Source organism: Maritimimonas sp. 2210JD6-3, assembly GCF_056591795.1.
In genome coordinates this window covers 1-57,671 of the sequence record NZ_JBWQOJ010000002.1, presented here as the reverse complement: position 1 = coordinate 57,671, position 57,671 = coordinate 1, and the positions used below count along the sequence as shown (strand labels likewise).

Here is a 57,671-nt window from a genome sequence, read left to right as displayed (position 1 = left end):
GTACACCTTCTATTATGAAGGCGTATGAAGATGGTAAATTTACGATTGATACCAAACTTGGTGATATTTTTCCCTATTTAAAAAATACCAATAAAGATACTATCTTACTAAAAAATGCTTTGGCACATAATGGTAGGTTACAAGCCTGGATACCTTACTATCTATCGACTTTAGATAGTATTACGGGTAAACCTTTACGAGATTATTACCGTGTTAAAAAGACAAAAGGCTTCACTACTCAAATTGCAAAGAATTTGTATTTAATTGATAGTTATCAGGATACTATTAATAAAAAAATTGCTGAATCTCCATTACGAGAAAAAAACGGATACAAGTATAGTGGTCTTATCTTCTATATTTTTAAAGATTATATTGAAAAACAGTACAAAACACCTTTAAATATTTTTAATAGTAAAAATTTCTACGACGAATTAGGGGCTTTAACGCTGACCTATAAACCTTTAGAAAAATTCGGAAAATATAGAATCGTACCTACAGAAGCTGATAGTTATTATAGAAAACAATTGTTACATGGTACAGTACATGATCAAGGTGCTGCTATGTTAGACGGTGTGAATGGTAATGCTGGGCTATTTAGCAACTCAAATGATGTGGCAAAGATGATGCAAATGTACTTGCAAAAAGGATATTATGGAGGTAGGCGTTATTTTAAACCCGAAACCATAGAATTGTTTACCAAGAGGCATTTTGCCGATGAAAAAAATCGAAGAGGTTTAGGTTTTGACAAACCGCAAATTAAATTTGAAGAAAAAGCAACCTGTGCTTGTGTTTCAAATCAAAGTTTTGGTCATAGTGGTTATACAGGTACCTACACTTGGGCAGACCCAGAAACTGAATTGGTATATGTGTTTTTATCAAATAGAGTGCATCCTTCTTCAAACAATAGTAAGTTAGTAAGAGAAAATATTCGAACCGAAGTGCAACGTGCAATTCAACAAGCGATTATAAAATAACAAATTCGTCTTTATATTAGAATAGAATAAAAATGATTTATAATTTTAACCTTCTAATGCAGCTAAATATCGTTCAGCATCAAGTGCAGCCATACAACCAGTTCCTGCTGCTGTAATAGCTTGTCTATATTCTTTATCTTGTACATCACCCGCAGCAAATACACCTGGTAAATTGGTTTTAGTAGATTTACCTTTAGTATGTAAATAACCCGTTTCATCCATCTCTAAAATACCTTTGAATAAGTCTGTATTTGGTTTATGCCCTATGGCAATAAATACACCTGTCACAGGTATTTCATGTTTAGTACCAGTTTTATTATTCACAACACGCACTCCTTCAACTACCATATCACCCAATACTTCATCTAATTCGGTATTATATAAAACTTCGAGGTTAGCCGTATTGTTTACACGATGTTGCATCGCTTTCGAAGCACGCATTTCATCTCTACGAACTAACATCGTAACTTTTGTACAAAGTTTAGCTAAAAATGTAGCTTCTTCAGCTGCAGTATCACCTCCACCAACAACGACTACATCTTGATTTTTATAAAAGAATCCATCACAAGTAGCGCACGCAGATACACCACCACCTTTTAAGCGTTCTTCGCTTTCTAACCCTAAATACTTAGCAGTGGCTCCCGTAGAAATAATTACAGTTTCAGCTTCTAATTCTTTAGTACCATCAACAGTAACTTTATGAATACCACCAACTTTATCGTTTAATTCAACATTCGTCACCAAACCAAATCGTATATCAGTATTAAAACGCTCTGCTTGCTTTTTAAAATCTTCGGTCATAGCTGTACCATCAATACCATCTGGATATCCTAAATAGTTATCAACCTCAGTAGTGGTAGTTAGTTGACCTCCAGGTTCTAAACCAGTGTACATAACTGGTTTTAGATCTGCTCTTGCGGCGTAAACAGCTGCACTATAGCCTGCAGGGCCCGAACCTATAATTAAACATTTTATTTTTTCTATTGTATCAGACATTTTTCAAAATTTAGTGTGACAAATTTATAGTATTTTTACTTATTATAAGGCCAGTCAAGAATTTTTTGATTATCCGCGTAAAGAGTCATAAAAGGTGTTCGTCAACCTGAACTTGTTTCAGGTTCTCATTGTAAATACTTATATTTATTGAATGATGAGATTCTGAAATAAATTCGGAATGATACTTTAAAATATATTGATGACATAAAACGGATACACAATAGAATTTTTAATAATCGTATTATAAATACAAATAATAATGAAATTTATCTTTTAAGTTTATCGAACAATTTCGTCGAAATAAATACTTTTGTTTACAATATTTTTAAAAAGGCATAATAATTGAATCAAAGTAATTTGACAATTTAAAAAACTCATAGTATGAAAAAATTAATTTTTACAGCAGCATTATTTTTAACAGGTTTGTTATGCGTTCAAAGCCAGGAGATTGCGTCTAATGCTTTAGGCATTAGAACGGGAGACAATGATGGCTTTGGTGTTGAGATATCCTATCAGAAGAGTCTTGGCGACAGTAATAGATTAGAATTAGATTTAGGTTTTAGAGATAATAAAAATTATGATGCTTGGAAACTTACGGGTATTTATCAATGGGTATGGAATATTGATGGAGGATTTAATTGGTATGCTGGCTTTGGTGCTGGTATTGGTAATGTAGATATCAAAGCAATAGATGGTGACGACGGAATATTTGTGAATGCAGATGGTAATGTAGGCATTGAGTATAATTTTGACATTCCTTTACTAATATCTTTAGATATTAGACCAGAATTTGGTCTCGTAAATGGTTTTGGCTCTAATGATTTAGATTTAGATATTGCTTTAGGGCTTAGATATCAGTTTTAAACATTCTAAATTCAAAATAAAAGATAAAAGCCTGCTCTAAAGCAGGCTTTTTGTCGGGATGACAGGATTCGAACCTGCGACCACACGACCCCCAGCCGTGTACGCTAACCGGACTGCGCCACATCCCGAAGCTTATAAGATTGAACTCAAGTTAATTTTAAGTCCCCTATGGTTTTTAACTAACTCAGAACTTACTGCGGTGCAATTTATACTGAGCGAAGTCGAAGGGCCACATCCCATAAAAATGACCGTAAAAATATAAAAGACATGGGTTATCACAATACTTTTGAACAAAATAAAACGAAAAAGTTAGAGGAATTTCTTACTTTGAATTGTTTTATAACTGTATGAGCTGTATTTTATAGTCAGTCAATAGTATTTAATGAGTTGGAATTGAATGCATTAATAATTTCTAACAAAAAATTAGATATATGAAACAAACCAAAAAATTATTCAAAAAACTAACATCATACCTTGCGATACTTTCGTTGTTAGTATTTACGTATTGTCAAAATATCGACAGTGATATTGAAGGCAAGAATGAACCCAAACTAACAATTAATGACAATGTTATTAGTTTAATGAAGCAAGTTGCTGAAAATAATGTTGGAACCGTTAGCGCCAAATCTACCAAAAGCTATAACACAACACCTTCTTGTACTGGATTTGCCTACCCAATGACTTTTTATGTATATATGGAAGACTTAGTTGGGTTACAAGAATTAATAATCAATAATGATGCTGAGTTAATTAATTTCTTTAATACATTAACGACAACTAATACGTTTACACTTAGATTTCCTGTCATCTTATTAGATATTGATGGTGTAGAGACTATGGTGTATAATATTGTAGAATTAGAAGGAATTTTACAGTTTGCTGTGGATGCATGTGATGATAGCTTCCCAACTAATGATGGTTCTGATGGTGATGCTAATGATGATAGTGGAGACGGTGATGATGGTTCTGATGGTGATGGCAACGACGACGATGATAATGATGATGATAGTGATGAAAATAACGATGATGACAACGATAATGATGATGAATATGAGTATTGTAGCAGTAATAAAAAGAAAGTATATATCTGTCACAATACCGCAGACGGAGGATCACATACTATTTGTGTAAGCGTAAATGCTATTTGGGCGCACGTAACACACCATGGTGATAAACTAGGGAGTTGTAACTAAAAAACTTTATATCTCATCCTTAACCGTTAGTTTTTACTGATAATATCTCACCAAGTGTGTAAAGTTTAAAACTATCGAGGGTTACAACCCTCGATAGTTTTTTTAATTTTAAGATTATTGTTTAATAATTTTTTTAATTTCTTTTGTGTTACCATCAAGATGAATATTCACAAAATATATGCTTTTGCTGAATTTATCTATATTTAAAATGGTGGAGTTAACATTCACTTTCTTTGAATAAATTCTTTGCCCAGTAAGATTAATAATTTTTATGAAAGACTAGAGCTATTTTTAATAAAGCTAAAAACCAGATCACAATTCATCCTAACTATGAAAAAAAGAAATTCTTGCTCTAATAAAATAATGTTATCAGAAATTAAATTCTATAGGTCCTAATACTTTTCAAGGTATTCTTAACATAAACTTTCTTTTCTTATATGCTTTTAAATACGTGAGTAAGTTATATGCTTTTAAATTATTGTTACATAAAGAGTTTTGAAGTTAAAAAAAAATCTGAAAAATATGTCGCAGATGTATTGTACTCCAGTGTAGCTGAATTGCTAAATAATATTAAAATATAATTCTGTTTTAATGAACTATATTAATTGATAATTGAAGTTCGTTGAAAATCTTTTAAGAAAACAAATTAAAAGCCTCACTTAACTTAGCGAGGCTTTTACTTATATATGAAATCGAAGACCAGCTACAATATTTCTACCCATATTTTGTATGCCATCTATTTTTAAACGCGATAGATGATTTACATAGGTTTTATCTAGTAAGTTGTTAATGGTTAGGCTCGCATTGAATTTTGTTTTACCGATTATAAAATCACCACCAAAACCAGCATTTAATAAGCTATAGCCATCGGTTGTTGTTTCGAACTGACTTACCTTGTCTTGTTTAAAAGCAGTAGTTAACGTTACTGAGGTAAATCCGTTTTCTAACCAGTTAATATCTTTAAATTCAGCACGAATGGTATTGTTAAACTGATTTGCAGGTATTAAGGGTAAATAAGCATTATTATCTTGTTTACCAATAACCATTTCAAAACTACTTTCAAAATGTAACCAATCTAAGGGGTGCGGATGAAAATGAAACCCAGCTTCACCACCATATAATTTGGCATTATCTTGTACATATTTAAATACTTGATTTTCTTCATTAAAAGTTCCAGTAGGTTGTAAGAAAATATAATCATTGATGGCATTATAAAATCCGTTTACGAAAAATTCAAAATGCTCATTTTTATATTCTAACGCTAGATCAACTTGATAGTTTTGTTCATTATTAAGATTAGCATTACCAATTTCAAAACGATTGGTTCCATGATGTACACCATTAGAGGTTAGTTCAGCTAAATTTGGAGCTCTAAAGCCCGTCGCTATGTTTAAACGAGAAGTAATAGCTTTAAATAAAGTTGTTTTATAACCCAAAGAAGCAGTAAAACTGTTAAACGATCTATCGATAGCTTCAAAAACACGTTCTTCTTCGTCTTCATGTTCTTCCCCATCTTCATGATCATGTTCCTCAATCTCCATACGTTCAGAGATAATATTTCTATTATCAAAACGAAGTCCGCCTTGCAGATAATGCTCTCCCCAATTATAAGCCATAGTTGCAAATATACCAAGGTCATTCACTTTAGCATTAGGTATTAATAGTTCTTCGCCAAAATTTCTATTCTCTTGATGTAACCCTTGTACACCTATGATGGTTTCAATAGCGCCTAGTTTTGGTAAATGATATTTGGCATCGTAAGTAAACGTTTTTAATTTCATATGTAAAGCAAGTTCAGGAGCTTCTTCACCTTCTTCATCATGTTCCTCTTCTTCCTCTTCTTCATGGTGTTCTTCAAACTCTTTTCTATTGTTGGCAATATAGCCAACATTAATATCAAGATTCGAGTTCTTAAAATAAATGTGATTGTGCATACTTAAAATATGATTGCCTATACTTTGATAGGGTGCAACTAATGAGATATGTGTATTCTGTGCACCAATTTCTTCGGGGATACCAATATTGGATAAATTGTAATTATAGCGTAATTCTGAACTAAAATTTTGCAACTCTAATCCTAAAGCTGTTTTAACATCATATTCATTAAATCTTGAGTTTGTTACACGCTCACCATCTCCTGTTTTATAATCTATATGTTTACTATAAGTACCACGACCCAGAAATTTTAATTGTTCACCAGAGGTTTTAAACACATAAGAAGTATTTGTTCCTTGGGTATTCGCAAAATATTTTGAGCCAATAGAAGAGCTTACGGTATTAGCTTTCGCAAATTTTTCAGGGTTCAAATATAAGACACCACCCAATGCATCAGAACCATACAATAACGAAGCGGGACCTTTAATTACTTCAGCACTTGCAATACCAGCTTCATTTACACCTAAACCATGTTCATCACCGAATTGTTGGTTTTCTAATCGCACACCTTGTGTATATACCAAAACACGATTTGAACTTAATCCACGAATTACTGGTTTACCAATATTCGTTCCGGTTGATATTTGTGATACACCAGGGATAATTGATAAGCCTTGTATTAAAGTTGGGGCACCAGCTTTTTGGATTTGTTCTATAGTTTTATGCTCAACTTTCATTACATTTTCACTTTGTAATTTGTTGAAAGGTGTAGAGACAATAACTTCATCCATTTTAAAAACAGATTCTTCTAAAGCGATATCTAATTGTTGTATTGATCCGTTAAAATCAATAGTTTTTACTACAGATTGATATCCTATAAAAGCAAAGACAATGGTTACTTTTCCATTAGGTAAATTTTTGAATGTATAGGTGCCATCATCTAAACTAGTTGTGCCTTTATGTAACTTTGGAGCATAAATTTCTACTCCTAAAAGCGGATTATTATCTATATCTGTTACTTTTCCTTGTAATGTGTTTTGCGCGTATGTAGTGACTGAAAATCCTATAAAAAGGATCCATAATTTAATTTTCATGAGTATATATTTTATTGTTTAAAATTCCTTAAAAGGAGTATAAAATTCCTGTGTTAACAGAAGTGACAGTTAAACAATAAAATATGGTGGTGCGCGTGAAGGAGCAAGATCGTTATAACCTAAAGAAGCATTTTGAACATTTGTAACAAAAGAATGTAAACATTCTTCAATGTTTTTTATCGTATAAGAAAAATCATTTTCAAGAGAACTAGTTTTTATAATTGTATGATAAATACTACAATCAAATTTTTGCTTATGAAAATGCTTTATATCTTTAGCTGTACAAATTTCATGTTCATGTTTTTCAAGTGCATGTGAGGCTTGTACAAAAAACGGTAACAGAACTACTACAGTTAGTAGAAAAGCACTAAGGGTATGTTTTAAGTTCTGTTTCATTAATATTTACGCTTCTTCTTTTAAAACGTTTTTACGTAAACGCATATTTAAAGCTTCTACACCTAGTGAAAAAGCAATAGTGAAATATAAGTATCCTTTTGGAATTACACCTACTTCTGAACCAAATAATTTTAAATGTGCCATATGAGCACCTTCTGAGATCAATATGAACCCGATAAGTATTAAAAATGATAACCCAAGCATTTGTACAGTTGGGTGTTTACTTACAAATTTATTTACAGGGTTGGCAAATAACATCATAATCACCATTGATAAAACGACAGCAATAATCATAACGATCAATGCTTCATCTATAGGTGTGGCTTCTTTATTAATACCTGTCGTCATACCTACAGCTGTTAAAATTGAATCGAACGAAAATACAATATTGATCATAGTTATCTGAAAAATAACACTATTTAACGAAACTTTAGCTTTAGATTTTTTGGCTTTATCTTCATCTTCACCTTCCACTTTATGATGAATTTCTTGTACACTTTTATACAATAGAAACAAACCACCGGCAAGCATGATGATACTTTGTCCTGTTATTCCAACTTTAAGCCATGAAGTATCTATTTTATAGATTATCTTATCCATTGCTGTTAAATACGAAATACCAAAAAGTAAAATTACTCTTAGTAACATGGCTAAAAAAAGGCCAATATTAGTTGCCTTTTTTTGTTGCTCTTGAGGTAATTTGTTAGAGGCAATAGAAATAAACAAAATATTGTCGATACCTAATACTATCTCTAAGAACACAAGAGTTAAAAGTGCCATCCATATACCTGGATCTGTAAACATTTCTAGCATGATGGTTAGTTTTTAAGTTTAATAGCTTTGCCTTTTTGTTTAAAATTAGAGTTTTTGTAATACGCCTTAAAGGTATATTCTTTTCCTTTAATTCTGGTAATTTTTACATAAAACGGAACACTATCGAGTCCTTTTTTAGGATTTACCTTTGTTAATACATATTCGAAATTTGATTTCCATTCAATGTTAAAAGTATCCTTTTTGCCATCGTAAGTTTCTATTTGAATAGAATCATTACGAACTGCAACAGATAGTTCATCAGACGCATCTAAATAGGTTTCGAATGTGCCTGTTCTAAGTTCGGTTGCATCCATACCTTTTTCTGTGCAGGCTGAAATTACTAAAAAGACAAGTATGAATAAAATTGAAATTCGCATTAATTAAATTCCTGTATAATTACTTGGTGTGATTACTTTTAATTCTTGTTTAATGGCGTCAGAAATCTCTAAACTTTCTATAAAATTGGCAATCGATTCTTTATTGATCTTTTTGTTGGTTCTAGTCAATCCTTTTAGTGCCTCGTACGGATTTGGATAGCTTTCTCTTCTTAAAATGGTTTGAATAGCTTCGGCCACAACTGCCCAGTTTTGCTCAAGATCTTGCTCAAATTTCTCTTTGTTGAGTAATAATTTATCTAAACCTTTTAACGTAGCCTTAAATCCGATAATGGTATGTGCAAAAGGAATGCCTACATTACGTAAAACGGTAGAATCTGTTAAATCTCTTTGTAGTCTTGAAATGGGTAATTTTGCCGATAAATGCTCAAAAATGGCATTGGCAATTCCAAGATTTCCTTCAGAATTTTCAAAATCTATAGGATTTACTTTATGTGGCATTGCCGATGACCCAACCTCACCTTCTTTGATTTTTTGTTTGAAATAATCCATTGAAATGTAGGTCCAAATATCGCGATTTAAGTCAATAATAATCGTATTGATTCGCTTTAACGTATCAAACAATGCTGCCATATGATCATAATGCTCAATCTGAGTTGTAGGAAAAGAATGTTGTAAACCTAAACTTTGTAAAAAGTTAGTTGCAAATGTTTTCCATTCAATAGCAGGATATGCTACTTTATGGGCATTAAAATTACCAGTTGCACCACCAAATTTTGCTGCACTAGGTATATCATTTAATAAATTGAATTGTTCTCTTAGACGAGTCACAAAAACATCTAATTCTTTGCCAAGTCGAGTAGGAGACGCAGGTTGACCGTGGGTGCGTGCAAGCATAGGAATCGCTTCCCATTCTTCAGCTAAGGCTTCAAGTTTATGCAAAACATTAAAATATTCAGGGATATATACATCGCCAACGGCCTCTTTAATAGACATAGGTATGGCGGTATTGTTGATGTCTTGAGAGGTTAATCCGAAATGAATAAATTCTTTATATGCTTGAAGTTGTAAAGTGTCAAACTTTTGTTTGATAAAGTATTCAACAGCTTTTACATCGTGATTGGTAACTTTTTCAATGTCTTTTATAGCCGTGGCGTCTTCAGTAGAAAAATTTACATAAATTGCTCTTAACGATTCAAAAAGGGAGTTGTCAAATTCTTTTAATTGTGGTAAAGGAATTTCGCAAAGTGCTATAAAGTATTCAATTTCTACTTTAACACGATATTTTATGAGGGCTTCTTCAGAAAAATAAGGGGCTAATTCAGATACTTTAGAACGATAGCGCCCATCAACTGGTGAAATAGCATTTAAGCTGTTAAGATTCATTAAGTTTTTGCTTTAGAGTAGCAAAAATAATGATTAAAAACTAGCTTAGAAATGAAAAGATAAAAGAATTTTGATTGTCGTAATGAATCATAATAATATGGTATTCGTCAACCTAAACTTATTTCAGATTCTCATCGTAAATACTAGATTTATTCAGTGATGAGATTCCGAAATAAATTCGGAATGACGCTTTAAAATATAATGATAACATAAAGCCAGACATACAAAAAAGAATTTTATGCTTGGTTATCTTTAGCCAAGCGCTCTAATATTTTCTTCGCTCTAGCTGAATAAGCAGGACTTTCATCTTCTATATCACGTTCGATAATCATTTTGAGTTCGTAATGAATCCAGTTCAAACGATTTCCAAGAAAAAACAAAGCTTCCATGGCGTGTGCTTTACTCGCAACTTTAGTTTCTTTATTTAATAACCACTCTAAACAAGTTTCTATAATCTGTTCTATTTGTTCTTGCGTAGCAATGACCTTTATTGATGAGTCAAATTTTGAACTTACTTCTTTAGCAATTAGGTTACAAATTTTTGCGGCAGGTCTTATGGCACTATCATTTTTTAAATAGGAAATGTTCTCGGTAAAATGAGGTAAATTATAAGCAATCCAATCTAAGCGTTTTTCACAAACAATTTCCAATATTTGCGCAGCTTTTACAGAAGTCTCGTTATCATAATCAAAAGCTATTTCTACTAGAGATTTAAATAGATTTTCATCTTGAAGTACAGTTTTACTCACTTTTTCTTTGTGAGATTTACTCATACTTTTAATCTCATTTAACTCTTTTATGAGAGCGTATTTCGTCATTTTTTTGTTTAGCGCTACCATTGTTATGGTGTTCAGTTATATTCTCTTAACTAGGATAAATAAAAACTCATTTTTTATAATTTTATTATTCGAAAGCCGATATTTTTTAAGAACATTAGCCCAATAGCTCAAAATAAACATGTTAATTTATCGTTAGTAGAAATGGTATGATTAATGATTATATTCGTTAAAATATATTTCTTAAAATGAAAAAAATAGTAGGATCTGTTTTAATAATATTTATAGTGCTTTTAAGTACTATAGAATTAAATGCTCAGAATAATATCAATAAGTTTGATAGTAACAAGAAGCGACATGGCGTTTGGAAGAAAAATTATAATAATGGTAGAGTACGTTATGTTGGTGAGTTTAAGCATGGTAAAGAAATAGGTACATTTAAGTTCTATTCGGCTGCTACATCAGATTTTCCTATAGTTATTAAAGAGTACAATCTTGCTAATACTAAAGCAAATGTTAAGTTTTATACTGATAAAGGAGTGTTAGAGAGCAGTGGTGTTATGGTAGGAAAAAATAGGATAGGAAAATGGTTATATTTTCATGCCGATGGAAAAACTGTAATGTCTGAAGAAAACTACAATAATGACGGTAAATTGCATGGTAGTTATAAGACATTCTTTAATGATGGTAAACCAACTGAAGTTGCTAGTTATAAAGATGGTAAATTAGACGGTAATTATAAAAAGTATGCAATTAAAGGCCATATTTATCAAGATTTAAATTATAAGAACGGGTTATTAAATGGTCAAGCAGCTTATTACAGTAGAAAGACAGGAGATTTAGTAACGAAAGGACAATTTATTAATGATATTCGCGTTGGTACTTGGGAGAACTATGCAGATGGAGAATTAGTAAGTACTGAGCAACCAAACAAGAAAAAACCAAGAAGAACACTAAAACCAAAACCAAAAAAGGGAAATTAAAAAATACTCATGTATTTGAGGTGCGCTAAACATTTAATACCCTAACCAAGCCATAGTGAAAGCTATGGTTTTTTTATGCGTACTTATTGCTATATTTGCACTCCAAAAATAAGGCATGAAAAGAGTAATTGTAGGGCTTTCAGGAGGTGTCGATTCAAGTGTTGCTGCGTGTTTGTTAAAAGAGCAAGGCTATGAGGTGATAGGTCTGTTTATGAAAAATTGGCATGACGAGTCTGTTACCATTTCTAATGAATGCCCGTGGTTAGAAGACAGTAATGATGCTATGTTGGTTGCCGAAAAATTAGGTATTCCTTTTCAAGTGGTTGATCTTAGTGAACAATACAAAGAGCGAATTGTCGATTATATGTTTCGAGAATATGAAATGGGCAGAACACCAAACCCTGATGTATTATGTAACCGTGAAATAAAATTCGATGTGTTCTTAAAGATAGCGCTAGATCTAGGTGCTGATTTTGTGGCGACTGGGCATTATTGTAGAAAAGACCAGTTTACGAAAGATGGTCAAGAGATATATCAGTTAAAAGCTGGAAAAGATAAAAATAAAGATCAATCTTATTTTCTGTGTCAGCTTTCGCAGGAGCAACTAGCGAAATCATTATTCCCAATTGGAGAATTAACAAAACCAGAGGTTCGTAAGATTGCTGCAGAGCAAGACTTGATCACAGCCGATAAAAAAGATTCGCAAGGATTATGTTTTATCGGAAAAGTACGTTTGCCAGAATTTTTACAGCAAAAACTAGAACCTAAAGAAGGAAACATTGTTCAGATTTCTGAAGATGCGTTAGTATATCAAAATCAAACTTTAACGTTTAATTCGAAAAAAGAAGAATTGGCTTTTAAAGCAAAAAAATATACATATGCTCTTTCTGACGGAAAAGTGGTAGGCACGCACCAAGGAGCTCATTACTTTACCAAAGGTCAACGCAAAGGTTTGGCAGTAGGTGGTACTAAAGAGCCTCTTTTTGTGATAGAAACCGATGTTGAGGAAAATATTATTTACACTGGTGAAGGTAAAAACCATAGAGGTTTATATAAAAATACGCTTTTTGTGAAAAATGATGAGATTCATTGGCTTCGCGAAGATTTAATGCTTAAAGATGGAGATTCAATGAAGGTTGAGGCGAGAATTCGTTATCGTCAACCTTTAGAAAAAGCTACTTTGTACAAGGTTGAGGAAGGCCTATATGTAGATTTTGAAAATGAACAATCTGCCATCACTGAAGGACAATTTGTTGCTTGGTATCTTGATGATGAATTGTTAGGTTCTGGAGTAATTTCTTAAATTAGCAAAAACGACATGTCATTACTTCCTGTGAGAACAGGATTTTTTTCACTATGAAGAATCGAATTACTTCCCTTTTTAATATTAAATATCCTTTAATTCAAGCAGGTATGATCTGGGCTAGTGGTTGGAAGTTAGCTTCTGCGGTCAGTAATGCGGGAGGCTTAGGTTTGTTAGGAGCAGGGTCAATGTACCCTGAGGTGCTTCTTGAACATATACAAAAATGTAAAAAGGCAACCAATAAGTCTTTTGGAGTAAATGTACCAATGTTATATCCTAACATTGATGAGATTATGAAAATCATCATCGATGAAGGTGTTCAAATTGTATTTACTTCGGCTGGTAATCCGAAAACATGGACATCCTTTCTAAAAGATAAAGGGATCACTGTAGTTCATGTTGTGAGTAGTGTAAAGTTTGCGCTCAAAGCACAAAATGCCGGTGTTGACGCCGTTGTTGCAGAGGGCTTTGAAGCTGGGGGTCATAACGGTAGAGATGAAACCACTACATTTACTTTATTGCCTATGGTACGAGAACAAATTGATATTCCGCTAATTGCTGCGGGAGGCATAGCAACAGGTCGTGGCATGTTAGCAGCCATGGTGTTAGGTGCAGATGGGGTACAGGTAGGTAGTCGATTTGTAGCGAGTAATGAAGCCTCATCACATCTTAATTTTAAGGAGGAAGTGGTGAATGCAAAAGAAGGAGATACGCAATTAACTTTAAAGGAATTAGCTCCTGTAAGATTGTTAAAGAATAAGTTTTATAATGATATTCAAGAGTTATATCAAAAGTGTGCTACGCCTGAAGAACTAAAACAATTGTTAGGTCGAGCAAGAGCAAAACGTGGTATGTTCGAAGGAGATCTGATAGAAGGGGAGTTAGAAATAGGCCAAATAGCTGGATTGATACATGATATTAAACCTGCGGCACAGATTTTGAATGATATCATTTCAGAATATGAAACTACAAAACAAATAATAGCTCAATTATGAAAAAATACTACTTGCTATATCTATTGATCTTTTCTGTGTTTTCAGTAAGTGCTCAATCTAAAATAAAAGGTAACCGTAATGTTACCAACGAAGAACGTACTTTTGATTATTTTTCTAAACTTGAAGTAAATGATAAGATTGAACTTGTCTTAAAACAAGGAAGTGAAAATAAACTGGAAGTCGAAGCTGATGAAAATCTACATGACGTTCTAGATGCAGATGTAAGAAATAGTGTACTAACGCTTTCTTTGAATAAGAGAATTACCAATTCTAAACGTTTTAACCTTACATTGTATGTAGAAGATTTAGATCAAATTACACTAAATGATGATAGTGAAGTAAAGGCAGAAGAGAAGCTTGATTTTTTTAACCTAGATATGATTTTAAATAATAAATCTGATATTGATCTTAGAAATCTTCACACTAAATTTTTCAACTTAGAGATGAATGAGCGTTCAAGAAGTAAACTTATAGTGAAGACAGATAGTCTTGTTGTTACTTCGAAAGAATCATCAAGGTCTAAACTTGATGTTGTTACTGAAGGTGCAGTGATAAATTATTCTGGGAACTCCTCAATTGATGCAGTTGGTAAAACCAATAATCTAACATTAAATGCTAGTGACAATGCTGCTTTTAAAGGTGCTGAATTTGTAGCAATCACTATTTTCTTGAGCGCATTAGATAAAACTGATTCGTATGTGAATGCTAAAGAAACCATAGAAATTGAAGCAAAAAATAAAGCTGAGGTATATCTCTTTAATAAACCAGAAATCTTACTCAGAGTTTTTGAAGATAATGTAAGTTTACACAAGCGAGAGTCTATGACCTTACTAGAAAACCTGTAATTATTTATTTGGCACTTTAATATAATACACTTTTCTTGACTTATTATTGAGTTTATTCTCACGTAACCAAGGATTAAAAAACTTCAATTCTTTGTAATAGGTGTTGTGTTTTTTAGCAAAGCTTGCAATATTAACAATAGGAGTATCAACTTTTACCGAATAGGTCTCAGGCATTACATAAAGGTCTTCTTTATCAAAAGAAAATCCATATTTACTTGGGTTTGATAAGATCTCTTTTGCGGCAATAATTCTTGGCACATAGCGTTCAGTCATTTCACCAGCTAAAACATCCCAATAGCTAGATACTTGCTGCTCTTTCAAACGCTTGTCAATACCATGATTACCAGCGTGATAAGCTCCAGCAGCCAAAGACCAACTACCTAAGCGTTTTTTTGCATTTTTAAGATATTTACAAGCAGCTCTGGTAGCCTTTTCTAGATGATAACGCTCATCTACATTTTCATTTACTTCAAGCCCATTTTCTCTAGCTGCACTTTTTAACATTTGCCACATACCTTTAGCACCAGCTGGAGAAGTAACATTGCGCAAATCACTTTCAATTACCGCTAAGTATTTAAAATCATTAGGCACACCTTCTTCTTCTAAGATTGGTTCTATAATAGGAAAATATTTATGTATTCTCTTAAACCATAATAATGCATTAGACTGCCAGTAGGTATTTACTAAAAGTTCTCTATCAATACGTTCTTTAACATCAGGTTTTTCTAAAGGGACTAGTTCTCCTGCAAACGATAAATTTTGTGGAATCTTTAAAGCTTTAATTTTATAAGTGTCATTTGTGTTTTTATTAGTAGAAGTGCTCTTATTAGGAATATTTTCTACATCATCTTGTAGTGTAAAATTTATAAGAATCCCACTTAAAATAACGACAGAAAGTAAGATTAAAAATTTATGATGTTTATGCATTGTTTTTAATTAAAATGGAGATACAAATGTAGCAAATTCTTGTCCGTTCTTATCTTTTTCAGATACAATTGGATTTTTAATTTGCCAATTAATATTTAGTGTTTCGTCACACCATAGTAACGTGTTGTCGGCTTCTTTGTTATAGAAATTAGTACATTTATAACTAAATACAGTATCATCTTCTAAAACTAAAAAGCCATGTGCTAGACCCTCAGGCACATATAACTGTTCTTTGTGTTCACCAGATAAAATATGCTTATAGTGTTTTCCATACGTTTCTGAGTTTTTACGAAGATCAACAACAATATCTAAAACACTTCCTTTAATTACGCGTACCAATTTTCCTTGTGCATAAGGTGGGTTTTGAAAATGAAGTCCTCTTAAGACACCTTTTTGAGAACTCGATTCATTATCTTGAACAAATGCTATATTTAAAATATGCTCAAGTTTTTTTTTATTATAGCTCTCAAAGAAATAACCTCTATTATCGGTGAAAATTTTTGGGGTAATAACTAATAATCCTTCAATAAAAGTCTTTTCAATATTCATATAGCGAAAGTACTAAATATGTTCAATTAGAAGTTCAGAAATTATTTTTGCTTTATTTAAGATCATCACATGTGTTCCTCCTGGGATAATGATGCAATTTTTAATGTGTTTTATAGGAAAAACCCCATCCTCGGTTCCGTGTATATGAATTGCATTTTCTAAAGGCGTTTCTTGATTCCAGTGTAATACATTATGAATTGCCCATGGTAAATATAATTGATCGTTCATCGACATATATTTCTTGTAAAGCGCTACACGTTTTTTAGTAAATCCGCTAAAGGCATATTTCTCATAAGCAGCGATATTACTAACCGATTTTGTTGGAAATAGTTTATATGCTTTTGTTGCACGCGCTAATCGCAATCGTTTCGGAAGTTCTTTTTTAGACTTTACGCTAGAGATAATAATTGTTTTTCTTGTTGCGATAAGTTTGCTCATTTCTTGTACCATTACCCCACCAAAAGAAACACCTATTAGTACAGGATTTTCATGTTGAATTCTATGACACATGCGTTGTGCATAATGTGTTATAGACTCATCTATAGATTCAGGAACTAACCAGTCTAAATAATGAACTTCAAATTGATCTTCTGGAAGTTCTAAATATTCAAAAATTTTAATATTTGCACCTAGACCTGGTACAAAATAAACAGGAACTCTACTCATAATTAACTCAAAACAGATTCTTTCAAAAAATCGAAACGTACCAAACCATCTGTATCGATCTCGGTCAGTTTTATTGTATGCAAAGTATTTACTAATTCGGGATTCCAAGGAGTTTTTACTTTTACGTAGTTCTCTGTAAATCCTTGAATGTATCCTTCTTTATTTTCACTCTCAAAAAGTACAGTTAGTTCATTGCCTAATTGACTTTCATAAAATGCTCTACGCTTTTTGACTGAGAGCCCACGCAACATTTTACTACGTTTATGCCTAATATTTTTGGGTACAACCGCATCCATTAAAATAGCCTCCGTATTGGGGCGTTCAGAATAGGTAAATACGTGTAAATAGGAAATATCTAAATCGTTTAAATAATTATAGGTTTCTAAAAATAATTCATCTGTTTCGCCAGGAAAACCAACGATTACATCGACACCAATACAAGCATTCGGCATTTCTTGACGTATTTTGGCTACTCTATCTGTATAAATCTTTCGCAAATAACGGCGTTTCATTTTTTTGAGAAGCGCATCACTTCCACTTTGAAGCGGAATATGAAAATGTGGTACAAAACGATTAGAATTTGCCACAAAAGCTATGGTTTCGTCCTTCAATAAATTAGGTTCTATTGAAGAAATTCTTAAACGTTCTACTCCTTCAACTTTATCTAGTGCTTGCACTAATTCAAAAAAAGTATGTTCATGTTTTTTGTTACCAAATTCACCTTTCCCATAATCACCGATATTAACACCGGTTAAAACAATTTCTTTAATATTTTTCTCAGAAATCTCTTTAGCATTTTTTAAAACATTTTCTAAAGTATCACTGCGCGAAATACCTCTTGCTAGAGGTATGGTGCAATAGGTACATTTGTAATCACAACCATCTTGCACCTTTAAAAAGGCACGGGTTCTATCTCCGATTGAATACGAACCTACATAAAAATCAGCTTCAGAAATTTCACATGAATGTACTTGGCCAATATCATTTTTAGTAAGATCATTGAGGTAACTAGTAACATTAAACTTTTCTGTGGCACCTAGTACCAAATCAACACCATCTATGGCAGCTAATTCTTGAGGTTTTAATTGTGCATAACAGCCAACAGCAATCAAAAAAGCATCTTCATTCTTCTTCAGTGCAGATTTTACAACTGTTTTAAAACGCTTATCTGCATTGTCAGTAACTGAGCATGTATTTATCACATAGACATCGGCTTTATCTTCGAAACTTACGCGCTCAAAATCTTCATTAATGAAATTACGCGCTATAGTTGAGGTTTCAGAGAAGTTCAACTTACAACCCAGTGTGTAAAAAGCCACTTTTTTTTGTGCGTTCATTACTGTACTTTTACGAGGTGCAAAAGTACAATTTTAAGACTAATGAATCTAATTTTTGAAACGGAAAACTTTTTTGTTAGAAGGTTAAAAACTACTGATTTTGAGAGCTTTCATGAAATGCAGGGAAATCCTAATGTGATGCGATTCGTAAGAGGAAAAGCGATGAGTTACCAAGAAGATAAGGATGAGTTAAAGAAACTTATTCTTTCTTATGATAACACTGCAAATGATTTTTGGATTTTTGCTGTTGAAAGAAAGATTGATACGATGTTTGTAGGTACTGTGGCCTTGGTAAAAAGTGACTCACATGGCCAAGTATCCTCTGATGATGTATTGGTGATGAATATAAAGCACAATGAATGTGAAATAGGCTATCGTTTGCTAGAAAAATTTTGGGGTAAAGGATATGCTCAAGAAATTGCTGAAGGATTAATACAGTATGCGAAGAGTGTAGGCTTTAAAAGACTTATTGCTTGTGTTGCTTATGAAAATCTAGCTTCGGTAAAAATTTTAAATACATTGCACTTTCAATTTATGAATGATTTTACCTCAGAAAGCTTGAATATCCCTGAAAAAAAGTTAGAATTGTATTTATGATTGCAAAAACTCCCAAACCACCCTATTATGCTGTAATATTTTCTACATTAAGAACGGCTATTGATGATGACTATTTAGAAACCGCAGCAAGGATGGAAGCGTTGGCCAAAGATCAGGAGGGTTATTTAGGAATAGAGTCGGCTCGACAAGTACTAGGAATAACCGTTTCATATTGGAAAAGCCTAGAAGCGATTACCAAATGGAAGAATAATGCTGAACATACAATCGCGAGAGAAAAGGGAAGAGCGTTATGGTATGAGGTATATAAATTACGTATTTGTAGAGTAGAGCGCGATTATGAATTTAAAAAGTAAAAAAATACGTTGCAGATAAAGCATTTTATAAAGAGAATAGAAATAAGAAATAGTGTTTTTTATTTTGTCATCGGGTTATCATTAGTAGCTTGTTCAAGACCAAAAAGTAACTTCGATGATGCTCAAGTTTTTCGCTATAATGAACATTCGAATATTAGTTCTCTAGACCCAGCATTTGCGAAAAAACAGGCTGATATTTGGGCTGTAAACCAGTTATTTAATGGCTTGGTACAGCTTGACGATAGTTTGCATGTAGAACCAGATATTGCCAAGTCATGGCAAATCTCTGAAGATGGTAAAAGCTATGCATTTAATCTGAGAGGTGATGTTTATTTTCATAAGCATGTTTTGTTCGGAAAAGATTCAACACGAATTGTAAAAGCTGCTGATTTTGAATATAGCTTTACCAGACTCATTGATCCAAAAGTAGCGTCACCTGGCGGTTGGGTACTTCAAAATGTAGCTAGTTTTAAAGCTGAAAATGATTCAACATTTGTAATTGAGCTAAAAAAACCTTTTCCACCATTTCTTGGATTGCTATCGATGAAATATTGCTCGGTGGTTCCTAAAGAAATTGTAGAATATTATGGAAACGATTTTAGATCAAACCCAATAGGTACAGGACCTTTTCGATTTAAAATATGGGAGGAAAATACAAAATTGGTGTATCGAAAAAACCCCCATTTTTATGAAAGGGATGAACAAGGGAATAGACTACCGTACCTCGAAGCTGTTGCCATTACCTTTTTACCTGATAAACAGAGTGAATTTTTGCAATTGGTACAAGGGAATATAGATTTTATGAAGTCTTTAGATGCTTCTTATAAAGATGACCTTTTAACCGTTGATGGTAGATTGCAATCACGATATAAGGATAGACTGAATATGCAAAAGGGATCGTACTTAAATACGGAATACTTAGGTTTCATGATGGATATTGAAGAAGAAAATCCTATATCAAATTTACTAGTACGTAAAGCGATAAATTTAGGATTTGATAGACAGAAAATGATACTTTATCTACGTAATGGTATAGGCGATCCCGCTGTTAACGGATTTATACCAAAAGGATTACCAGCATTCAATTATCTTGAAGGATATACGTATAATCCTAATAAAGCAAAAGTATTAGTTGACAAATTTAAAAATGAAACAGGTAATCAAAATCCTGAAATTACTATTAGCACCAATAGCCAATATTTAGATCTTTGTGAATATATACAACGAGAATTGGAAAACGTTGGGCTTACTGTAAAAATTGATGTGATCCCTCCATCTACCTTACGACAAGCTAAGGCTACGGGGAAATTACCCGTATTTAGAGCAAGTTGGATTGCCGATTATCCTGATGCTGAGAATTATTTATCATTATTCTACAGTAAGAATTTTGCTCCTAACGGGCCAAATTACACACATTTTAAAGATGAAAATTTTGATGCATTATATGAGAAAGCTTTTGTAACAGTAGATCATAAAGAGCGATACAGGTTATATCAAAAAATGGACAGCATACTTATCGCTAAAGCACCCATTGTACCATTATACTATGATGCAGTAGTGAGGTTTTCTCAGAAAAATGTAATTGGTTTAGGTATAAATCCAATAGATTTATTAAACCTTAAAAGGGTTTCTAAAATGAAATAACAGCACTTATAGGAAAGTGATCAGAGTATTTAACATCATAATTTTTATGTTGTAATACCTTCATTGTTTCATCAACAAAAATATAATCTATACGCAAAGGGAATTTTTTAAAACTATAAGTCTTACCAAACCCTTTACCTGCTTCTAAATAAGTGTCTTTAAGATTACCTTTTAAATTTTTATAAGCCCAAGAATATGCGGTATTATTTAAGTCACCAATAACAATTAATTTATGTGCAGATTTATCAATTATATTTTTTAATAGTTGTATCTCATCAATCTGCTTTTCAAGAGAAAATGACAATCGCTTTAAAAGTGTTTTAGACTCAGTATAGTTAAGATAGTCTTTTTCGGCGATTATACCTAGAGAATATAAATGGAAACTAAGAACTCGTATTGTATCTTGTCCTTTTAGAATATCAGCGTAAACCCCATTTACTTGATATTTTTCATTTTTACACAAACCAGTATTTAAAATTTTATATTTTGAATAAAACGCATAAGATGTTTTATATTTTTTATTCTCTACAGAATCGCTATAATTATCAACTAAAGGGTTACTACGATATTTATAGTGCTTCAACTTAAAATTTTCATTTTGTCTGAATTCTTGTAATACAACTATATCAGGATTCTCATTTTCTATAAAGTCATTTATTTTTTGTGGAATTTTGTCATCAGCTATCCAATTATAGATATTAAATTTTCTAACATTATAACTCATAATTGACAATTTATTTTTATTTTCATCTATGGTATTCGATGAAAATTTATAAACTGGATTTAAAAAAAAATATGTGAATAATAATATAAAAGTGGATAGTAAAAATTGTTTTTTCAATCCAATAATAATCCAATAAATGATAAATAGTATATTAATAATAATTAATGCAGGTGTTGCCAGGCCTAAAATAGGAGCAACGGCTATTGATGATGGTTTTATATTAGGAACAAAAAAAGCCAATAATAATAATAAGGCAAAAACATTATTTATTATGAATATAATTTTATTTATAAAATTCAATTTTTTCACAATTTATTTTTCTTTACCTGCTGAAAATAAAAAATCTTTTTCTTCTTTTGTCAAAGTTTCATAGCCAGATTTGCTAATCTTATCTAAAATTGCATCAATTTTTTCTTGTTTTGCATCTTTATATAAAACATTTTTTTGTTCTTTAGTTCTTTTATAAACGGTTTTTAGAGGTTTTTCCTTTTTTGATGTAAATAGATTAGAAAAAGAATCGATGATACGTTTTCCTCCACCAAGCTGATTAGTCAGTATAAAACCAATGAATGCACCTCCTAAATGTGCTAAATGCCCGCCTGTGTTTCCTAAAGGTAATTGAACAATGTCTTTTAATATGAAGAGTAGTGCAATATGCCATAATTTGATAGCGCCAATAAATCTTAGATGAATGGCATAATTAGGTATTTTGGTAGCTAAGCCTATTACAATGGCGGTAACTCCAGCAGACGCTCCTACTAAAATGGTAGATTGATCTTTTAATGCTGGAAGGTAATTATAGCTTACTAAAAATATAACGCCACCTGCTATGATTCCTGTAATAAAGTATGTGATAAATTGTTTCCTAGAAAAAAAATCTAAAAATAAATTTCCTAAGTAATATAATACAAGTAGATTAAATAAAATATGCCAAAAGCCTCCATGTAAAAAACCATAGGTAAAGATGGTCCAAAATTTTGGTAGATAAGCATTAAATTTTGCTGGTAATGCGAAAAGATCAAATAACGGATTCTCGCTCCATTTCATTAAGAATGAAATAGCTTTTACTACATACGTAAGTATATAAACAGCAACATTAACATAGATAACTTGATCTACGATAGTTGCGGTTTGAAACCGCTGTTTTATATAGCCTAACGAATTACTCATGTGTCTTGTCTCACTATTTTTTATCCCAGCGCTTAAACTGATTTTTATTCCAATACATAACGATTAGAAAACCAACCAAAGCACCACCAACATGTGCAAAATGTGCAATATTACCAGAGCCAAAAATTGAAAAACCCGTTAATCCAGAAAACAAGTCAATACCAATCATCACAGGTATAAAATATTTTGCTGCTACGGGTACCGGAAAAAATATTAAGGCCAGTTTTGAATCAGGGAACTTCATACCAAATGCAGCTAAAAGACCGTAAAGAGCACCAGATGCTCCTACAGCTGGGACGCTATAAATAGCATTAATTTTTTGTAGCATACTGTTTTGATAAAACTTAGTTCTATCCATTAAATCATAAATTTCTTTGCTAGAAATACTTTCGGTACTTATGAGACTATCAAAAGCAGCATTAAACTGTAAATAGTTAACTAATGTGTAAATAAGTCCTGCTCCTATTCCAGCAGAGAAGTAAAAGAATAAAAATTTATTTCTTCCCCATATCTGTTCTAAGGGGCTGCCGAACATCCATAAACCAAACATATTAAATGCAATGTGCATTATAGACTGTTGACTATGCATAAACATACTTGTTACATATTGCCAAATACCAAAATTTGGATTTTTAGGGAAATGTAAGGCAAACAAGTCTTGTAATTGTGGGTAAACAAACTTAGCAGCTAGAAAAAATAATACATTTATTATGATTAAATGTTTTACGGTATCGGTAATTCGCATCATAGCTTAATTGTCGAATTTTAGTTGAATTTCCTCTAATGGTAAGGTTATAAATGTACTCTTACCATACGGTGAATGATTAGGTTCTTTACAAGAAAATAGTCGCTCTAACAGCTCTTCTTGTTCTATATTTTCAAGTTTAACACCATTTTTTATAGCCAAACTTTTTGCTAAACTCTTTGCAATGATATCGGTTTGACTAAAACTGGTTTCTGGGATTTCGTGGCGTACATTTTCTAACAGCTCTTCTAGTAATGCTCTTATTTCACTTTCTTTAACCAAATTAGGAATCCCTTTTATAACAATACTCTCTTTTACAATACTATCAAATTGAAATCCTAAACTTTCTAGGTCATTTCTCATCTCTTTAAGAAAGCCTGTTTCCTTAGGAGTGAAATTAATTTCAATAGGGAAGAGTAATTGTTGGCTAGCCGCTTCATCTAATGTTATTCTCGTTAAAAAATCTTCATATAAAACCCGTTGATGTGCTAGATTTTGATCTATTAAAACGATTCCTGACTTAATAACACTTAAGATATATTTCTGGTGTATTTGAAATGTTTTCGCTTTAGAATTCGCTTGCTGTTTGTCAAATAACTCTTTGGTAACCTCTTGTGCATCAACCTCTAAATGTTCTATTGCTAAAGCATCATTTTTAATATTTACATATAAAGAATCCCAGTTAGCACTCGATTCTTTTTGGTAAGAAGGAGTAGTTTTTTTTTCAGTTTCAAAAGGGTTGAAGGTAGGATCAATTTTTATCTGCGGAGTACTCGCTTTTTTCTGTGTATAATCATAAGGTACTTCTAAACCAGTATTTTTTTCAAAATCTAAAACTGGTGCTACATTATATTGACCTAAGCTATGCTTGATAGTTGATCTTATAATCGCATAGAGTGCGTGCTCATTATCAAATTTAACTTCTGTTTTTGTAGGATGAATATTTACATCTAAAGTAGTAGGAGGCACTTTTAAATACAAAAAATAAGTAGGATGATATCCATGAGCCAATAAGCCTTCAAAAGCACTCACAACGGCATGGTGCAGATAACCATGTTTTATAAATCGATCATTTACAAAAAAGTATTGTTCACCTCTTTTTTTCTTAGCAAAATTGGGTTTAGCAATAAAACCTTCGATTTTAATAATATCGGTTTCCTCATTTATCGGAACCAATTTCTCGTTGGTTTTAGCTCCTAATATACCAACAATACGTTGTCTTAAATTGCTAGGTTTAAGATTAAAAAGCTCTCCATCATTGTGATACAGTGAAAAAGAAATAGTATGATGCACTAATGCAACGCGATGAAATTCATCAATAATATGTCTAAGTTCTACGGTATCAGATTTTAAAAAGTTACGCCTAGCGGGAATATTATAGAATAAATGCTTTATTGAGATACTAGTACCCGTTGGAGTAGAAACTAAGTTTTGAGAAATAATTTTACTACCTTCAAGTTTTATCTGTACGCCAAGCTCGTTATCTTCTTGCTTGGTTTTTAATTCTACATGCGATACCGCAACAATAGAAGCTAGGGCTTCACCTCTAAATCCTTTAGTGGTAAGATTAAATAAGTCTTCTGCTGCACGTATTTTAGAAGTAGCATGTCGCTCAAAAGCCATTCGTGCGTCAGTTTCACTCATACCAGCACCATTGTCAATAACCTGTATAAGTGTCTTGCCAGCGTCTTTAATAAGTAATTTGATTTCTGTTGCATTAGCATCAATAGCATTTTCTAACAATTCTTTTACAACAGAAGCAGGTCTTTGAACGACCTCACCTGCTGCTATTTGATTTGCCACGTGATCGGGAAGTAACTGAATGATGTCTGGCATTATTCTTTTTGGAAAATTGAAAGGTCAAAATCAATAAGGTATAAGAAAATAAATAGCAAAATTGCTACAATAATAAATATCGTTCTGTACGTTTCTCTACCTTCGGTTTTTTTTAATTCGTCAACTGCATCGACGAATTTTGTTTTTAAATTTTTGTTTTTACCTGTAGTTGATCTATAGTCATCAAATTTATGCTTTATTTTAAAAGGATTTCCTTCACCTTTATAATATCGTGGTTGGTAATCAAACTTTTTATGTTCTTTTTTAAAAACTTTCATTGACAGATGCTTTAAGCAACTACGTTAAAGTCAAATTTACTTAAATAAAGGAATGTGGTCAAATTTATTTTTCAGATAGTCGTTAAAACTATCATAAAGTTGCCATTTTAATAGCTGTTATTGCACATTCAACTCCTTTGTTGCCATGTTTGCCTCCAGATCGATCAATAGATTGTTGCATCGTGTTATCGGTAAGTACACAAAATATAGTAGGAATATTGTATTGAATATTTAGGTCTTTAATACCTTGCGATACAGCATCACAAACAAAGTCGAAATGTTTAGTTTCTCCTTGTATTACACATCCTATTGCAATTACAGCATCAAAATTATTCGTTTTTAACAAATGTTTACTACCGTAGATCAATTCATAACTGCCAGGTACATTAAGACGTGTAATATTCTCTTTTTTAGTGCCGTTCTCAAGTAAAGTTTTAAAGGTTCCTTTATACAGATTTTCTGTAATAGAAGGATTCCATTCTGAAACAACAATCCCAAACCGAAGATTTTTCGCGTTTGGGATTGATGCTTTATCGTAGTTCGATAAATTGGTTGTAGCCATAATAGCTAATTATTGTTGCGCTAATTTAGCTTTATTTATATAACCTTCTATTTCTTTTGCCTCCTCAGAAGAACTATGTTTATCTTTTATTTTTGTAAAGAGCTCTTCAGCTATTTTAAATTTTTTTAAATCTAATGCGGTATTACCTGCTTTCATTAAATATATTGGCGAGGTAAAATCATTACTCTTAAAATTTGCTGCTTTTGTGTAATACTCAAGTGCATCTTCGGGCTGATTAATCTCCGCAAAAGCATCTCCAATATTTCCTAATGCCAGTGCTCCTAGAATTTCATCATCAGTTGAAAAGTCACCTAATTGTGAAATAGCATTTTCATAATCATTCATTTTTAGATACGAAATTCCTGCCATATATTTTGCTAGATTTCCTGCATTAGTGCTACCGTAATTATCAACAATATCTAGAAGTCCATATTTACCATCAGCACCATTTAGTGCCAAATTATAAAGAGAATCTTTTGCAACTTGGTTATTTTGAGCTTGATCGAAAAAACTTTTTGGGTAGGCTAATTCATCTGCTGCTTCAATCTCCTTAGGTTCTTGCACATATTTTTTATAAGCACCATAAGCTAAGATCAAACCTAATACCAGTATGAGACCACTAAACAAAATCTTACTATTCTTTTCTATCCATTGTTCCGATTTTGAGGCAGTTTCATCTAAAGTATTAAATACTTCTGCTGTAGTACTGTTCTCTTCTATATTCTGCTGAACTTGCTTTTTTACTTTATTTCCTCTTTTCTTATAAGTTGCCATTCGTATTCAAATTTGGATGCGCAAAAATATAATTTTTTATTGAATTGATATAGGGTTAATTAGTCTAAATTTTGTTTTTTTGCAGAAGCACTTAAATAGCTGATGTTTCTTAAAAAAATAGCTTTAATAAATTATAAAAATTTTGACTCGTTAGAATATGATTTTGATGAGAAGATTAACTGCTTTGTTGGTAATAATGGAGTTGGTAAAACCAATGTTTTAGATGCTATTTATCACCTTTCTTTTGCGAGAGGATATTTTAATAGTATTGCTACTCAAAATATTAAACACAATGAAGATTTTTATCTTATAGAAGGAACTTTTAAAAAAAACAAACGATCAGAACTTATAAGTTGTAGTTTAAAACGAGGTCAGAAAAAAGTAGTAAAGAGAAACGGTAAAATATACGATAAACTTTCTGATCATATTGGATTAATACCGTTAGTTATTGTATCGCCCTCAGATACCGATTTGATAGTAGAAGGTAGTGATGTTCGAAGAAAATTTGTCGATAGTGTTATATCACAATCAGACACACTGTATTTACAAGATCTAATAGCCTATAACAAAGTGCTTTCACAAAGAAATGCTTTATTAAAATATTTTGCATTAAATCACGTTTATGATGCGATGAATGTAGCCGTTTATAATGAGCAATTAACTGAATTAGGTGTAAAGATTTACCAGAAGAGGAAAGAATTTTTACTAGATTTTATACCTCTTTTTAAGAAACGTTACAAGTATATAACTGATAGCAGTGAAGAGGTTGGTTTGGTATATAAATCTCATTTAGAAAAAGATGATTTTAATAAATTGCTAGAAGTAACTATTGAAAAAGATAGACTCTTACAATATACTTCAGTAGGAATTCACAAAGATGACTTGTTATTTACTATAGATGGTTACTCGATTAAGAAGTTTGGTTCTCAAGGACAAAAAAAATCATATTTAATAGCATTGAAATTAGCTCAATTTGATTTAATAAAAAATCAATTAAATACCACGCCATTGTTGTTATTAGATGATATATTTGATAAATTAGATGCTTCTAGGGTATCAAAAATCATCTCGTTAGTAAATGAAGATGATTTTGGACAGCTTTTTATAAGCGATACGCATGGCGAAAGAACAGAAGAAGTGATTAAAAGGACAAATCAACCGTACAAAATGTTTAACATAGAAAAGAAATTACATGACTAAACGCACGAATGACTTTTTGTCTATGGAGCAAGCTATGAAAGAAATGCTTGTCGAAAATAATTTGCAAAAAGGCATTACTGTTATAGAAGTTAAACAAGCATGGAATGAGGTTATGGGGGCTGGTGTTGTATCATACACAGACGATATATTATTTAAAAATAATATATTGAAAGTAAAACTTAGATCAGCTGCTTTAAGAGAAGAATTGAGTTATGGAAAAACAAAAATCATATCTATGCTGAATGAGCATTTAAAACAGAATATAATAAATGATTTAAAACTCATCTAACTAATAGATTAATTTATATATTTGTACTTTACAGAGAAAAAGTACTTCTAAAAAGAAAAAAGGGATAATTAAATATACTTTATGATGAAAAAATTACTATGCTCGATCGTTCTTGCTTTTATTTCAATTGGAATTATACAAGCACAGGCAGAAATAGATGTAACGGGTAACACGATTTCTATTGTTGGAGATGGTACTAATACGCCTGTAACCGCGGATGGGACCGACTTTGGTTCTTTTGCTTTAAACCAAGGTTCAGGTGAACAAATATTTGAAATAAATAATACAGGAAATGTTCCATTATCTATTCTTAGTACTGTCATTAGTAATAATATTTTCACAATCACCACGACGCCTAGTTCTTCTATACCTGCTAATTCGTCATCACAAATAGGCATTACCTATAATGGATCGGCTACTGCACAAGTAATTAATGCTACATTGTTTATAGTAAATACAGATGGAGATGAAGCAAATTATCAAGTGAATATAAGAGCGACAACAGTTAATTCTCCAGATATAAATGTACAAGGAAATGGAATTGACATACCAGGTAACGGATCAAATACACCAACAAGTGCGGATGGAACTGATTTTGGATCTTTTGAAACAGGAACCTCGTCTTCTGAACGATTTTTTGTAGTACAAAATACAGGAGGAGCACCTTTATCTATTGTTTCTGCATTTGTGCCTGACGGTAATTTTCAAATAACATCACCGCTTCCTGCTTCTATTCCAGCGAATAGTAGTGAAACTATTGGAATAACTTTTAATGCCCCAGCAACCGTTGGAGTTATTAATACAAGTCTTTTCATTATACATGATGATAGTGACGAAAACCCTTATATTGTCAATATTAGGGCTGAGAGTGAGTTCCCACCAGTGCCAGACGTTAATGTTCAAGGTAATGGAATAGATATAGCTGATGGAAGTAATACTCCCAATGCTGCTAACGGAACTGATTTTGGAGACGTGAATGTAGGTTCGTCTTTACAAAGAACGTTTACAATTCAGAATACAGGTAGTGCCTCATTAAATATACTGGGCTTACAGATGCAAACTGGTTCTAATTCACAATTTTCTATCAATATTACTGGTATAACAAATCCTGTTCCTGCAGGTGGTTCTACAACTTTTAATGTTATTTTTAACTCTACTACTCCTGGTTCGGCAACAGGAACAGTACTTTTAGAAACAAATGACCCAGATGCGTCAGAAGAGATTTACACTTTTAATATTGCAGCTAATGGAGTTGTTTTAACTGAACCTGATATTGAAGTTGCAGATTCTTCAAATACAATTATAATTGCAGATGCTGACACTACACCAGATGTTGCAGATGGAACTGACTTTGGAACTACAACGATTGGAAATTCTATTACAAGAACTTTTACCATAAGAAATACTGGTAATGCAAATTTAGATATTACAAATGTTGGTTTTTCATTAGGTAATGATTCGCAATTTACTATTAATACATCTAGTATGACAAATCCTTTATCTGGAGGTCAAACAACTACTTTTGATGTGATATTTACCCCAACTACTGTAGGAGTTACAAGTGCTACAACAGTAAGAATAAGAACAAATGATCCTGATACAGAAGATCCTTATACATTTGCTATTACGGCGCAAGCCACAGATAATACACCTACTGGTGCGCCTTTATTAATTACGCAATATTATGAGAATGGTAATGAAGACTACATAGAAATAAAGAATATTTCTTCGAGTACAGTAACGCAACAATTTTTCTTGTGTCTATATGATTCTGATTTAGTATTATCTTCAATAAGTAATACAGCCCCAGATGCTAGTATTCAAATACCAACTTTAGCTGCAGGTCAAGTGGTAGTTTTCAAAAATCCTTCGGCTACTCGGTCAGGCACTCCAACTCCTGCTGCAGTCTTTTCAGGTAGAGATGTGATCATGATTTCTGGCTCTAACGAAATAGATAGTTATAATGCAAGAATTGACATTATAGGTGTTATAGGTAGCTCTAATGGTACGAATTGGGGAAGTAGTACTACTTATATCAAAGGATGTGGTACCAATGAGGCACCCTCTACTACGTTTGCTTATAATGCAAGTGCCACGCCTTCAGTGACTGATTACATAACGCTAACCACTTCTGAGGTTGATAGTGCGCCCTCTTCTTCTAACTTATTTCTTGGAACTCAAACGGTAGGTCCTACTACATATACTTCTTCGTGGAATAATGGCTTACCCGACAAAACAAAAAATGCTATAATTAATGGAACATATAACGCAGGCTCAGGAACTATTACAGCTTGCAACCTCACAGTATCAGGAAGCTTAAATTTTAGTGGTTCAACTAGCAACTATGTTAAGGTTTTTAAAAATCTTTTTATTAATGGTTCATTTGTATTGGGTGATCAAGCTGCGTTAATTACTGTCGATGAAAATGCCACTATATCTGGTTCAATTACGAAACAAGAAAGTTCTACAGTACTTAATAATTCTGATGATTTTACCTATTGGTCTTCTCCAGTACAGGGAGCTACTACGTCAGTTTTCACGAATACAGGAGCACCTGCTGAGCGTATTTTTGAATGGGATAAACCTGGTTTAACAGGTAGCGGTAATTTTGGAAGTTGGAAAGTTAAGAGCGGAGGCTTAGAACAGGCAAGAGGTTATATTTCAGAGGCACCTTCTGGAAGCACACAACACAATATAACCTTCACAGGTACACCCTATAATGGGGAAATAGACATCTTTGTTGAAGTAGATACTAATTTTCCTAATGGAGGAGGAGGTTTTAACCTTATTGGTAATCCGTATCCTTCGGCAATATCTGCAAACAATTTTTTAACACATGGTCCTAATGTTGAAATTCAAGGTGGAGCGTTAAATGGCTCTATTTGGTTATGGACACATAATACAGCATTTGTAAATAATGAGGGTATTTTAAATGATTACAGTGTAAATGATTATGCAACTTATAATGGTTCTGGTGGTGTAGCTGCCTGCGGAACTTGTCCAGTGCCAAATGGTATTATTGGCTCTGCTCAAGGTTTCTTCGTAAACGCAAAAAGCAGAGGCTCAATTTTCTTTACCAACGATATGAGAGTGGATGGACAAAACACTCAATTTTTTAGAGAAAATAATGATAAAAATAAGTCTAATAATGATCTAAAAGATAGATTGTGGTTAAATGCAACCAGTAAAGAGGGTGGCGCTTTTAATCAAATACTGATAGGTTTCTTTGATAAAGCTACAGATGGAGAAGATAATTTCTATGATGCACAAAAATTTAGTGCGGGTAATTATATTAGCTTATACTCGAATATTAATGATGGTAGATACGCTATACAAGGTTTAGGAACTTATAATTCTGATAAGCAAATCTCAATTGGATTTGATGCATATGTGAAGGAGACCTTCAATATATCCATTCATAAAATGGAAGGTATATTGAATACTGAAGAAATTTACTTAGTAGATAACTATTTGAATATTGTACATGATCTCAAGGCTTCTCCTTATGAATTTGAAGTTACTGAAACAGGAAGCTTTTCCGATAGGTTTACTTTACAATTCAATAAGTCTGTGTTAGGAGTAGATGATGAAATATTAAATAATAATTTTATTGTAGCTAATGAAAATAATACGTTAAGAGTTAGAGCAAGTGATTCAGTAACTAATATCAAAGTGTATGATATGTTAGGTAGATTATTAATTGATGCAAATCCTAATCAAGTTGACTTTACACTTAATACGAATAGCATTGCTAAAGGAACTGTTTTGGTATTGAATGCAACGTTAGAAAATGGTGCTGAAATAAGTAAAAAAGCGATTAAGTTTTAAATAAAGTTTTGAATAAAAAGTAAGCCTCGCATTAACGCGGGGCTTTTTATTTTAATATATGAGAAGAAAATGAAAGAAGGTGATAAAGTTGATCTAATTATAGGTAAGCAAACCCCATTGGGATATGTTGTATTAATAGAAGAAGAGTATGAGGGATTATTATATAGTAATGAAATTTTTAGCGATATTAAAACTGGAGACAGAACTAAGGGATATATAAAGAAAATTAGAGAAGATGATAGAATCGATGTTGCTTTAACACCTCAAGGTTTTAAAAATAGCATAGATATCTTCTCAAATAAAATATTAGAAGCGTTAGAGCAAAATGATGGTGTTTTAACTGTAACAGATAGAAGTTCACCTAAAGACATTAAAAGACTTTTAAACATGAGTAAGAAGAGCTTTAAAAAGGCTGTAGGAAATCTTTACAAACAAAAAAAGATTAAAATTGCTGCTGATGGTATATATCTATTAAAAAAATAAAGCTCAGTTTTCCTGAGCTTTATTAATATTATATTTAGAGAACTATTTTATTTTCCTCCTTCAGATTCTTCTTCTACTTCATTAGTACTAGCTTTTTCTAGTGTTTCCTCATCATCTAAAGGCTCGTTCTTTTTCTTTGTTTTTGCTAAAACACGTTCAACATTTTGATAATAACCGTCTGCATTAGGATCATCAGAGGAAATCTTTGCATAACCATTTTTATAGAATTTTAAAGCACGCTTTAGATCATTACCAGTTTCGTAATATTGACCAATATAATAATCACCTATGGGAGATTCTGGATATAATCTGTTGATCATCTTACCGAATTCTTCTAAATAAGCACCATCTTCTTTATCTAATACTATAGATTCGACAGCAAAAATATCGCGTTGTCTAATCTTTAAGTTAGAACCAAACAAATACTGAATCTCAACATACTTACGTTCTAAATATTCTATAGCCTCTGCTGGACTCAATTCCGCAATATGATCTTCGAATTCTTGTCTTGAAATTGGAGAATACATTTCAAATAAATGTGCTAAAGCCGCAGGTATTGCTTGACCAATAGATGAAATCTTTGTAGAATTATTGAATTCATCAAACTTATAAATAAAATTTTCGTTCTCAATATTATTCAAAATATAATGAATCTGATTAATGGCTTCATCTTTCTTTACGCCATTATACTCACCAGTATTCATATAGAAGTATGTATTGTTTTCGATACCAGGAATTTTCCCTTTAAATAAACCAGCAACTTCTGGCGGAAATAATGGATTAATATTTATGTAAGCATTAAACGCAGGATTATTTTCTACTAGAAAATAATTGGCAAAATTTGCTGTTAAAGTATTACCAACAATAGTTCGAAATGGCGAAATTCTATATTTACTTTCAATATGTGAAACCAATTCGTTTTTGACAAATCTATAGAATTTAGAGCTCGTTTCGGTTAGTAAACCATTTGCAACACTAATTTCGCAATCAGTTTTGCGTTCATTTTTCTGATTTTGGTAAATACCAACTACAATTTGCTCTGGAGCTTTGTCCTTCAATGCAAAAAGTTTAGAATTAGCGACATAAATGTCAAAAAGATATTCAGCGTCAAGTACTACTGCTAATGGATATACTCTTGTAGAATCTTCCTTGTAAGAATCAGGAACATATATTTTTAATATACGCTCATTATTTAATTCTCCAGCCATCTCAGCAGACTTAAACTTTTCTAAATGGGTATTCTGAGAAAACCCATAAACAGAGAAGAGTATTAAAAATAGTTTAGCGAACGATTTTTTCATTGGTTTTTATTTTAAAGTAATTTTTGTCTATTTAATTAATGTTTTATCATAATTGTATATTTACAAACGAAAAAAAGGATTAATTATTATGAATGAACCGAACTGGATCGAAGTTGGTAATTTTGAGGATATCACTTATAAAAAATATAATGGCGTTGCTAGAATAGCTTTTAACCGACCGAATGTTCGAAATGCTTTTAGACCTAGGACAACCAAAGAACTCTATAATGCTTTTTATGATGCACAAGAAGATACGAGTATTGGAGTTATTTTGCTCTCTGCCGAAGGGCCATCAACAAAAGATGGCGTGTATTCTTTTTGCAGTGGTGGTGACCAAAAAGCTAGGGGACATCAAGGTTATGTTGGTGAGGACGGTTATCATAGATTGAATATTTTAGAAGTGCAACGCTTAATTCGGTTTATGCCTAAAGTTGTTATTGCTGTTGTACCTGGATGGGCAGTTGGTGGAGGTCATAGTTTGCATGTAGTCTGTGACATGACACTGGCAAGTAAAGAACATGCTATTTTTAAACAAACAGATGCCGATGTGACAAGTTTCGATGGTGGGTATGGTTCGGCATATTTAGCGAAAATGGTTGGTCAAAAAAAAGCGAGAGAGATATTCTTTTTAGGAAGAAATTATTCTGCGCAAGAAGGGTATGAAATGGGAATGGTAAATGCTGTGATACCGCATGAAGAATTAGAACAAACAGCCTATGATTGGGCACAAGAAGTGTTGGCAAAATCTCCTACGTCAATAAAAATGCTCAAGTTTGCTATGAATTTAACTGATGATGGTATGGTTGGCCAGCAAGTTTTTGCTGGAGAAGCAACACGTTTGGCTTATATGACCGAAGAAGCGAAAGAAGGGCGTAATGCATTTTTAGAGAAGCGTAAGCCAAATTTTGTAAAAAAATGGATTCCTTAATAAATAAAAATTCTATCCATGAAGATTATTTGTATCGGACGTAATTATGCAAAGCATATTGAAGAATTAGCAAATGAACGTCCCGACCATCCTGTAGTTTTTTTAAAGCCAGATTCGGCTATTTTGCCTAAAAAAATGCCTTTTTTTATACCTGCTTTTTCTGATGAAATTCATTATGAAGTAGAAGTATTGGTGAAGATTAATAAAGTAGGAAAGCATATTGCGGCTAAGTTTGCGCATAACTATTATGATGAGATAGGATTAGGAATCGATTTCACGGCACGAGATGTACAAGCTACATGTAAGGAAAAGGGTTTGCCATGGGAAAAAGCGAAAGCTTTTGATGGCAGTGCAGTTATTGGTGATTTTTACCCTAAAGGTGATTTTTACTTAGATAATTTAAACTTTCAATTACTAAAGAACAATGTAGTTGTTCAGGATGGTAATACTTCATCAATGCTTTGGAAAATAGATGAACTCATTGCCTATGTTTCTCAATTTTTTACGCTTAAAAAAGGAGATGTTCTATTTACGGGAACCCCAGCTGGTGTAGGCAAAATCTCAACAGAAGATATTCTAACGGGAACTCTTGAAGACCGAAAATCATTTGAAATAAAAATTAAATAAAAAAAGCTGCTTTACAGCCAGTCATGGTCGGAAGAAATTCTGGCCATTTTTTTATGTTTCAAAATGGTCTAAGTTTCCTTGAGAGTCTACAATAATCATAGCAATAGCTAAATTTCTAAGTTCCATTTTAAATCTTCTTTTAGCAGTTTTGTATCCTAATTTATTGGCTTGTTTATAGATTAAGATTAACATAGCAACAATTAAAGTCATGTATAGCATAACCTCTATTCCATTTTTATTTAATGATACAAGATGACTTACATTGAGTTCTTGTTTTATAAAACGAAAAAGACTTCAATATCCCAACGCCTTCTGTATGCTTAAGTGATTTCTTTAGCAGATAAATCAAAATCATTGGTAATAAACCAAAACTCTTTTTGGGTTTTCCGTTTTTGTTTTCGCTACAATTAAACGAAAAGGCGTTGCTACCAACTCTTCTCTGTAATGAATAGTTCCTTTTTTGTTGTGGATAGGTTTTCCTGTATAAAGATGTACTTTACTGTCTTTAACAAGGATTAATTCTCCTAAATCTAAATCTTGAGCTTGCTCAACTAAAGATTGTAGTTCTACATGTTTTCGGTTTTCTTTTGCTCTAACAATAAAAGTAACAGCATCATCAGTAAATGAGTTCATTATTCTTGTAGATTGAAGCCCTCTATCAATAACATAAGTATTTTGATGATGTATTTCTTGCTTTACATGATTCATTATAGTCTCGGGTAAAGCCATATCTTCGCTGGAATACTTTGCGCTAGTAAATACCTCTGAATGACAAGGTAACAAACCATCAAAAGCCATACTGTATTTAACAAATTTCTTTCCATTTTTATGGTCAATACCATTTAATAATTTGGCAGAAGCCTCACTGACCATAGAGCTATCTACATGGATTAAATGGTATTTTTCTTTATCCTTGTTAGGATAGGCATCGTGAAATTGCTGATAAATGCACTGGTATATTTGACGGAAGTAATCGAAATCGATCTTGGATAATCTTTCAGAGATAGAACTTCGTCTTATGGTTTCATATTTATCTAAATCAAAAAGTGTTTTTAAATAGATAATCATTAAAGGTATCCTCTATAAAGTGCGTTGGCTTAGTTTTTCATTCTCTACAATACCATAAAGTAACAAATAGAACATTTTTTTGCCATGAAGAACTTTGGTATAGTAATCTACTTTAGTGGTTAATGATAATTTGGACAAAAGCGTTTCTGGTATAACACTCAATAATTGACTTACTTGTAATTTTATGATCTTTAAATACCGACATAATATATTGATTATCAGATAACAAGATACTAAAATCATTTCACAAAAAAAGATAATAATCTGATAATCAATCAATTAAGCCATTGCTAGAACTATTTCATAAAATAAAAAAGTCGGAAGATTTTTTCTTCCGACCATGGCTGATGCTTAAAGCAGCTTTTTTTATTTCTTCTTAAGGTATATCGCGGCATCGATACCTACTTCACTCCAAGTCTTACTCACTAAATCTGGACCTTTATGAAGTTCAAAACATGCCTTATGAATTGATTCTAAAGCCGCTTGCGCTTGAAAATCCTCTACTATATCTAAGGTTCCTTGTAATTGCACAATCTGGTCACTTACCACATAGCTAATAGGTATATCTTTAGTTACTCCGTTCATTTTAAGCGTAAGAGTTCCTTTACTATCTTCACCGAGATTAAGAGTTCCAGTTAATGATGTAGTTGCATCCATTACGGCAAAGAACAAAGATTTAAGCTTACTATCGCGATCCTCATTTCCTGAAACTAAACTACTTACAGGGAGACTAAATTTAATACCGTTTAGAGCTTCTACAGCAGTGTTTGCCTCTTTATTATTTGAAATTTCTACGGTTTCGAATTTACCTTTAACAGCAATCTTATCGGTAGTCTTATACCCCGTCCAATTTACAGTAATGGTTTCGGCAACTACCGAGAATTTGGCAGGATCTTTTTTTACTTCTTTATTTTTTTTACAAGAGATGATTAAAAAGCTAAATAGCAACGCTATGTAAATAATTCTTTTCATTTAATTAAAATTTTATTATAAGTTAATCTATTTTTTGATTGGTAATTTGTTCAACTAATGCTATATACAATTTTTTAGCTTCTTCTCGATCAATATCACTTGCCTGCAACAGAGCATTTAGTTTAAATGCATTTCTCACTTCATTATCGCCAGAAGGCCTATTGTAATTTTCATCTTGTAATGCCTGTTTGTAATAAGCATAAAGTTTTAACATAATATCAGGTGGTAAATTCTCTTTAATAGAAGAAGAAATTTCATATGCTTTTTGAAATTTATTATTTAAATCTTCTGACATAGTCAAAGCTTTTTGTAGCTTTAAATTCTTTCTGCTATTACTGTTTTACCTCCTGTAGCCTTATCATTAAGAGCAACATTTATTTTCATATTCAAAGGTAGAAAAAGATCAACCCTTGATCCAAATTTAATAAATCCAGCATCAGCACCTTGTGCTGCGCTATCACCAACTCTTGCATAGTTTACAATACGTTTTGCAAGTGCTCCAGCAATTTGTCGGTATAAAATTTTTCCAACATTAGCATTCTCTACAACTATAGTAGTACGTTCATTATCTTCTGAAGCTTTAGGATGCCAAGCTACTAAATATTTACCAGGGTGATATTTGCTAAACATTACCTTTCCTGTTATAGGATATCTTGTAACATGAACATTTAAAGGAGACATAAAAATTGAAACCTGCCTACGTTTATCTTTAAAGTATTCTTTTTCTTCGACTTCTTCGATAACGACTACTTTTCCATCAACGGGTGCTATGATTTGATCTAAGTTCTCAACGGTTTCACGTTTCGGATTCCTAAAAAATTGTAGTATCAATACGAAAAATACAAGTACTACTAACATGAGTGTTGTATTTAACCAACCAATTGTCACAAATTTATCAATCAATAAAAAAAATAGTGCTGCTACTATGGTAGCTATCATGATAATTTTATATCCTTCTCTATGAAACATTACGAGACGTTAATTAAATGTAAATATACATAAACAAAAGGAGCGGCGAATATAATACTGTCTAATCTATCTAAAAATCCGCCATGACCAGGTATAAAATTACTACTGTCTTTTACACCAGCTTCTCTTTTAAATTTAGACTCAATGAGATCTCCTAATAATCCAAATGTAAATACTAATAAAGCAATAATAAACCAACTTGTTAATGATAATACGGTAATATATTTTGATAAAAAATACGCTGCTATAAGTCCTGCGACCAATCCGCCAATGGCACCTTCAACGGTTTTATTGGGTGATATTTTCTCATAAAGTTTTGTGCGACCTAATGTACGCCCTACCACATATGCGAATGTATCATTTGCCCAAATGAGGCCAAATACACTGATAATAATTTTAGGATGATAGCTATCATTAAAAAATGGAATACTCGTCATAAAAGAAAATGGTAAAGCAATATAAGCTATTGAAAGGAAAAAATGACCTATTTTACTTGAGGTGATACTAATTTTTGGTTTAAATAATTGATAAATAAATGGAAAAAATAAAGATATGATTAGAAAAAAATGCAGGTATTCGTAATTGACAAATTCAAAACTTGCAAAACGAAAATATATGAGTGTTGCAACAACATATACCCAATTGTAACGAAGACCTATGAGTCTTTTAAACTCGTAAAGAGAAATCATCATAAGTATATAAAATACTAAATAAAATGATTCTTTTGAATAGAATGCGGCAGCAACAATTACGGTTACATAGGCTAAGCCTGATAATGCTCTAATTAAGAGTTCTTTCATGTCTTAGAGATCTTCTAACAAAAGTAAATACAAATTTTTAGCATTTGCATTTCCAAAATTTAAAAAATCATCTTCTGCCTTACCGGGCATATAACTTTTTACGGAACTTATATTTGTAGGAAAATCGTGTACATAGTTTTTTCGTACGGCCATCAACGCTTCACTCGTAGATCGCACCAATTGGCTCGTTCTCGCGAGTACAATAAAGTTTTTAGGAAGTACAGATAATTTATGCTGGTTTACTTGGTTTGAAGAGAATAAAACACTACCGTTATCAGAAATAAGCTGCTCACATAAACTAAAGAATACCCCATTTGGTAGCATGCTTTCAGTATGTTTTTTATTAATTACAGTTAGTAATTTTTTGAGATCATTATCTAAACAACATACCTTGTCCCAATTATTTTCTTCAATTATATTTAAAAGATTCTGATTAACCTCTTCTAGAGAAGAACAGTATAAGAATTTACCTCCTTTTTTTATAAAGTTGTGTACAAAAATATCGTCAACTGACTGTGCAGTATCGAGTACCGCTGTCTGCGAGCCAGAAAAGTTAGCCTCCTCTCTAGTTGCGTTAAAAATTTTCTTGAATAGATTCATAATATAAATGTAGCGCTTCTACTCAAAAGTAAGAAAATAGGAAAAACTAGGCGAATTCTGTTGAAATCTCGCCCTCATTGTTTACATCTTTAGCAGTATTAGTATTTTTTGCTTCAGAAGTTTCAACATCATCAACTTTTTTTCTTTGCGCTAAAGGTTCTTTTTTAAACGGGCGTTTACCAAATATTCTTTCTAAATCATCACTAAAAATTACTTCTTTTTCAAGTAATAATTCAGCAAGCTCTGTAAGCTTATCTTTATGTTTATTTAAAATATCGATTGCTCTTACATATTGTGTCTCAATAATAGCTGAAATTTCTTTATCTATTAATTGTGCTGTTTCTTCACTGTAAGGCTTTGAGAAATTATAATCACTTTGCCCGCTTGAATCGTAGTACGTAATGTTTCCTAACTTTTCACTTAATCCATACACGGCAACCATAGCACGCGCTTGTTTCGTAATTTTTTCTAAATCACTAAGAGCACCTGTAGATATTTTATTAAAAATTATTTTTTCAGCAGCTCTACCCCCTAAAGTAGCGCACATTTCATCTTGCATTTGCTCAGTTCTAACAATCATGCGCTCTTCAGGTAAATACCATGCGGCACCTAATGATTGTCCTCTAGGTACGATGGTAACTTTTACTAAGGGAGCGGCATGTTCTAACATCCAACTTACAGTAGCGTGACCCGCTTCATGATAAGCAATCGTTTCTTTCTCTTTTTGTGTGATGATTTTATTTTTCTTTTCTAAACCGCCAACAATTCTATCAACAGCATCTAAGAAATCTTGATGTGTAACAGCTTTGTGGTTGTTTCTGGCAGCGTTTAAAGCAGCTTCATTACATACATTGGCTATGTCTGCACCCGAAAACCCTGGAGTTTGTTTTGCAAGAAAATCTACATCAACACTTTTGTCGAGTTTTAGAGGTTTTACATGTACTTCAAATATTTCTTTACGCTCATTCATATCAGGTAGGTCAACATATATCTGTCTATCAAATCTACCTGCACGCATTAAGGCTTTATCTAATACATCTGCTCGGTTGGTTGCCGCTAATACAATTACATTGGTATCAGTACCAAAACCATCCATCTCTGTTAGTAATTGATTTAAGGTGTTTTCACGCTCATCATTACCACCAGTAATATTATTTCTTCCTCTTGCTCTACCAATAGCATCTATTTCATCGATGAAAATAATAGATGGCGATTTTTGCGCAGCTTGTTTAAAAAGGTCTCGAACACGTGAAGCACCCACACCTACAAACATTTCAACGAAATCAGAACCAGATAATGAAAAGAAAGGTACTTTTGCTTCTCCAGCAACGGCCTTTGCTAATAAGGTTTTACCAGTTCCTGGAGGACCAACTAGTAGCGCACCTTTCGGAATTTTTCCACCTAACCGAGTGTATTTTTCAGGATTTTTTAGAAAATCAACAATTTCTTGTACTTCTTCTTTTGCTCCTTCTAATCCTGCAACATCTTTAAAAGATGTTTGCACTTTTTGATCTTGATCAAAAAGCTTTGCTTTAGACTTACCAATATTGAATATTTGTCCGCCAGGTCCGCCACCACCGCCAGCTCCAGACATACGGCGCATGATGAAAATCCAAATTGCAATAATAAATATGAACGGTAACCATACAAAAAGACCATCCCAGATATTGGTTTGTTTTATATTATCTCGGTCAAAATCTAAGTTGTTCTCAGATTTATACGTTTTTAATTCATTTTCAAAATTTTGCAAATCACCAAAATCATACGTATAAAGAGGTCCGCTACTATTAAGTAAACCAGTAGATTTAGATTTATGCTTTTCTTTCGATAAAGCATCTTTTTTTATAAAAACTTGGGCAAAATCATCATTTACAACAACAATTTTTTTAATATCATTTTCTTGAAGAATGGTTTTAAATTCATTATCAGATAATTTATTAGCACCCATACTGGCACTACTAAAAAACTGATATCCAATTATTAAGGCGAATAAAATGCCATACACCCAATAGAAATTAAATTTAAATTTAAACTCCTTAAAAGGTTTATTATCTTTATTTTCTTTGCTCATCTATCTTTGTCTAATTATAAAATGTTGGATTAATAAGTGGTTTGAATTGAAGTAGTTTTAGCATCGCCCCAAAGGCTTTCAATGTCATAAAACTCTCTAACTTGCTTTTGAAAAATATGTACCACCACATTAACGTAATCTATCAATATCCATTCAGCATTTGCCTCACCTTCTACATGCCAAGGTTTATCTTTTAAAGCTTTGCTTACTGTTTTTTGAACGGATCCTGATATTGCATTAACTTGTGTATTAGAATTACCTTCACAAATCACAAAATACTCGCATACTGTATTTTCAATATCTCTTAGGTCTAAAATTGTTATTTCACTACCTTTAACTTGTTCTATTCCTTTTATAATCTCAGTTATTAACTGATCTGAACTCGTTTTTTTCTGCGTCATTAAAATTCTTTAAGCTTACCTACAAAGGTATTATATTTTATCGTTAATGAAATGTTATATTTGTATAAATATACTATGAAATTAGTCAAACTTGATGCCATTAATTCTACGAATGATTTTTTAAAAGAATTAGCGAAAGATGCTTCTGTAGCTAATCTTACGGTCGTGGTTGCCGAAAAGCAAACTTCGGGTAGAGGTCAGATTGAAAATAAATGGCAATCTGAACCAGGTAAAAACCTGACATTTAGTGTTCTGTGTAAATTTAAGGAATTTGACGTTTCGAAATCTTTCTTTTTAAATTGTGTTGTTTCGCTTGCAGTATTTGATACGTTATATGAGTATATTCCAGAAAAGCTTACAGTTAAGTGGCCAAACGACATTATGTCAGCTTCAAAAAAACTAGTAGGGATATTAATTGAAAATACTGTCATTAATACGCATATTTTGCGTTCCGTTATAGGTATTGGATTAAATGTTAATCAGGAAAATTTTCACAATTTACCTAAGGCTACTTCTTTGAAAAAAATTTTAGAGCGCGAGATTGATAAGGATAAACTTCTTCATGCCATTATTGAAAACTTAAAAAAGTATCTCAACTATATAGAACTAAAAGCTTTTGATCAAATAAAGGCTACTTATGAAGCTAACTTATATAAAATAAATGTACCCTCAATGTTTGAAGATACATTTAAAAATAAGTTTATGGGTAGGATTCAAGGTATTAACGATACGGGCAAATTAGTAGTTGCTTTAGAAAATGAAACTATTAAGACCTTTGATCTTAAAGAAATAAAATTTATTTAGAGCGCTGCAATATTTTCACTCAATGTTCCAATAAATTTCTTCAAAGGGCTCTTAACCATCATCGCCATCATTGCATTAAATTTACCATCAAAAACGAGTTGCACTTCACTAGAGTTTTCATCTATTTCTTCAATATGTCCAGTCAAGGTAAAGGGCAATTTATCACTAGCGGCCCCTAGAATAACTGTACTATTGGGTACTAATTCTTTAATTTTTAATTTGATCTCTGGCATGCCTTTTAAAGCAAAGACAAATCCGTTTTCACGCGTTTCAAACTTATCAATATTTTCTGGCATAATTTTTTCGAAATTAGCTGGGTCAGCAAGAAATTCATACATTTCTTTACCAGATTTATGAGCGGTAACAGTTGGGCTTTCTAAATTCATTCTTTTGTTTAATTATTGCCACGTATTTGGGCTTTTGCGCCATTCTTGTAGCGTTTGTAATTCTTTAGTATTTATATAATTTGTTTCAATTGCTTGTTCTAGTAAATGTTCGTAATCACTCAAAGTTAATAGTTCTACATTAGATTTTTCAAAATTTTCTTTGGCAAAATCAAATCCATACGAAAAAATTGCGATCATTCCTTTTACAGTTGCATTTTCCTCTTGCAACGCTTTCACAGCATTTAAACTACTTTTACCTGTGCTAATTAGATCTTCAACTACTACTACATTTTGGCCATTTTCTAAATGACCTTCAACTTGATTTTTACGACCATGCTTTTTAGGTTCTGGTCTTACATATACAAAAGGTACGCCAAGTTCTTGGGCTACTAAAACACCTATAGCAATAGCACCAGTAGCTACCCCAGCAATAACATCAGGTTTTCCAAATTTTTCTAAAATGATTTTTGCTAAATTTTCTCGTAAAAAATTGCGTATATCTACAAAAGATAAGGTAGTTCTATTGTCACAATAAATGGGTGATTTCCAGCCTGAAGCCCATGTAAATGGTTCGTTTGGTTTAAGTTTTATTGCTTTAATTTTTAAAAGCAATTCGGCAGTTTTTTTTGCCGTATTTTTGTCTAAAATCATATACACAAATGTATACAATTTTTATAAACGATTCTGTAATTTATTTGACCGAAAGATGTTTAAATGCAAAGGATATAGCATGCAAAGAATATTCAAGCGATAATTTTTCTGAGATTGCAGAACACTTTCTATTAAATAATAATCGCAAAATTTGTTACTACCATAATAACCTAGACTTTTTATGGGAAAGCTTTCAATCAAATTTTAAACACATCGAAGCTGCTGGCGGATTAGTCTTTAATGAAAAACATGAGACACTATGGATCTATAGACATGATAAATGGGATTTGCCAAAAGGAAAGGTTGATAAAGGTGAGCTAATCAATGAAGCTGCAATAAGAGAAGTAAAAGAAGAATGTGGTTTAGATCAGGTTAAGTTATACGATTTATTATTAGAAACATACCATGTATATAAATACAAAGAGAAATTAATATTAAAAACTTCGTATTGGTATAAAATGTATGCGAGCTCTGATGAGCTATTGAAACCTCAGTTAGAAGAAGGTATCACGAAAGTAGTATGGATGAAGAGTGGTAACTTAAATAAAATACGAAGCAACACTTATGGAAACATTAAGCTCCTAAGTGAGTTTGTTATTTAAAATATAGTGATAAAAAATTTATCTTATAATACCTGTTTTTTAAGTATCCTTCATACTATAATAGTAGAGAAGAAAAGGTTTATAAGACTAATAATTATGTACCTTTGCCGACTTAAATTTTAAGATGATGACCGAATTCATTCGAAAGCGTACAGCCAATGCTAAAAATGATATTTTAAGTGGATTAACCGTGGCACTCGCCCTGGTGCCAGAAGCCGTTGCTTTTGCTTTTGTTGCGGGTGTAGATCCTTTAGTTGGTTTATATGCTGCTTTTATGATCGGATTGATCACTGCTATTTTTGGAGGTCGCCCCGGTATGATTTCAGGAGCTACAGGAGCGTTGGCCGTTGTGATGGTCTCGTTGGTATCTGAAGGTAATACGATGGGAGTAGAAGGAGAGAATTTAGGACTCTATTATCTTTTTGCTACCGTGATTTTAATGGGTATCATACAAATGTTAGCGGGCGTTTTAAAGCTTGGTAAATTTGTACGATTGATTCCACATCCAGTTATGATGGGTTTTGTAAATGGTTTGGCGATCGTAATATTTCTCTCGCAACTTGGCATGTTCAAAGAAACGGTGAATGGTGAAAAAGTTTGGATGCAAGGAATGAGTCTTTGGACAATGATCGGTTTAGTTGGTCTTACCATGGCAATCATGTGGGGACTACCTAAGCTCACTAAAAAATTACCAGAAGCCTTGATAGCTATTTTAGTAGTATCTGGTATTGCTATTTTTGGCAATTTAGAGGTAGCTACGGTTGGTAGTTTTATTCGCGAAGGAGGAGGTGAAGGGTTAAAAGGAGGTTTACCAGTTTTTCAATCAGAAATATTTAGTAAAGTTCCCTTTACATGGGAAACCTTGCGATTTATAGGTCCTTATGCCTTAATTTTAGCGGCAATCGGTTTAATAGAATCGCTGATGACGTTAAATTTGGTTGACGAACTTACAGAAACGCGCGGAAACTCAAATAGAGAATGCCTTGCGCAAGGCGGGGCCAACATCGTTACCGGTTTGTTTGGAGGTATGGGTGGTTGTGCAATGATTGGTCAATCAATTATTAATATAAAAGGGGGCGGAAGAGGACGACTTTCTGGAATTTTTGCAGCCTTGATGTTACTTGTATTTATTTTGTTTGCTTCTGGCTTAATCGAGCGTATACCGATTGCAGCATTGGTCGGTGTCATGTTTATGGTTGTGATTGGTACGTTCGCGTGGTCAAGCTTTAGAATTATGAATAAGATTCCGGTTTCAGATTTAATTGTTCTAATCGCTGTTTCTGGCTTAACTGTAATATTTGATTTAGCAATTGCTGTTATTGCGGGCGTTATAATTTCGGCATTAGTGTTTTCTTGGGAAAACGCGAAACGTATTCGTGCTCGTAAACGTATCAAAGAAGATGGTACGAAAGTATATGAAATTTGGGGTCCGTTATTTTTTGGAAGCATTTCTTCCTTTAATGAAAAGTTCGATGTTAAAAATGATCCTCAGAATGTAGAAATTGATTTTATAGAAAGTCGTGTTTCTGATCATTCTGCGCTCGAGGCATTATTTAATTTGGTTGAAAAATATCAAAGTGCTGGTAAAAATATCAAACTAAAACATCTTAGTGAAGACTGTAAAGCCTTAATGTACAAAGCAAGTACTAAATTTCATGGTGTGATTGTAGAGGCTATAGATGACCCGCGATATCATCTTGCTGAAAATCCTGAAAAATTTCCTAAATCGTTGTCTGAGTATGACATTCTTTAATCGAAAAGAATTTCCTGCATGCTTGCATCGGGGTATCCGTTGAAATTGTCATTCCCGTGAAAACGAGAATCTAAATAATAGGATTTCGGTTTTTGACCCTGAGGTCAAAATGAAACTGGCGAAATACCCCTATGGCTTGCCCTGGGGATAGTTGGTTTCAAGAAATTCTTTATTTGATTTAAAAACTTTTTTTAAATTCATAGCAAATTTTAAAGAAGACGTTAAAACTTACGTTTTAAACCCAAAGAAGCTTATTAACCGTAAAGCTACAGCTGTTATGACTGATTTTTCGAGTAAATTCTATTTCATTTATTGTTTGACCTTTATAGTGCTTTTTGTTGGTTGCTCTAGCGATGATGGTAGTTCAATTGATGAAGATGACTTTTATAGTAATGCATTGAGTAATGTTGATGAAGGTTTGTTGAAACAGTACTGGTCTATCACTAATGTGGCTTTTGAAGGGGAGACATTTCCGGTTTCTGTTGAGTATTTAGATTGCGGCAGGGATTTCTTTATTTTTAACGATGAGGGGAAATATATAGAATACCTTTTTACAAGCTCAGACTGCAGCTTCTCATCACAACAACTGAATTGGTCTGTCAGTAATGGTGTTATTACACTACGAAATAATGCAGGACAAACCGACGAAATGGTAGTTACTAATTTGAATTCAAGTAGACTTACGTTTAAAGTACGATTAGATGTTGATGAAGATGGTATACCAGATGTTGTCACCATCAATGCTAATGCGTACCAACCTCGTGACTTTGATCGTTATTCGTCAACTTTTTTTAATGTCTATGATAATCCATTAGTAGAAATCAAATTTGAGTGGTTAGCTTATGATGGTTTTGAAGGTTTTGATCGTTATGAGATATATCGAAGTGACTCAGATTGCACGAAGGATAATGCACAATTGATTGAAACGATCACGCAAGTTGGTACAAATACATTTACTGATCTTACACCTCCTCCAAAAGAAGAGCTATGCTACTTTTTAAGAATTTACAATCAGAATGGTCTTTTGGGAGAAAGTGAATTGGTCGGTTTTTCTACTTCTCAGCTAGAGGTTCCTGGCATCAATCAAAAGCAACCAACAATAAATGGAAACACTATATTGTTTAGTTGGGATTCTTTTAGCGGTAATTATTTTGATCGTTATGAAATAACTGTTAGTAATCAAGATCCTGGTATTACAGGTTATGGTGATCAGGAATATGTTGTTGCCAGTATTGAAGACATTACGGTTACTAATTTTACCGTAGATGAGATTCCATACATTGAGAATCCTACCTACACAGTATATGCCTACACTATTTTTGGACAAAGAAGTTATGCAGAAATAGGCACTACAACAAGCGCTTGGACAGTACCTGTTAAAAGAGATGAAATTATAGATTTAGAGGCTATAGAGTCCTTTGCGATTTCAAATACCGAACCTATAATTTATTTTTACGGACATACTAATAATACCTACGCAATTCATCGTTATAACTATGAAACGAATATAACAGAGGCGATTTCTAATAGAGATTTAAATACGTTGACTTCAGCACCTGTAAAAATCATAACGTCGACTAATGGCACAGAGATAACTATTGAACAGGGTAGTGAACTGTTATTTTTTACAGAAGATCTTAATTACAAATATAGCATTACACATGGTACCCTACCTAGCTTTGATGATTATGAATACTTAGGGAATAATATATGGGTATTTATTGCCAATAATAGAGTGTATTCTTTTTCAAGAAATGTTTCAACGTTAACCGAGATAGTACAAACAGAACTATACAATAATGCACCAACTTACACAGGATATCGAATGGTGAGCGTTGATGGTGGAGTTCTCATTGGGCATCATCAAGAGACCACTTCTATTTTCGTAAATTTAGACGAAAACGGTGAACTTATCGCTACATCTGAACTAGCTATTCCTTTTACTTCTGATTTTTTAGATCCAGCTATTTTTAATGAAAGAGAGCAAATTTTGGTAAACCCCTCTTCTAATGCAATTTACGATGTTAAAAATGCCGTACTGGTTGGTCAATTTCAATTTCCTCAATTCCCTACTGGCTTAAGTGTAGATGCGACTAAGGTATGGGGTACAAATAATGATCCGAATTGGTCAGTAGGAACGACAAGTGCACACAAGAAAGAAGCAATAGATTACAATAGAAGTTCAGAAATTTTCAGTACCTATACTACCTTAGGATATTCACATGCTGTTTTTGAGAATTATCTTGGTAAAACTTATTCTATATCTAGCGGATTTAAGCGGGAAAGGTTGCGAAGTCCATTAAACGATCGAAATGATATTTTTATAGAATTAATTTCAAATTAGGTATATTTATCTTGATTATTGTATCCTTACACTTGTTGGAACTAATTTTGTATAGTCACCGTTATTACGAATCACATCGCGCACAATCGATGATGAGATATACGAGGTGCTAGCTGCTGTTAATAAGAAAACGGTTTCTATAGGGGCTAAATCGCGATTGGTGTGAGCAATCGCTTTTTCAAATTCAAAATCGGCAGGATTTCGTAAACCACGTAAAATGAAATCAACATTAATTTCTTTACAAAAATCTACCGTGAGTCCTTTATACGTAACAACGGTAACTTTTGGTTCATCTTTAAATGCTTTTTCAATAAATTGTTTACGTTCTTCGAGGGAAAACATGTATTTTTTATCGGCATTTATCCCTATAGCAACAATTACTTCATCAAATAATTGTACACCGCGCTTTATAATATCGTAGTGTCCTAAGGTTATCGGATCAAAAGATCCAGGAAAAATTGCTTTTTTCTTCATATTGATTCAAGATTATTTAGAAACAAGAAACATGACAATTAATCATCTAACTTATCAATAAAATTTGAGATTTTCTGCTGTAGTTTTTTAATTCTAATTTCTAATTCTTCAAACTCTTGTTGAGCAATGAAATTTAAGTTTCTACAAATAATTATTTGTGTTTCCCATTCAAAAGCTGATCCTAAACTGTCTTCTAAAAACTTAACAAAATGTTTGTTGGTTCTTTTGCTCGTTCCTTCAGCAATATTTGATGCAATTGAAACAGAAGATCTATTAAGCTGACTTCTTAGGCCAAATTCTTCATAGTTAGGTAATTTTGATGTAAATTCATAATTCTTAGTTATCAATTCAATACTTTCTTGCCAGATATGTAATTTTTTGAAATTATGCCTTTTCATAGTCTTGATTCCTGTTTCAAAAAATCTTAATTCCTAAGAAGTGCCTGCTCAATCGCATTTTCAAATAAATCGTGCAATGATATTCCTGCGTGTGCTGCTTGTTGCGGTAATAAACTAGCTTCTGTTAAACCGGGTACCGTATTTATTTCTAAGAAATACGGTTCATCACCTATAAATATATACTCTGCCCTCGAAAATCCACTCAAGTTTAAAATAGTATACACCTTTTTAGCGACATAATTTAAATTACTTAGTTGTTTTTCAGAGATTCTGGCTGGCGTTATTTCTTTTGAAGCTCCTAAGTACTTCGCTTCATAATCAAAAAAATCATTTTCAGAGACGATTTCTGTAGGAGCCAATACTTTTGTCTTGTCTTTGTAGTTGATAACGCCAATTGAAACTTCGGTACCATCTAAAAAAGACTCAATTAAAATTTCATGATCTTCCGTGAAAGCTTTATCAAGAGCCTTCTGTAAGTTCTCTTTTTTGTATACTTTACTGATACCGAAACTAGAACCAGCATTATTTGGTTTGACAAAACATGGCAAACCAACTTTATCGATAATCTTATTTTCTTCAATCACATCACCCTTATCTAAATATACCGAAGCAGCTGTTTTTATACCATACTGTTTTACAACACTTAACGTGTCACGTTTATTAAATGTTAATGCCATTTGATAGAAAGGAGCCGAAGTATGTTTTAATTGTATAAGATCAAAATAAGCTAGAATAACGCCATCTTCACCTGGATGCCCATGTATGGCATTAAAAACACAGTCGAATTTTATAGTAGTATCGTCAATAATACACGAAAAATCATGCTTATTAATGGGATACTCTTCATCATTTACAACGACCGCCCATTTATCTTTTAAGATATGTACTTTAAAAATAGTGTATTTTTTTTTATCAAGATGTTGGTAAACGACTTCTCCACTTTTAATAGAAATGCCATACTCGCTAGAGTAGCCTCCCATGATAATGGCTATATTTTTCTTCAATGTACTACTAGATTAAAGTATAAAAATACATTTTTTATTGTTTTTTAACTAAGTTTGTCTTTGCAAAATGAAAATCAAATGCAACTACTACAGTATCTAAAAAGTAAACAATTCTTACGTACTATAATCATTATAGTTTTGAGTTTGATTATAGGTTTCTTTCTATTGACTAGATTTTTAAATTTTAGCACAAATCACAATCAGAAAATTGAAGTGCCAGATTTAGCAAAGCTTTCATTAGATGAGGCTAATACTAAATTAGAAACTTTAGAACTATCCTATAAAATTTTAGATTCTGCAACTTTCAACCCTGATTTCCCTCCAAAATCAGTGTTAGAGCAAAACCCAGAAGCGGGAGACTTTGTAAAAGAAGGGCGAAAAATATACTTAACCTTAAATGCTTCTAATTACCGAAAAGTTGCTATTCCTGATGTTTTTGGTAAGACCAAAAGACAAGTAGTAACGCATTTAACTTCTATAGGTTTTCGAATCGGCTCATCTTCTTATATACCAGATATTGGTCGCGATGTAGTTCGCGAACTAAAATTTAATGGGAAAAAACTTTCTAAAGGAGATATGATACCCAAAAATTCTAAAATAGATTTGGTTTTAGGAGATGGTAAATTAGGTAGCGATGATGACGAATGAGCAATGAACCGTTAGAAATAGAACAAGATGACCTTTTTGAGCATTTTAAATTTACAGCTGCCGAAGGTCAAGAGCCTCTACGTGTAGATAAATTTTTAATGAATTTTATTGAGAATGCCACTCGAAATAAAATTCAACAAGCTGTCAAAGCAGGCAATGTTCTAGTTAATGAAAAAGCTGTTAAAGCCAATTATAAAGTTAAGCCTAATGATATTGTAAGAGTAGTTTTAGCACATCCTCCACATGAAAATTTATTAGTTGCTGAAGCTATTCCAATTGATATTGTTTTTGAAGATGATGAAGTAATCGTTGTTAATAAACCAGCAGGCATGGTAGTGCACCCTGGTCATGGAAATTACAGCGGCACTTTAGTAAACGGACTCATTCATCATATTGAAAATTTACCAAAAAATTCTAATGAGCGCCCTGGGTTAGTACATAGAATCGATAAAGATACGAGTGGACTTTTAGTTGTAGCAAAAACTGAATACGCCATGGCACATTTAGCCAAGCAATTTTTTGATAGGACGACAGCTAGAAAATACTTAGCATTGGTTTGGGGTAATGTAGCAGAAGATGAAGGTACTATTACTGGCAACATTGGTAGAAGTTTTAAAAATCGTCTTCAGATGGATGTCTTCCCAGAAGGTGAACATGGCAAGCATGCAGTTACACATTACAAAGTGATTGAGCGTTTTAGTTATGTTACATTAGTTCAATGCAAGTTAGAAACGGGTAGAACGCATCAAATACGAGCGCATTTTAAGCATATTGGTCATACGCTGTTTAATGACGAGCGCTATGGAGGTAATAAAATCTTAAAAGGAACTACGTTTAGTAAATACAAGCAGTTCGTAGATAATTGTTTTAAAATACTGCCACGGCAAGCATTACATGCCAAAACGTTAGGTTTTGAACACCCAATTTCAAAAAAGTGGTTAGAATTTGATTCTGAACTACCTGAAGATATGAAAGATGCGTTAGAGAAATGGCGTAATTATACTGTAAATCAGAAAAACTAATTATTACTATTTATTAAAGTATTTTAACTTACTCATTCATTATTAAAAAAATTATGCATGTATTGAGATATAATTGGTGTTGCATTTATAATTTTAATATTTAGTACCATAATAAATGGAAGTTTTTATATGAGTAAAAGAGAATTATTGATTTAGATTTATTTTGTTTTTAATTTGATAAGGTGATAGGGCTGACTCTTTGCTAATATTTTTGATATCATCAAATTCAGGTTTGATTTTTATACTTCCTGATGATGTAATAGCTTCTTTAAAAGTCAAGTTCCCATAAACTGTTTGTTTTTTTATGAGTTTTCTGGGTAATTCTATGCGTTCAATATTAAAAAATCTAACTCCAATAGTGCTTGTGTTCTCAAATAGATATTTTGATACTTTGTCTAAAGATTCTTTTTTAAGAATAATTTTAAGTATAAATCCAAATCGTCCTTTTTTCATGACTTCTTGTGATATGCTAAAGTCAAGAGCACCTATGTTCAATAATTCCTGTTGAAAATCGATACCTAAATATTCTGGAGACATGTCGTCAATAGAGGTTTCCATTTGAACATATTCTTCTGGATCGATTTTAACTTTATCTTTTTTCAACAGTGATATTCTTACTACATTTGGACGATGGAAATCTAATTTTCCTGGGCCGTAAGCTATTTTCTTAAATATGCAGCTTTTTGAGTTTGTAAACTCTGGGTCTAAATATTTTAGAATAGCTGCACCTGTTGGTGTTGTTTTTTCTCCTTTTTCTTTACCAGAATAAATTGGCATATCTTTTAATATTTCGAGTGTCGCTGGAGCAGGTACAGGCAAGATACCGTGTTGTGTTTCTACCATGCCAAATCCGGTACATACAGAAGTACATAGTGTTTTAGAGATATTTAATTTATCTATTAAAACTGCATTGCCAATAATGTCAATAATAGAATCTACACCGCTAATTTCATGAAAATGAATCTTATCTATTGGTATATTATGTATCTTAGATTCTGCGTTACCAATTATTAAAAAAATTTCACGTGCTATGTCTTTAGCATTTTTACTAATGTGAGCATTTTCAATAATTTTTTGGATATCTTTTAAATACCTTGTATTACCATGGTTATGAGAATGATTATGTTTATGATTTTGAGAATGATTTTTGTTTAGATCAGATTCAATAGTTTTATTTAGGTCAATAACTTCAACGTATTTACAACTAATACCATTTTTATTAACTTTTTCTATTATAATTTCAGCTTCAGTTAGATTGATTTTTCGAGGTAAGTTACTAAGTATATTATAGTCACCTAACAGTTCGCAAAATGCACTTAAAAACATATTTCCAGATAAACCTGAGAAAGCTTCAATGTAGATTGTATTCATAACTACTTTAAATTTAATATTCTGAAGGCACACATTGCAGCGCCATACCCATTATCTATATTAGTCACTGAAATACCATTAGCGCAACTGGTAAGCATAGCATTTAATGCAGTTTCACCATTTTTTGCAGTACCATATCCAACAGATGTTGGTACAGCAATTATGGGTTGAGGTAACAAACCGCCAACTAACGTTGGTAAAGCACCTTCAAAACCTGCAACCACAATTAAAATATCAAATGTTTTTAACTCATCTATTCTTTCTAATAATCTGTGTACCCCAGCAACTCCAACATCGTGAATAATCTTAGCATTTATACCCATATATGCAAGTGTATAAAAGGCCTCATTAACCACACCAATGTCTGAACTTCCACCTGAAACAATACATACGTTAGGATTGGTATGATTAGTGTCTATTTGGTTTAATGTGAAAATTTGTGAATCTTCATCATAAAAAGCATTTTTAAAAGTATTTAATAAAAATTTTGCTTTGTCTTTTTGAAGTTTTGTAACAAGAACATTTTCCCCTCTTTTAGTATATTCATTAAGTAATTTATTGAGTAAAGAAATACTTTTTGAAGCCCCAAAAATAACTTCATCAAAGCCTAAGCGTTCTTTTCTAGAAGAATCTATATTGAAATTATTAGTCATATTAGTACACGATTTAATTTACCAGACACAAATCCTTCATGATCAATAATAACGTCACTGAAACCAAGCATTTTAACACCTTTCGAGATTTCTTGAAATTGTCTCTTGAGATTCTCTACTTCATAACTTGGTACTTCAATAGATGCTACATTTTCTCTATATCTAACACGAACTTGATTAAAACCAAAACTATTTAATAGATATTCAGCATTTTCAATTCGTTTTAATCGCTCATTATTTACAGTAACCCCATAAGGTATTCTAGAGCTTAAGCAAGGACTTGGAGGTTTATTGGCTACCTTTAGATCTAATAATTTAGCCATCTCAATAACTTCTTTTTTGTTAATTTTAAGTTCTGCCAGAGGTGATTTAATTTGATGAATTTTAGCAGCTTTTAATCCAGGTCTATAATCTCCTAAATCGTCAAAATTAGTGCCATTGAGAATGGTATATTCAGGGTATTTTTTTTTTACTATATCTAACATGTCTTTATATAGGTGATTTTTACAAAAAAAACATCTGTTAGTAGGATTAGAAGTGTAGTTTAGATCATTTAGTTCATTTGTCTTAATTATTTCTAAAGATATATTATGATCTTGACAAAATGAAAAAGCAATTTCAAAGTCCTTGCGCTTTAGACTTTCAGAATTAGAAATAAGCCCTATTGCGTTTTCCTTTAAAACTAATTTTGAAATATATAAAACCAAAGAAGAATCTACGCCTCCAGAAAAGGCAGTAATCGTTCCACGATGATTTTTAAACCAGTTTTTAAGTAAGCTTAACTTTGTAGATATAGGCATAAAAACTATGATTTCTAAAGATGAGATATGCTTATATTCTAACACATATCTGTATAAGCAAAGTTCGAATAAATTAAGTTAAGAAGCAAGCTAAATAATTTTGTCAACAAATATTGATCTTAGAATTATTTATAGATTAACATTTCTTAATATTAATCTTACTTTTTATAGAGTGGAAGAATTTAATATAAATAACTATCTCACTTACCAAATAGATAGATTGAAGTTAAACCGACTTTAGTACAATTTGTATAATTTTTTTAAAATCAAATAAGGAGCTAGAGAAAATGCAAATAAAATTTTGATGTTTATCAGTATTTCTGGTCTTTAGGTTTGATGATTTTTATCTTGATTTAGAGTATATAATAAAATGTCTGACCAAGCGGTTTTTTGATAGGACGACAGCTAGAAAATACTTAGCATTGGTTTGGGGTAATGTAGCAGAAAATGAAGGTACTATTACGGGCAACATTGGTAGAAGTTTTAAAAATAGCCTTTAGATGGATGTATTTCTAGATGGTGAACACGGCAAGCAAGCAGTTACACATTACAAAGTGATTGAGCGTTTTAGTTATGTTACATTGGTTCAATGTAAATTAGAAACGGGTAGAACGCATCAAATACGAGCGCATTTTAAGCATATTGGTCATACGCTGTTTAATGACGAGCGCTATGGAGGAGATAAGATTTTAAAAGGAACTACGTTTAGTAAATACAAACAGTTCGTAGATAATTGTTTTAAAATACTGCCACGGCAAGCATTACATGCTAAAACGTTAGGTTTTGAACACCTAATTACAAAAAAGTGGCTAGAATTTGATTCTGAAATCCCTAATGATATGAGTGCTTGTTTAGAGAAATGGCGTAGTTATACTGTAAATCAGAAAGTATAAATTTAGTAAGGTACTTACTTTGTTGTCAATTTGTTTAGCATATAATCATCTACCGTGAGCTTTTCACTATAGAAATAGACGTTGACTATCTACCTAAGGGCTCGTTAAAAAAGGTAATACTAAACTAGGTGTACTTAAGTTTATAATTTGATACTGTAAGTATTATCAGTCAACATTTCATTTTTTTTATTCAAAAATTCAAATGTCAATTTGACATTAATTTTAGAAATCGGGTAATAGTAATTCTGAAAATTTGACATTTACATCTCTTAATTTCAGCTAACTGTAAGACAAAGATATGCTTTTATTCATTTTGGTATTTTATTTGTTCTTTTAAAAATGAAATTAGTAAAGATTTCGAATTTTAAATAATGTATAACTTAAATTTTTAAATTATGAGCAATTTAGCAAGTGTTCCTAAAAACGGAAGTTTAACAAGTACAAATTCAAATGTTAGCTTTCCAAGTTGGTCAAATTGGTTAGATGATATATTTAATAGAGATCTACCAGCAGTTTTCACCTCAAATTTCAATACTGGAATAACCTTACCAAAAGTAAATATTAAAGAAAATGCTGATTCCTACATGGTCGAAATGGCCGTACCAGGTTTAAAAAAATCAGATTTCCAAATTGACCTTGACAATCAAGTTTTGTCTATCTCTTCAAATACAACAGAAGAAGACGAACAACAGCAAGAAAATTACACGCGTCGAGAGTTTGGATACTCTTCATTTAAAAGAACTTTTAGTTTACCTGAGACCGTAGATGAAGCTAAAATTAAAGCAAGTTATAATGAAGGTATTTTAAGTATTCATTTGCCAAAGAAAGAAGAGGCCAAGCAAAAGCCCTCTAGAACAATTAAGATTTCATAACTACAGTTAAACTTTAATAAAAATATTGAGATGAGACTATTTCTCAGTCTCATCTCAAATTATAAGTTATTATTGCTTTCGAGTCTGATGTTAAATTAAAATTTGAAAAATGAAAAAGTATATTTTAGTATTGATAGCGGTTCTTTTTTGCATTAGTTGTAAAGGGCAGAAAAATGACCTTGAAAAACAAAAAACAAAAGAAAACAAGAAAAAAGCAATTGAGCAACCAGAAGGTTCTTGGAGTGTTAATAAAGAATTTGACGAAAGAGGAAACTTAATTAGGTATGATAGTGTTTATTCTTGGTCATCTAGTGATAAATTTGATAATCTGTCTACCATAGATAGAGATAGTTTAATACAGTCTTTTAAATCAAGATTCTTTACTAACTATTCAGCATTTGAAGAAGAAGAGTTTAAAGATGTTTTTTCAAAAGATTCACTTTTTAGCAAACATTTTTTTAATGATAATTTTTTTGATAGCGATTTTGGAAAAGACTTTATAGGTATT

61 protein-coding genes, 1 tRNA gene and 1 pseudogene (1 of these 63 running past the window's edge) are annotated in these 57,671 nt (G+C 32.3%); 25 read left to right on the top strand and 38 right to left on the bottom strand.

From position 1 onward, the window contains the following. Nucleotides 1-974, top strand: the 3' portion of a protein-coding gene (locus AC1EUY_RS01735) for a serine hydrolase domain-containing protein (protein WP_480193774.1). 1,957 nt of this gene lie to the left of the window's left edge; only the last 974 of its 2,931 coding nucleotides appear in the window; the start codon falls outside the window, past its left edge; the stop codon is at nt 972-974. Nucleotides 975-1,019: 45 nt separating this feature from the next. Here AC1EUY_RS01735 and trxB read toward each other — a convergent pair whose 3' ends face one another. After that, the gene (trxB, locus tag AC1EUY_RS01730; RefSeq protein ID WP_480193773.1) at nt 1,020-1,970 is read right to left on the bottom strand and encodes a thioredoxin-disulfide reductase; all 951 of its coding nucleotides are present in this window, start codon (nt 1,968-1,970) and stop codon (nt 1,020-1,022) included. A gap of 381 nt (nt 1,971-2,351) precedes the next feature. On the opposite strand from trxB, the gene AC1EUY_RS01725 reads away from it, so the two are divergent. After that, nucleotides 2,352-2,834, top strand: coding sequence for a hypothetical protein (locus tag AC1EUY_RS01725; RefSeq protein WP_480193772.1), 483 nt, complete (start codon nt 2,352-2,354; stop codon nt 2,832-2,834). 53 nt (nt 2,835-2,887) lie between these two features. On the opposite strand, the gene AC1EUY_RS01720 is transcribed toward AC1EUY_RS01725, so the two are convergent. Beyond that, nucleotides 2,888-2,962: transfer RNA gene (locus tag AC1EUY_RS01720), tRNA-Pro, on the bottom strand. A gap of 303 nt (nt 2,963-3,265) precedes the next feature. Here AC1EUY_RS01720 and AC1EUY_RS01715 point away from each other — a divergent pair. After that, complete coding sequence (locus AC1EUY_RS01715; protein WP_480193771.1) at nt 3,266-4,027, top strand: hypothetical protein; 762 nt, start codon at nt 3,266-3,268, stop codon at nt 4,025-4,027. A 114-nt stretch (nt 4,028-4,141) separates the two neighbouring features. On the opposite strand, the gene AC1EUY_RS01710 is transcribed toward AC1EUY_RS01715, so the two are convergent. The 7 genes from AC1EUY_RS01710 to AC1EUY_RS01680 all read right to left on the bottom strand — a co-directional run bounded on the left by AC1EUY_RS01710 (nt 4,142) and on the right by AC1EUY_RS01680 (nt 10,744). Beyond that, complete coding sequence (locus AC1EUY_RS01710) at nt 4,142-4,291, bottom strand: T9SS type A sorting domain-containing protein (RefSeq protein WP_480193888.1); 150 nt, start codon at nt 4,289-4,291, stop codon at nt 4,142-4,144. A 416-nt stretch (nt 4,292-4,707) separates the two neighbouring features. Continuing rightward, nucleotides 4,708-6,996 carry a TonB-dependent receptor gene (locus AC1EUY_RS01705; RefSeq protein ID WP_480193770.1) on the bottom strand — a complete coding sequence of 763 codons (2,289 nt, stop codon included), beginning with the start codon at nt 6,994-6,996 and terminating at the stop codon, nt 4,708-4,710. Nucleotides 6,997-7,065: 69 nt separating this feature from the next. Then, nucleotides 7,066-7,392, bottom strand: coding sequence for a hypothetical protein (locus AC1EUY_RS01700; RefSeq protein ID WP_480193769.1), 327 nt, complete (start codon nt 7,390-7,392; stop codon nt 7,066-7,068). A 6-nt stretch (nt 7,393-7,398) separates the two neighbouring features. Then, nucleotides 7,399-8,205 carry a TerC family protein gene (locus tag AC1EUY_RS01695; RefSeq protein ID WP_480193768.1) on the bottom strand — a complete coding sequence of 269 codons (807 nt, stop codon included), beginning with the start codon at nt 8,203-8,205 and terminating at the stop codon, nt 7,399-7,401. Nucleotides 8,206-8,210: 5 nt separating this feature from the next. Continuing rightward, complete coding sequence (locus tag AC1EUY_RS01690) at nt 8,211-8,582, bottom strand: hypothetical protein (protein WP_480193767.1); 372 nt, start codon at nt 8,580-8,582, stop codon at nt 8,211-8,213. Between the two features lie 3 nt (nt 8,583-8,585). Continuing rightward, nucleotides 8,586-9,926, bottom strand: a complete 1,341-nt coding sequence (gene purB / locus AC1EUY_RS01685; RefSeq protein ID WP_480193766.1) for an adenylosuccinate lyase — start codon at nt 9,924-9,926, stop codon at nt 8,586-8,588. 236 nt (nt 9,927-10,162) lie between these two features. Then, nucleotides 10,163-10,744 carry an adenylosuccinate lyase gene (locus AC1EUY_RS01680; RefSeq protein ID WP_480193765.1) on the bottom strand — a complete coding sequence of 194 codons (582 nt, stop codon included), beginning with the start codon at nt 10,742-10,744 and terminating at the stop codon, nt 10,163-10,165. A gap of 206 nt (nt 10,745-10,950) precedes the next feature. On the opposite strand from AC1EUY_RS01680, the gene AC1EUY_RS01675 reads away from it, so the two are divergent. From AC1EUY_RS01675 to AC1EUY_RS01660, 4 genes are all read left to right on the top strand, one after another. Then, nucleotides 10,951-11,685, top strand: coding sequence for a toxin-antitoxin system YwqK family antitoxin (locus AC1EUY_RS01675; RefSeq protein ID WP_480193764.1), 735 nt, complete (start codon nt 10,951-10,953; stop codon nt 11,683-11,685). Nucleotides 11,686-11,800: 115 nt separating this feature from the next. Next, nucleotides 11,801-12,988 (top strand): tRNA 2-thiouridine(34) synthase MnmA, encoded by a 1,188-nt coding sequence (gene mnmA, locus AC1EUY_RS01670; protein WP_480193763.1) that lies wholly within the window; start codon nt 11,801-11,803, stop codon nt 12,986-12,988. Nucleotides 12,989-13,041: 53 nt separating this feature from the next. After that, nucleotides 13,042-13,983, top strand: a complete 942-nt coding sequence (locus AC1EUY_RS01665; RefSeq protein WP_480193762.1) for an NAD(P)H-dependent flavin oxidoreductase — start codon at nt 13,042-13,044, stop codon at nt 13,981-13,983. Beyond that, nucleotides 13,980-14,828, top strand: coding sequence for a GIN domain-containing protein (locus AC1EUY_RS01660; RefSeq protein ID WP_480193761.1), 849 nt, complete (start codon nt 13,980-13,982; stop codon nt 14,826-14,828). The genes AC1EUY_RS01665 and AC1EUY_RS01660 overlap by 4 nt, the downstream gene beginning before the upstream one ends. On the opposite strand, the gene AC1EUY_RS01655 is transcribed toward AC1EUY_RS01660, so the two are convergent. The 4 genes from AC1EUY_RS01655 to mtaB are packed head-to-tail and all read right to left on the bottom strand — an operon-like array spanning nt 14,829 to nt 18,307. Beyond that, nucleotides 14,829-15,755 carry a lytic transglycosylase domain-containing protein gene (locus AC1EUY_RS01655; protein WP_480193760.1) on the bottom strand — a complete coding sequence of 309 codons (927 nt, stop codon included), beginning with the start codon at nt 15,753-15,755 and terminating at the stop codon, nt 14,829-14,831. Nucleotides 15,756-15,764: 9 nt separating this feature from the next. After that, a complete protein-coding gene (rfbC, locus tag AC1EUY_RS01650) occupies nt 15,765-16,304 on the bottom strand; it encodes a dTDP-4-dehydrorhamnose 3,5-epimerase (protein WP_480193759.1) in 540 nt (179 codons plus the stop codon). A gap of 12 nt (nt 16,305-16,316) precedes the next feature. Further along, nucleotides 16,317-16,970 carry an alpha/beta fold hydrolase gene (locus AC1EUY_RS01645; protein ID WP_480193758.1) on the bottom strand — a complete coding sequence of 218 codons (654 nt, stop codon included), beginning with the start codon at nt 16,968-16,970 and terminating at the stop codon, nt 16,317-16,319. 2 nt (nt 16,971-16,972) lie between these two features. Beyond that, on the bottom strand, nt 16,973-18,307 hold the full coding sequence (gene mtaB, locus AC1EUY_RS01640) for a tRNA (N(6)-L-threonylcarbamoyladenosine(37)-C(2))-methylthiotransferase MtaB (RefSeq protein WP_480193757.1): 1,335 nt from the start codon (nt 18,305-18,307) through the stop codon (nt 16,973-16,975). A 42-nt stretch (nt 18,308-18,349) separates the two neighbouring features. On the opposite strand from mtaB, the gene AC1EUY_RS01635 reads away from it, so the two are divergent. Genes AC1EUY_RS01635 through AC1EUY_RS01625 form a run of 3 tightly spaced genes read left to right on the top strand, consistent with a single transcriptional unit; the run spans nt 18,350 to nt 20,862 of the window. Next, nucleotides 18,350-18,904, top strand: a complete 555-nt coding sequence (locus AC1EUY_RS01635) for a GNAT family N-acetyltransferase (protein WP_480193756.1) — start codon at nt 18,350-18,352, stop codon at nt 18,902-18,904. After that, a complete protein-coding gene (locus AC1EUY_RS01630) occupies nt 18,901-19,218 on the top strand; it encodes an antibiotic biosynthesis monooxygenase family protein (RefSeq protein ID WP_480193755.1) in 318 nt (105 codons plus the stop codon). The genes AC1EUY_RS01635 and AC1EUY_RS01630 overlap by 4 nt, the downstream gene beginning before the upstream one ends. A gap of 15 nt (nt 19,219-19,233) precedes the next feature. Continuing rightward, entirely contained in the window at nt 19,234-20,862 is a 1,629-nt protein-coding gene (locus AC1EUY_RS01625; protein ID WP_480193887.1) for an ABC transporter substrate-binding protein, read from the top strand. Here the strand turns inward: AC1EUY_RS01625 and AC1EUY_RS01620 are convergent. The 7 genes from AC1EUY_RS01620 to AC1EUY_RS01590 all read right to left on the bottom strand — a co-directional run bounded on the left by AC1EUY_RS01620 (nt 20,849) and on the right by AC1EUY_RS01590 (nt 26,951). Then, nucleotides 20,849-21,895, bottom strand: coding sequence for an endonuclease/exonuclease/phosphatase family protein (locus tag AC1EUY_RS01620; RefSeq protein WP_480193754.1), 1,047 nt, complete (start codon nt 21,893-21,895; stop codon nt 20,849-20,851). The two genes, AC1EUY_RS01625 and AC1EUY_RS01620, sit on opposite strands and share 14 nt — an antisense overlap. Before the next feature lie 3 nt (nt 21,896-21,898). Continuing rightward, nucleotides 21,899-22,756, bottom strand: a complete 858-nt coding sequence (locus AC1EUY_RS01615) for a rhomboid family intramembrane serine protease (RefSeq protein ID WP_480193753.1) — start codon at nt 22,754-22,756, stop codon at nt 21,899-21,901. A 13-nt stretch (nt 22,757-22,769) separates the two neighbouring features. Then, nucleotides 22,770-23,504, bottom strand: a complete 735-nt coding sequence (locus AC1EUY_RS01610; RefSeq protein WP_480193752.1) for a rhomboid family intramembrane serine protease — start codon at nt 23,502-23,504, stop codon at nt 22,770-22,772. 3 nt (nt 23,505-23,507) lie between these two features. Then, the gene (gene mutL, locus AC1EUY_RS01605) at nt 23,508-25,337 is read right to left on the bottom strand and encodes a DNA mismatch repair endonuclease MutL (RefSeq protein ID WP_480193751.1); all 1,830 of its coding nucleotides are present in this window, start codon (nt 25,335-25,337) and stop codon (nt 23,508-23,510) included. Beyond that, on the bottom strand, nt 25,337-25,615 hold the full coding sequence (locus tag AC1EUY_RS01600; RefSeq protein ID WP_480193750.1) for a riboflavin synthase subunit beta: 279 nt from the start codon (nt 25,613-25,615) through the stop codon (nt 25,337-25,339). Before AC1EUY_RS01600 ends, mutL begins: the two co-directional genes overlap by 1 nt. A 91-nt stretch (nt 25,616-25,706) precedes the next feature. After that, complete coding sequence (gene ribH, locus AC1EUY_RS01595; RefSeq protein WP_480193749.1) at nt 25,707-26,177, bottom strand: 6,7-dimethyl-8-ribityllumazine synthase; 471 nt, start codon at nt 26,175-26,177, stop codon at nt 25,707-25,709. Nucleotides 26,178-26,186: 9 nt separating this feature from the next. Further along, entirely contained in the window at nt 26,187-26,951 is a 765-nt protein-coding gene (locus tag AC1EUY_RS01590; protein WP_480193748.1) for a tetratricopeptide repeat protein, read from the bottom strand. Nucleotides 26,952-27,053: 102 nt separating this feature from the next. Between AC1EUY_RS01590 and recF the strand changes: the two genes are divergently transcribed. The 4 genes from recF (at nt 27,054) to AC1EUY_RS01570 (ending at nt 32,751) form a co-directional block, all read left to right on the top strand. Further along, complete coding sequence (gene recF / locus AC1EUY_RS01585; RefSeq protein WP_480193747.1) at nt 27,054-28,151, top strand: DNA replication/repair protein RecF; 1,098 nt, start codon at nt 27,054-27,056, stop codon at nt 28,149-28,151. Then, nucleotides 28,144-28,440 carry a DciA family protein gene (locus AC1EUY_RS01580; protein WP_480193746.1) on the top strand — a complete coding sequence of 99 codons (297 nt, stop codon included), beginning with the start codon at nt 28,144-28,146 and terminating at the stop codon, nt 28,438-28,440. The genes recF and AC1EUY_RS01580 overlap by 8 nt, the downstream gene beginning before the upstream one ends. A gap of 84 nt (nt 28,441-28,524) precedes the next feature. Further along, entirely contained in the window at nt 28,525-32,268 is a 3,744-nt protein-coding gene (locus tag AC1EUY_RS01575) for a choice-of-anchor D domain-containing protein (protein ID WP_480193745.1), read from the top strand. Between the two features lie 69 nt (nt 32,269-32,337). Continuing rightward, nucleotides 32,338-32,751 carry a S1 RNA-binding domain-containing protein gene (locus AC1EUY_RS01570; protein WP_480193744.1) on the top strand — a complete coding sequence of 138 codons (414 nt, stop codon included), beginning with the start codon at nt 32,338-32,340 and terminating at the stop codon, nt 32,749-32,751. Nucleotides 32,752-32,798: 47 nt separating this feature from the next. On the opposite strand, the gene AC1EUY_RS01565 is transcribed toward AC1EUY_RS01570, so the two are convergent. Then, nucleotides 32,799-34,052 carry an alpha/beta hydrolase gene (locus AC1EUY_RS01565; protein ID WP_480193743.1) on the bottom strand — a complete coding sequence of 418 codons (1,254 nt, stop codon included), beginning with the start codon at nt 34,050-34,052 and terminating at the stop codon, nt 32,799-32,801. A gap of 88 nt (nt 34,053-34,140) precedes the next feature. Here AC1EUY_RS01565 and AC1EUY_RS01560 point away from each other — a divergent pair, with 88 nt between their 5' ends. Beyond that, the gene (locus AC1EUY_RS01560) at nt 34,141-34,980 is read left to right on the top strand and encodes a 1,4-dihydroxy-2-naphthoyl-CoA synthase (RefSeq protein ID WP_480193742.1); all 840 of its coding nucleotides are present in this window, start codon (nt 34,141-34,143) and stop codon (nt 34,978-34,980) included. A gap of 18 nt (nt 34,981-34,998) precedes the next feature. After that, nucleotides 34,999-35,607 carry a fumarylacetoacetate hydrolase family protein gene (locus tag AC1EUY_RS01555; protein ID WP_480193741.1) on the top strand — a complete coding sequence of 203 codons (609 nt, stop codon included), beginning with the start codon at nt 34,999-35,001 and terminating at the stop codon, nt 35,605-35,607. A 51-nt stretch (nt 35,608-35,658) separates the two neighbouring features. Here AC1EUY_RS01555 and AC1EUY_RS01550 read toward each other — a convergent pair whose 3' ends face one another. The 9 genes from AC1EUY_RS01550 to rsfS form a co-directional block, all read right to left on the bottom strand. Continuing rightward, complete coding sequence (locus AC1EUY_RS01550; protein WP_480193740.1) at nt 35,659-35,826, bottom strand: hypothetical protein; 168 nt, start codon at nt 35,824-35,826, stop codon at nt 35,659-35,661. Nucleotides 35,827-35,958: 132 nt separating this feature from the next. Then, a complete protein-coding gene (locus AC1EUY_RS01545; RefSeq protein ID WP_480193739.1) occupies nt 35,959-36,675 on the bottom strand; it encodes a transposase in 717 nt (238 codons plus the stop codon). Between the two features lie 366 nt (nt 36,676-37,041). Continuing rightward, entirely contained in the window at nt 37,042-37,647 is a 606-nt protein-coding gene (locus AC1EUY_RS01540; protein ID WP_480193738.1) for a YceI family protein, read from the bottom strand. A 22-nt stretch (nt 37,648-37,669) separates the two neighbouring features. Then, nucleotides 37,670-37,942 carry an acyl-CoA-binding protein gene (locus AC1EUY_RS01535; RefSeq protein ID WP_480193737.1) on the bottom strand — a complete coding sequence of 91 codons (273 nt, stop codon included), beginning with the start codon at nt 37,940-37,942 and terminating at the stop codon, nt 37,670-37,672. 20 nt (nt 37,943-37,962) lie between these two features. After that, a complete protein-coding gene (locus AC1EUY_RS01530) occupies nt 37,963-38,616 on the bottom strand; it encodes a phosphatidylserine decarboxylase family protein (protein ID WP_480193736.1) in 654 nt (217 codons plus the stop codon). After that, a complete protein-coding gene (locus tag AC1EUY_RS01525) occupies nt 38,616-39,416 on the bottom strand; it encodes a phosphatidate cytidylyltransferase (protein WP_480193735.1) in 801 nt (266 codons plus the stop codon). Before AC1EUY_RS01525 ends, AC1EUY_RS01530 begins: the two co-directional genes overlap by 1 nt. A gap of 3 nt (nt 39,417-39,419) precedes the next feature. Continuing rightward, entirely contained in the window at nt 39,420-40,016 is a 597-nt protein-coding gene (locus AC1EUY_RS01520) for an LUD domain-containing protein (protein ID WP_480193734.1), read from the bottom strand. A gap of 46 nt (nt 40,017-40,062) precedes the next feature. Continuing rightward, a complete protein-coding gene (ftsH, locus tag AC1EUY_RS01515; protein ID WP_480193733.1) occupies nt 40,063-42,087 on the bottom strand; it encodes an ATP-dependent zinc metalloprotease FtsH in 2,025 nt (674 codons plus the stop codon). 29 nt (nt 42,088-42,116) lie between these two features. Further along, on the bottom strand, nt 42,117-42,488 hold the full coding sequence (rsfS, locus tag AC1EUY_RS01510; protein ID WP_480193732.1) for a ribosome silencing factor: 372 nt from the start codon (nt 42,486-42,488) through the stop codon (nt 42,117-42,119). A 75-nt stretch (nt 42,489-42,563) separates the two neighbouring features. On the opposite strand from rsfS, the gene AC1EUY_RS01505 reads away from it, so the two are divergent. Next, nucleotides 42,564-43,292 (top strand): biotin--[acetyl-CoA-carboxylase] ligase, encoded by a 729-nt coding sequence (locus AC1EUY_RS01505; protein WP_480193731.1) that lies wholly within the window; start codon nt 42,564-42,566, stop codon nt 43,290-43,292. On the opposite strand, the gene AC1EUY_RS01500 is transcribed toward AC1EUY_RS01505, so the two are convergent. Next, on the bottom strand, nt 43,289-43,678 hold the full coding sequence (locus AC1EUY_RS01500) for an STK_08120 family protein (protein WP_480193730.1): 390 nt from the start codon (nt 43,676-43,678) through the stop codon (nt 43,289-43,291). The two genes, AC1EUY_RS01505 and AC1EUY_RS01500, sit on opposite strands and share 4 nt — an antisense overlap. A gap of 12 nt (nt 43,679-43,690) precedes the next feature. Beyond that, nucleotides 43,691-44,329, bottom strand: coding sequence for an orotate phosphoribosyltransferase (pyrE, locus tag AC1EUY_RS01495; protein ID WP_480193729.1), 639 nt, complete (start codon nt 44,327-44,329; stop codon nt 43,691-43,693). An 8-nt stretch (nt 44,330-44,337) separates the two neighbouring features. On the opposite strand from pyrE, the gene AC1EUY_RS01490 reads away from it, so the two are divergent. From AC1EUY_RS01490 to AC1EUY_RS01480, 3 genes are all read left to right on the top strand, one after another. Further along, nucleotides 44,338-44,931, top strand: a complete 594-nt coding sequence (locus AC1EUY_RS01490) for an NUDIX hydrolase (RefSeq protein WP_480193728.1) — start codon at nt 44,338-44,340, stop codon at nt 44,929-44,931. A gap of 127 nt (nt 44,932-45,058) precedes the next feature. Beyond that, nucleotides 45,059-46,684 carry a SulP family inorganic anion transporter gene (locus tag AC1EUY_RS01485; RefSeq protein WP_480193727.1) on the top strand — a complete coding sequence of 542 codons (1,626 nt, stop codon included), beginning with the start codon at nt 45,059-45,061 and terminating at the stop codon, nt 46,682-46,684. Nucleotides 46,685-46,961: 277 nt separating this feature from the next. Further along, nucleotides 46,962-49,028, top strand: a complete 2,067-nt coding sequence (locus tag AC1EUY_RS01480; protein WP_480193726.1) for a lipocalin family protein — start codon at nt 46,962-46,964, stop codon at nt 49,026-49,028. A 15-nt stretch (nt 49,029-49,043) separates the two neighbouring features. Here AC1EUY_RS01480 and coaD read toward each other — a convergent pair whose 3' ends face one another. Genes coaD through AC1EUY_RS01465 form a run of 3 tightly spaced genes read right to left on the bottom strand, consistent with a single transcriptional unit; the run spans nt 49,044 to nt 50,904 of the window. Continuing rightward, complete coding sequence (coaD, locus tag AC1EUY_RS01475; protein WP_480193725.1) at nt 49,044-49,502, bottom strand: pantetheine-phosphate adenylyltransferase; 459 nt, start codon at nt 49,500-49,502, stop codon at nt 49,044-49,046. Nucleotides 49,503-49,540: 38 nt separating this feature from the next. Further along, entirely contained in the window at nt 49,541-49,900 is a 360-nt protein-coding gene (locus tag AC1EUY_RS01470; protein WP_480193724.1) for a four helix bundle protein, read from the bottom strand. Nucleotides 49,901-49,926: 26 nt separating this feature from the next. Then, nucleotides 49,927-50,904 carry a D-alanine--D-alanine ligase gene (locus AC1EUY_RS01465; protein WP_480193723.1) on the bottom strand — a complete coding sequence of 326 codons (978 nt, stop codon included), beginning with the start codon at nt 50,902-50,904 and terminating at the stop codon, nt 49,927-49,929. A gap of 78 nt (nt 50,905-50,982) precedes the next feature. On the opposite strand from AC1EUY_RS01465, the gene AC1EUY_RS01460 reads away from it, so the two are divergent. Continuing rightward, nucleotides 50,983-51,552 (top strand): PASTA domain-containing protein, encoded by a 570-nt coding sequence (locus AC1EUY_RS01460; RefSeq protein WP_480193722.1) that lies wholly within the window; start codon nt 50,983-50,985, stop codon nt 51,550-51,552. Beyond that, entirely contained in the window at nt 51,549-52,574 is a 1,026-nt protein-coding gene (locus AC1EUY_RS01455) for an RluA family pseudouridine synthase (protein WP_480193721.1), read from the top strand. Before AC1EUY_RS01460 ends, AC1EUY_RS01455 begins: the two co-directional genes overlap by 4 nt. 144 nt (nt 52,575-52,718) lie before the next feature. Here the strand turns inward: AC1EUY_RS01455 and larC are convergent, their stop codons facing one another. The 3 genes from larC to larE are packed head-to-tail and all read right to left on the bottom strand — an operon-like array spanning nt 52,719 to nt 55,398. Further along, nucleotides 52,719-53,945 carry a nickel pincer cofactor biosynthesis protein LarC gene (larC, locus tag AC1EUY_RS01450; protein WP_480193720.1) on the bottom strand — a complete coding sequence of 409 codons (1,227 nt, stop codon included), beginning with the start codon at nt 53,943-53,945 and terminating at the stop codon, nt 52,719-52,721. Between the two features lie 2 nt (nt 53,946-53,947). Further along, the gene (larB, locus tag AC1EUY_RS01445; protein ID WP_480193719.1) at nt 53,948-54,598 is read right to left on the bottom strand and encodes a nickel pincer cofactor biosynthesis protein LarB; all 651 of its coding nucleotides are present in this window, start codon (nt 54,596-54,598) and stop codon (nt 53,948-53,950) included. Continuing rightward, nucleotides 54,595-55,398 (bottom strand): ATP-dependent sacrificial sulfur transferase LarE, encoded by an 804-nt coding sequence (larE, locus tag AC1EUY_RS01440; RefSeq protein WP_480193718.1) that lies wholly within the window; start codon nt 55,396-55,398, stop codon nt 54,595-54,597. The genes larB and larE overlap by 4 nt, the downstream gene beginning before the upstream one ends. Nucleotides 55,399-55,772: 374 nt before the next feature. Here larE and AC1EUY_RS01435 point away from each other — a divergent pair. The 3 genes and pseudogenes from AC1EUY_RS01435 to AC1EUY_RS01425 all read left to right on the top strand — a co-directional run. Next, a pseudogene (locus AC1EUY_RS01435) lies at nt 55,773-56,291 on the top strand (RluA family pseudouridine synthase); the annotation flags it as partial. A gap of 395 nt (nt 56,292-56,686) precedes the next feature. Beyond that, a complete protein-coding gene (locus AC1EUY_RS01430) occupies nt 56,687-57,163 on the top strand; it encodes an Hsp20/alpha crystallin family protein (protein WP_480193717.1) in 477 nt (158 codons plus the stop codon). A 109-nt stretch (nt 57,164-57,272) separates the two neighbouring features. Continuing rightward, on the top strand, nt 57,273-57,671 hold a 399-nt coding region (locus tag AC1EUY_RS01425), incomplete at its 3' end, for a hypothetical protein (RefSeq protein WP_480193716.1).

Coding starts and splice junctions, on each gene's coding strand:
- AC1EUY_RS01550 (WP_480193740.1), bottom strand. CDS start 35,826: ATGCTATACATGACTTTAATTGTTGCTATGTTAATCTTAATCTATAAA.
- AC1EUY_RS01520 (WP_480193734.1), bottom strand. CDS start 40,016: ATGAATCTATTCAAGAAAATTTTTAACGCAACTAGAGAGGAGGCTAAC.
- AC1EUY_RS01430 (WP_480193717.1), top strand. CDS start 56,687: ATGAGCAATTTAGCAAGTGTTCCTAAAAACGGAAGTTTAACAAGTACA.
- AC1EUY_RS01525 (WP_480193735.1), bottom strand. CDS start 39,416: ATGAAAGAACTCTTAATTAGAGCATTATCAGGCTTAGCCTATGTAACC.
- AC1EUY_RS01675 (WP_480193764.1), top strand. CDS start 10,951: ATGAAAAAAATAGTAGGATCTGTTTTAATAATATTTATAGTGCTTTTA.
- coaD (WP_480193725.1), bottom strand. CDS start 49,502: ATGAAGAAAAAAGCAATTTTTCCTGGATCTTTTGATCCGATAACCTTA.
- AC1EUY_RS01665 (WP_480193762.1), top strand. CDS start 13,042: ATGAAGAATCGAATTACTTCCCTTTTTAATATTAAATATCCTTTAATT.
- AC1EUY_RS01645 (WP_480193758.1), bottom strand. CDS start 16,970: ATGAGTAGAGTTCCTGTTTATTTTGTACCAGGTCTAGGTGCAAATATT.
- AC1EUY_RS01615 (WP_480193753.1), bottom strand. CDS start 22,756: ATGAGTAATTCGTTAGGCTATATAAAACAGCGGTTTCAAACCGCAACT.
- rsfS (WP_480193732.1), bottom strand. CDS start 42,488: ATGACGCAGAAAAAAACGAGTTCAGATCAGTTAATAACTGAGATTATA.
- AC1EUY_RS01505 (WP_480193731.1), top strand. CDS start 42,564: ATGAAATTAGTCAAACTTGATGCCATTAATTCTACGAATGATTTTTTA.
- purB (WP_480193766.1), bottom strand. CDS start 9,926: ATGAATCTTAACAGCTTAAATGCTATTTCACCAGTTGATGGGCGCTAT.
- AC1EUY_RS01695 (WP_480193768.1), bottom strand. CDS start 8,205: ATGCTAGAAATGTTTACAGATCCAGGTATATGGATGGCACTTTTAACT.
- AC1EUY_RS01630 (WP_480193755.1), top strand. CDS start 18,901: ATGATTGCAAAAACTCCCAAACCACCCTATTATGCTGTAATATTTTCT.
- larB (WP_480193719.1), bottom strand. CDS start 54,598: ATGACTAATAATTTCAATATAGATTCTTCTAGAAAAGAACGCTTAGGC.
- AC1EUY_RS01660 (WP_480193761.1), top strand. CDS start 13,980: ATGAAAAAATACTACTTGCTATATCTATTGATCTTTTCTGTGTTTTCA.
- AC1EUY_RS01470 (WP_480193724.1), bottom strand. CDS start 49,900: ATGAAAAGGCATAATTTCAAAAAATTACATATCTGGCAAGAAAGTATT.
- AC1EUY_RS01490 (WP_480193728.1), top strand. CDS start 44,338: ATGTATACAATTTTTATAAACGATTCTGTAATTTATTTGACCGAAAGA.
- AC1EUY_RS01530 (WP_480193736.1), bottom strand. CDS start 38,616: ATGTTTCATAGAGAAGGATATAAAATTATCATGATAGCTACCATAGTA.
- AC1EUY_RS01700 (WP_480193769.1), bottom strand. CDS start 7,392: ATGAAACAGAACTTAAAACATACCCTTAGTGCTTTTCTACTAACTGTA.
- ftsH (WP_480193733.1), bottom strand. CDS start 42,087: ATGAGCAAAGAAAATAAAGATAATAAACCTTTTAAGGAGTTTAAATTT.
- AC1EUY_RS01680 (WP_480193765.1), bottom strand. CDS start 10,744: ATGACGAAATACGCTCTCATAAAAGAGTTAAATGAGATTAAAAGTATG.
- AC1EUY_RS01570 (WP_480193744.1), top strand. CDS start 32,338: ATGAAAGAAGGTGATAAAGTTGATCTAATTATAGGTAAGCAAACCCCA.
- AC1EUY_RS01555 (WP_480193741.1), top strand. CDS start 34,999: ATGAAGATTATTTGTATCGGACGTAATTATGCAAAGCATATTGAAGAA.
- AC1EUY_RS01480 (WP_480193726.1), top strand. CDS start 46,962: ATGACTGATTTTTCGAGTAAATTCTATTTCATTTATTGTTTGACCTTT.
- ribH (WP_480193749.1), bottom strand. CDS start 26,177: ATGGCTACAACCAATTTATCGAACTACGATAAAGCATCAATCCCAAAC.
- AC1EUY_RS01580 (WP_480193746.1), top strand. CDS start 28,144: ATGACTAAACGCACGAATGACTTTTTGTCTATGGAGCAAGCTATGAAA.
- AC1EUY_RS01535 (WP_480193737.1), bottom strand. CDS start 37,942: ATGTCAGAAGATTTAAATAATAAATTTCAAAAAGCATATGAAATTTCT.
- mtaB (WP_480193757.1), bottom strand. CDS start 18,307: ATGAACGCACAAAAAAAAGTGGCTTTTTACACACTGGGTTGTAAGTTG.
- AC1EUY_RS01590 (WP_480193748.1), bottom strand. CDS start 26,951: ATGGCAACTTATAAGAAAAGAGGAAATAAAGTAAAAAAGCAAGTTCAG.
- AC1EUY_RS01610 (WP_480193752.1), bottom strand. CDS start 23,504: ATGATGCGAATTACCGATACCGTAAAACATTTAATCATAATAAATGTA.
- AC1EUY_RS01725 (WP_480193772.1), top strand. CDS start 2,352: ATGAAAAAATTAATTTTTACAGCAGCATTATTTTTAACAGGTTTGTTA.
- AC1EUY_RS01655 (WP_480193760.1), bottom strand. CDS start 15,755: ATGCATAAACATCATAAATTTTTAATCTTACTTTCTGTCGTTATTTTA.
- AC1EUY_RS01560 (WP_480193742.1), top strand. CDS start 34,141: ATGAATGAACCGAACTGGATCGAAGTTGGTAATTTTGAGGATATCACT.
- AC1EUY_RS01460 (WP_480193722.1), top strand. CDS start 50,983: ATGCAACTACTACAGTATCTAAAAAGTAAACAATTCTTACGTACTATA.
- trxB (WP_480193773.1), bottom strand. CDS start 1,970: ATGTCTGATACAATAGAAAAAATAAAATGTTTAATTATAGGTTCGGGC.
- AC1EUY_RS01540 (WP_480193738.1), bottom strand. CDS start 37,647: ATGAAAAGAATTATTTACATAGCGTTGCTATTTAGCTTTTTAATCATC.
- AC1EUY_RS01635 (WP_480193756.1), top strand. CDS start 18,350: ATGAATCTAATTTTTGAAACGGAAAACTTTTTTGTTAGAAGGTTAAAA.
- AC1EUY_RS01575 (WP_480193745.1), top strand. CDS start 28,525: ATGAAAAAATTACTATGCTCGATCGTTCTTGCTTTTATTTCAATTGGA.
- recF (WP_480193747.1), top strand. CDS start 27,054: ATGTTTCTTAAAAAAATAGCTTTAATAAATTATAAAAATTTTGACTCG.
- AC1EUY_RS01455 (WP_480193721.1), top strand. CDS start 51,549: ATGAGCAATGAACCGTTAGAAATAGAACAAGATGACCTTTTTGAGCAT.
- larC (WP_480193720.1), bottom strand. CDS start 53,945: ATGAATACAATCTACATTGAAGCTTTCTCAGGTTTATCTGGAAATATG.
- pyrE (WP_480193729.1), bottom strand. CDS start 44,329: ATGATTTTAGACAAAAATACGGCAAAAAAAACTGCCGAATTGCTTTTA.
- mnmA (WP_480193763.1), top strand. CDS start 11,801: ATGAAAAGAGTAATTGTAGGGCTTTCAGGAGGTGTCGATTCAAGTGTT.
- AC1EUY_RS01600 (WP_480193750.1), bottom strand. CDS start 25,615: ATGAAAGTTTTTAAAAAAGAACATAAAAAGTTTGATTACCAACCACGA.
- mutL (WP_480193751.1), bottom strand. CDS start 25,337: ATGCCAGACATCATTCAGTTACTTCCCGATCACGTGGCAAATCAAATA.
- rfbC (WP_480193759.1), bottom strand. CDS start 16,304: ATGAATATTGAAAAGACTTTTATTGAAGGATTATTAGTTATTACCCCA.
- AC1EUY_RS01705 (WP_480193770.1), bottom strand. CDS start 6,996: ATGAAAATTAAATTATGGATCCTTTTTATAGGATTTTCAGTCACTACA.
- AC1EUY_RS01485 (WP_480193727.1), top strand. CDS start 45,059: ATGACCGAATTCATTCGAAAGCGTACAGCCAATGCTAAAAATGATATT.
- AC1EUY_RS01565 (WP_480193743.1), bottom strand. CDS start 34,052: ATGAAAAAATCGTTCGCTAAACTATTTTTAATACTCTTCTCTGTTTAT.
- larE (WP_480193718.1), bottom strand. CDS start 55,398: ATGCCTATATCTACAAAGTTAAGCTTACTTAAAAACTGGTTTAAAAAT.
- AC1EUY_RS01545 (WP_480193739.1), bottom strand. CDS start 36,675: ATGATTATCTATTTAAAAACACTTTTTGATTTAGATAAATATGAAACC.
- AC1EUY_RS01715 (WP_480193771.1), top strand. CDS start 3,266: ATGAAACAAACCAAAAAATTATTCAAAAAACTAACATCATACCTTGCG.
- AC1EUY_RS01500 (WP_480193730.1), bottom strand. CDS start 43,678: ATGAATTTAGAAAGCCCAACTGTTACCGCTCATAAATCTGGTAAAGAA.
- AC1EUY_RS01690 (WP_480193767.1), bottom strand. CDS start 8,582: ATGCGAATTTCAATTTTATTCATACTTGTCTTTTTAGTAATTTCAGCC.